The sequence below is a fragment of the Nonomuraea sp. NPDC050536 genome, from assembly GCF_044457685.1.
Classification (GTDB): Bacteria; Actinomycetota; Actinomycetes; order Streptosporangiales; family Streptosporangiaceae; genus Nonomuraea.
Genome location: NZ_JBITHD010000006.1, coordinates 223,527 through 279,358 on the forward strand (window position 1 = coordinate 223,527; position 55,832 = coordinate 279,358).

Below are 55,832 nucleotides of genomic sequence, written 5' to 3' on the forward strand. Positions count from 1 at the left end.
GGGCCGACAACCCGATCATCGGGGCGCGCTCGTTCGGCGCCGATCCCGCGCTGGTGGCCCGGCACGTGGTGGCCTTCGCCTCCGGTCTGGAGAGCCAGGGGGTGGCGGCCTGCGCCAAGCACTTCCCCGGGCACGGCGACACGTCCGCCGACTCGCATCTGGAGTTACCCGTCGCCTCGCTGACCCCGCAGGACCTGGTGCCGTTCAGGGCGGCCGCCGACACGGGCGTGCCGATGATGATGAGCGCCCACGTCAGCTATCCGGCGGTCGACGCCGCTCCGGCGACGCTCAGCCGTACCGTGCTCACCCGGCTCCTGCGCGAGGACGTCGGGTTCGGCGGGGTGCTGGTGACGGACGCGCTGGAGATGCGGGCGATCAGCGACCTGCACGGGTTCGCCGAAGCGGCCGTGCTGGCGCTGGCGGCCGGGGCGGACCTGGTCCTCATCGCCGTCGGCGACGCGGACGTCGCCGCAGTGAACGACGCGGTCGTGGCCGCCGTGGAGTCGCGACGGCTGCCGCTGTCCCGGCTGGAGGAGGCCGCCGCCCGCGTCACCGCCCTCGCCCACCGCTACCCCTGACCACCCTGCGTTGGGGCTTGCCGTACTTCACGAAAGGTGCTCTTCATGCGTTTTGGCGTGAACTACACGCCGTCTCGGGGATGGTTCCATCACTGGCTCGACCTGGATCCGGCGTCCGCGCGGAAGGACTTCGACCAGATCACCGCCCTGGGACTGGATCACGTCCGGATATTTCCGTTGTGGCCGCTGTTGCAGCCGCACAGAGGTCTGATACGGCGGGCAGCGGTCGACGACGTCCTGCGCGTCGTGGACGTGGCCGCGGAGGCGGGGCTGGACGTGCAGGTGGACCTGCTGCAGGGGCATCTGTCCAGCTTCGACTTCTATCCGGCCTGGGTGCGGACCTGGCACGAGCGGAACATCTTCACCGATCCCGACGTGGTCGCCGCCCAGGCGGAGCTGGTGCGCACGGTCGCGGCGGCGCTGGCCGACCGGCCCAACCTGCTCGGGCTCACGCTGGGCAACGAGCCGAACAACCTGGTCGCGCACAACCCGGTCACGGCCGATGAGGTGGACGCCTGGCTCGACACCCTGCTGGCCGCCTGCGCCGAGGGCGATCCCGGGCATCCCCACGTGCACTCCGCCTATGACGCGACCTGGTACACCGACGACCATCCGTTCACGCCACGCGCGAGTGTCACGAAGGGGGCGCTGACCACGGTGCATCCGTGGGTGTTCTCCGGCGACTGCGCGCGCCGCTACGGGCCGCTGTCGGTGGAGACGACGCACCTGGCGGCCTACGTCGTGGAGCTGGCCAAGGCGTACGCCGACGACCCCGGGCGCCAGGTGTGGGTGCAGGAGATCGGTGCCCCCGAGCCGCACATCCCCGCCGCGGACGCGGCTGCCTTCGCCACGCGAGCGCTGCGCGCCCTCCTGGCCAGGCCGGGGCTGTGGGGCGTGACGTGGTGGTGCTCCCACGACGTGGACCGGCAGCTCCTGGACTTCCCCGAGCTGGAGTACACGCTCGGCCTGCTGACCAACGACGGCCGCGCCAAGCCCGTGGCCCACGCCTACGCCGCTGCCGCGTCCGAGGAGCGTGCAGTGGGCCTGGGAGGGGACGCGTTGGTGTTCGGGGGGATCCGGTCGGATTCGGCGCCCGGCGGTAGGTTCTTCGAGGCCTGGATGGCGCGGGCGGCGGCCGCCGGGCACGGTCCTGCGATCGTGCTGGCCTCGCGGGTGGACGACGCGGCGCACCTGGCCGGGCGCGGCATCACGAACGTTCTGGAGCTCTCATGACCATGCAGCCCTGGTTCCCCGACGCCAAGCTCGGGATCTTCGTCCACTGGGGGATCTACGCCGTCAACGGCATCCCCGAGTCGTGGTCGTTCTACAACGGGCAGATCAGCCACGACGACTACATGAAGCAGATCCCGGGCTTCACCGCCTCGGCCTTCGACGCCTCCGCATGGGCCACCCTGTTCGCGGAGGCGGGGGCGCGCTATGCCGTACTGACGGCCAAGCATCACGACGGGTTCGCGCTGTGGCCGACGGCGCTGTCGTCGCTGCGCACCGAGCGGGACCTGGTGGGCGAGTACGTGGCGGCGATGCGGGCGCAGGGGCTGCGGGCCGGGCTCTACTTCTCGCATCTGGACTGGTCGCATCCGGACTACGCGAGCGTCGGGTCGGGAGACAACCGCTTCGCCTATCCGCCGCCCGGGCAGGAGGACCCGGAGCGCTGGGAGCGCTTCCTGGCCTTCCACCGGGGGCAGCTGGCCGAGCTGCAGGAACGCTACGCGCCCGACCTGCTGTGGTTCGACGGCGACTGGGAGCGTTCCGCGGACCTGTGGCGGATGGAGGCGCTGCGGCAGGAGCTGCTGGGCCGCCAGCCGTCCGTGATCATCAATGGCCGGATGCAGGGCTTCGGCGACTACGCCACCCCGGAGCAGGGCGTGCCCATCGATCCGCCGGACGGGCCGTGGGAGCTCTGCCTGACGATCAACGACTCGTGGGGGTGGCAGGAGGGCGACACCAACCACAAGTCGGTCAGGCAGCTCGTCCGCGTCTTCGCCGAGACGATCGGCGGCGGGGGCAACCTCCTGCTCGACGTCGGGCCGCGCGCCGACGGCACCATCACCCCCGAGCAGCAGGTACGGCTGCGCGGCCTGGGATCCTGGATCCGCGCCCACGATCAGGCGATCTACGGCACGGGACGCGGGCTGCCGCCAGGGCACTTCAACGGCGCCACCACCCTCTCGGCCGACCGGCGCCGCCTCTACCTGTTCGTCTTCGACCGGCCCAACGAGTACGTCGTCCTGCGCGGCGTGCGCAACGCCGTCACCGGCGTACGGACCCTGGCGGGCAGGCCTCTCCCCCACACCCGCTTCGGCGGTCTCGGCGAGGTCCCCGGCTGGGAGTACGTCTACGTGGCGGACTCCGACCTGGACCCGCTGTGCACGGTCCTCGAGGTGACTCTCGACGGCCCCCTCGAGACCTACCGAGCCCACACCCGCGACTGAGCGCCCGCGGCTATGAGCCGGTGACGCCGACAGGGAAGCAGTCGAAGTGGACGACCACGTGTTCCGTGGTGGCGTCCGAGGGAGTGGGGCGCCGGTCGGAGAGCGCACGGTAGTGCTCGAGGACCTCGAAGACCTCATCGCGCAGCCGGGTCGTCTCCTCGCTCGTGAGACGTAGCGAGCGGCGGCCCAGGCTGCTGGCCTGCACCCACTCCTCGGGCGTGACGGGGGACTCCTCGCGCCAGCGGCGCAGCTCGGCGGCGCGCTGGCGGAGCAGGTCGTCGAGCAGGAACTCGACCGCGGTCGAGGCCTCGGGATCGTCCTTCGGCGCCGTGCCGTAGGAGAAGCCGCCAGGGACCAGCCGCCAGTACTTCTCCTTGCCCTTGCCGAGCTCCGGCGCCACCTCGATCATGCCGTGCCTGGCCAGCTCGCGCAGGTGGTAGCTGGTGGCGCCGGTGTTCTGCCCGACCATGTCCGCGAGCTTGGTGGCGGTGGACGGCCCGTGCTCGTCGAGCAGCTCGTACAGCCGCAGCCGCAGCGGGTGGGCGAACGACTTCAGCGCGCCGGAGTCGAGGGTTCGCGCGGAGAAGGACTTGCCTGCCATAGTGTGCACACCTATCTTTGCAAAGAAACCTATGCACAGATTCCCTTACACACTATCGGAGTCCCCATGTCGTCGTCAGTGCGCGGAGGCCCCTCGAGGGCCTTCTCCTTCCTGCTGGGGTCCACGGCGGCGTCGAACCTGGCCGACGGGGTGCTCAAGGTGGGGGCGCCGCTGCTGGCGGTGAGCATGACCCGCTCCCCCGCCGAGGTCTCGCTGATCGGGACCGCCACCACGCTGCCGTGGCTGCTCCTCGCCCTCCCGGCCGGCGCCGTCGCCGACCGCATGGACAGGCGGCGCGTCATGGCGGTGGCCAACCTCCTGCGCGCCGGCGTCCTGCTGGGCATCGCCACGGTCCTGCTGCTCGGCGTGCGGAACCTGTGGGTGCTGTCCGTCGCGGTGCTGCTCGCGGGCGTGGCGGAGGTGTTCGCCGACACGTGCGCGCAGGCGGTGCTGCCGATGACCGTGCCGCGTGAGCGGATCGCCTGGGCGAACGGCCGCGTCGTCGGCACGCAGACCGTCGGCAACGACTTCCTCGGCGCGCCGCTCGCGGGCCTCCTGGTCGGCGCCCTGCCCGCCGCGATCCTCGGCGCCCCGGCCCTGCTGTACGGCGCGGCCGCCCTCCTCCTGTCCGGCATGCGCGGCGCCTACCGCCCCGCCCGCCCTCCCGCACCGGAGACCGCGCGGGAGGCAGGCGGCGGGAAGCCTGACTGGATGAGGGAGATCGGGGAGGCGATGCGGTTCCTGTGGGGCCATCGCTTCCTCAGGGTGCTGGCGGTCTCCGCGGGGATGCTGAACCTGGCCAACGCCGCCTACTTCGCCGTGTTCGTGCTGTGGGCCGTGGGCGACGGGTCCGCGATCGGCATCCCGTCCAGCCGGTACGGGCTGATGATGACCGCGCTGGCCGCCGGCGCCCTGGTGGGGTCGCTGGTCTCCGCGCGGGTGACCGTACTGCTCGGCGAGGGCAGGACGCTCGTGGTGGCGTGGCTGGCCGACGTCCTGCTGCTGCTCGTGCCGGTGATCGCGCCGGTGGAGTGGGCGCTGTACCCGACCGCGGTGCTGCTCGGCGTGTTCGGCGCGGCGGCCAACGTGCTGGTGATCTCCACCCGCCAGCGGCTGATCCCCGACGCGCTGCTCGGCCGGGTGAACTCGGTGTACCGCCTGATCGGGATGGGCGGCATGCCGCTGGGCGCGGCGCTCGGCGGTCTGGTGGGCGAGCTGGGGCTACAGATCGTCTTCTACGGGGCCGTGGGCGTGGGCCTGATCGCCGTCGGGCTGGTGTGGCGGGCGCTAACAGATCGAATTTCCGAGCCTCTGACCAGCGCACCCAAGATTTCAGACATATCCAGATCACGTTAAGTGCCCTATCCCCTGCGCTGAGATGACATGATTTATCCCGAGCAATGAGGGGATGGCATGCGGGAGATCGGCGGACGGTACCTCCTTAACGAGGAGGCCGGTCGTGGGGGTATGGGCGTCGTGTGGCGGGCGTTCGATCAACTCCTTCACCGTCAGGTGGCACTCAAGGAGCTGACTCTGTCCGGCGAGGCCGAGATGGTGCGCAGGCGGGTGCTCAGGGAGGCCAGGATGGCCGCCGGGCTGACCCATCCCAACATCGTCACGGTGCACGACCTCATCGAGGAGAGCGGCAAGCTCTGGATCATCATGGAGTACTTGGACGGGCTCTCCCTGCACCAATTACTCTCCCAGGTCGGCACCCTGCCGGCGCAGTCGGTCGCCGCGATCGGCCAGCACCTGCTCGCCGCGCTGCGCACCGCGCACCGGGCGGGCGTGCTGCACCGCGACGTCAAGCCGGCCAACGTGATGCTGACCGGTGACCGGGTGGTGCTCACCGACTTCGGCATCGCCACCGCCGAGGGCGACATCCGCATGACCGCCTCGCGCCGCCTGCGCGGCACCCCGGCCTTCATGGCCCCTGAGAGGCTGTACGGCGGGCCCGCCAGCAAGGAGGCCGACATGTGGTCCTTCGGGGCCACCCTGTACAGCGCGGTCGAGGGGCAGCCGCCGTACCCGGGTCAGGACGCGGCGACGGTGCTCGGCATGGCGCGCAGCGGCACGTTCCCGACGCCGCGCCGGGCGGGCGTGCTCCGCCCGCTCATCGAGGGCCTGCTCTATCACGACCCGGTGCGGCGCTTCACACCGGAGCAGACCGCCGGGCTCCTGGCCGGGATGCGGGCCAGCACCTACCCGGCCGCCATCTAGGGCTTCAGGTTCCTTCAGCTCCGCTTCAGGCGCGCCTGGCGAGCCTGTCGAGGGCACTGCCCCTGACTCTCGAGGAGCCTTCCGATGAAGAACCCCTTGCCGGTGTTCCTGGTCGCGGCGGCGACGCTGCTGGCCACGGCCACGCCGTCGTACGCCGAGCCCACGCCGTGGCCGTCCCCCACCACCACGCATGCCGACCCTGCGATCTTCGGGGTGTCGGTGAGCCCGAACCCGGTGGTGCTCCGACCGGGTGAGTCCAGGACCGTCACGGTCACCGTGAACGGCAGGGACCTGCGTGAGGTGCGGATCTCGATCGGCTCCGGCTCGTACGCGCCGCTGAGCGGCAGCTGGAGCGCGTCCACCACGGTCGGCTGGGACGACCCCGAGGGCACCTGGCCGGTGCACGTGTCGGCGACGGGCGCCGACGGCAGGCAGTACACGGCGGACTCCTCGTTCACCGTGCGGCACGAGGGCTACCACAACCCGCGCCCGGCCGGGCCGCGGGCGACGCGGATCGCCGATTTCGACGCGAGCCCCGAGCCCGTACGCACGGGCCGCAAGCTGACGCTCACCGGCGAGCTGCAGGTCGCGCAGTGCTACGGCGACTGGTACTACGTCTGGGACGGCTCGGGCAGGACCCGGGGCGGCGAGGACAACTGCCGCGACGACCGCGGCTACTGGAACGACTGGCACTGGCTGGGCGCCCAGGAGGTCGGCGTGTACTTCCTGCCGAAGGGCTCGCACCGCTGGCAGTACGTCGACACGATCGAGACCGACGACGACGGGTCCTTCACCACCCAGGTGCGCGCCTACCGGTCCGGCACATGGGGTGTCCGCTTCGCCGCCACCGGCCGCCTGGGCTCGTCCGAGGCGTACGACTACGTGCGCGTCAAGCGCTGACCCGGCGAGCCACCATGACGATCACGACCACGGACAGGGCCGTCAGCGTGAGACCGCCGAAGATGAGCCACGGCGAGAGCTGCTGCCCCAGCTCGTAGCCGATCGGCATGGTTCCGAAGGCCGCGGCCGCCAGGGCGGCGACCAGGAGCAGCGGGGATGAACCGCGCGCGGCCGTGGCCGCCAGCAGCGCCGCCAGGCCCAGCACGACCAGCCCGATGACGGGCTGGGACGGGCTGTAGGCCAGCACGTCGGCGACCCCGGGCAGGCTGCTCGGGGTCACCGTGGACATCAGTTCGTCGCGCACCATGCTGCCGATGCCCTCCGCGGTCTGCAGGAGGGCGGCCACCCCGGCGAGCACGGCCACGGAGGCGGCGGCCTGGGCACGCGCGACGGCACGCGCGGGCCCCAGGAGCGCGAGCAGCGAGGCGGTAACCGCCACGGCGGCCACCGGGACGATCATCACGAGCAGCGCCCCCGGCGGCGGATCGCGCAACATGGCCAGCTCCTCGAAGCCGGGGAGCGCGACGATCCCCGCCAGCACCACGGCCGCCACCTTGATCGCCAGGTAGGCCGTGGCGGCGGCCACGACAGGATGCCGGTACCAGGCGGCCACGACGACCGCCCCGCAGGCGAGCAACGCGATCCCCGGTGCCATGGACTCAGCGGGAATCGACAGCGCGCATGCCGCCAGGGCGGCGCCGGCCACCAGGGCGCCTCCGCTCCCGCGCGCCCAGCCCCGCATCGCTCCGCGCACCTGCCCCAGTGCCGGAAGCAGGCAGCACGTCGCCGCCAGGGCCGCGACCACGGCCGGCCACGGCAGACCGGCGAGGGGCACGGCGCACACGACCGCGGCGATCGAGGCCACCCCCGCGAAGGTCACCAGCCGCCCACCGGGGAAGGCGGCGAAGGCGGCGGGCACGTAGGCCAGGGTGGGCACGCGCCGCCACCACCGCAGCGCGACCAGGGCCAGCACGGCCATGCCGCCGAGGATCCAGGATGGCGCCAGGTCCCACGGGTCCGTCTGGTACCGGTGGACGAGGACGAGCCACACCGGCGCCCCCGCGAAGCAGGTGGCGGCGACCGCCGCGGCGATCCGATCCCTGCGCAGCAGGGCGACCACCACGAGCGCCACGGCCAGCGCCGTGCTCGCCCACACGGCGAACCCCTCCCACCCCGCGGGCACCAGCGCGGCCCCCGAGTCCATCGGATCCGGGGCCCGCGCCCCGGCCAGCGCCGCCAGGGGCAGAGCCGCGAGCGCCATGGGCCCGCCGTACAGGAAGGACAGGGAGGTGGCGGCCAGCAGTCGCGCGGTGCCCGACCACCACGCCGGCGCCAGCCCGATCACCAGGCACGCCACCAGCGGCCAGACGGGGGACACATCGCCCACGGCCAAAGTGCCGACCATCAGGACCGGCACGGCGAACCCGAGCGCGACCCGCGTGAACAGCGCCGGCACCAGCAGCGGGACGGCCAGCAGGAGGAACTCCCAGACTGACCGCGACCTCGGGTGCACGAGCATGGCCAACATCGCGCCCGAGCCCAGCCCGACCAGCAGCCTGCCGAGCACGATGAGCAGCACGATCACCAGCAGGCCCACCACCAGCTGACCCGTGTCCCTGCCGACGGCGCGCAGGACGGGGGAATCCGGCCAGGTCTCGATCGTGTTGCGCGCCCGCACGATCACCACGAGGGAGACCACGGCGAGCCAGATCGTGCCGATCACGACCCGGCCCGGGTTCATCAGCCCGCCGATGGCGACCGCCGCGACGGCCACCAGGAGCAGCACGCGCCCCAGCCGGGCCGAGGCGAAACGGAACGCACGGTCGACGGCCGTGCCGCGCGCGGCACGGCGCTCGGCGGCCAGCTTCCGTTCCTCGGCGTAGGCGGCGACGAGGTAGTCCATCACGTGCGCGTGGCGGAACTCGTAGACGGCGCCCGTCTGGCGCAGCACGCCCCGCCGGTAGGCGTCGTCCAGGAAGGCGGGCAGCGCCCACGGCAGCCGCCCCGCCAGCGGCAGCCAGAGCCTGGCCAGCACCAGCCACCTCCCCCACGGGCTGCAGACCAGCACGACGGAGACCACCAGCAGGACACCCAGGGGCACGTTGTCCCAGAACGGCTCGCCGTTCATCAGCGCATCGAGCGCCCCGAACTCGAGCCCGGCGATCATCGCGCCCATCGCCATCGCCGCCAGGGTGCCCTTGCGGTGGGCCGCGAGCACCGAAAGCGGCGTGGCCGTGGCTCCCCTGACCAGCACGCGGTCCAGGTCGACCGAGGCCAGCCCGAGCCCGAACAGCGCGGCGAACCCGAAGGCGAGCCACGACCGGCTCAGCAACCCGAACCCGGCGCCGAAGGCCAGCGCCAGCACGTTCCTGCGCGTGCGGTCCGGCACGCGGGCCGCCAGGTCCCACCAGGCCACCTCCCGGCCCTGGCCGGCCAGGTAGCCCAGCCACGAGCGCGCCCGCCGGTATCCCCACCGGGCTCCCCTGGTGCCGTAGACGGCCGGGAGGAACGCGCCGAACAGGTGCCTGCGGACGTCCTCGGCCGTGGTGAAGCCCTCCAGCTCGGCGGGGTCGCGGCCGCCGCTGTAGACGGTCCTGGCCAGCGCCACCAGCAGCGGGGTGTCGAGCGCTTCGGCCAGCGGCCCGTCGGGGCGGGCGCGCATCCGCTCGAGCACCGGCTCCCACGCCCCGCCCCTGCCGGTCCTGGGCAGGTATCCGGCCAGGTCCTCCACGTCGAGGGTGGCGAGCTCGATTCCGGCCGCCCAGCTGACCGGCCTGGCCTCGGCCACGGCCGCCAGGTACTCCTCCGGCCGGGTGGTCAGCACCAGCGGCGTCGTGGTCTCGTTCAGCGCCCGCAGCGCCGGGAGCCGCCGCTCCCGCGCCAGCTCGTCGAACCCGTCGAGCACCGGCAGCACCATCCCGCCCGCCACCAGCTCGGCCGCCCGCCCGGCCACAAGCGGGTAGTCGCGCGCCAACTGCCCGGCCATCCAGTCCTCCAGCGGCTGCTCGACCGGGTCCCACCGCGCGATGCCGAACAGCACCGGCACCCGCCCGCCCGGATCACGCCCGTCCAGCAGGTCGAGCACCAGCCGCAGCGCCAGGATCGTCTTGCCCGCGCCCGCCTTGCCGAACACGACCAGCCGCCCCGACGGGATCCCGCGGTAGACGGCCGCGACGTCCTCCAGCCGCCCCGCCAGCTCCAGCGTCGGCGCCCGGTGACCGGGCAGCGTCCGCGTCACGTTCAGCGGGTGGTCGACCAGGTCCGCGCCGGCGGGCCGCCAGGTGATCTGCAGCGGGAACGGGTCGTGCACCCGCCGCTGGATCTCCTCCCTGCGCCACTGCGTCCCCACCGCTCGGGCCAGCGCCTCGGCCGCGTCCTTCTGCTCCGCCGCCGGCCTCCTGCCGGCGATCTCGGCCACCAGCACGAGTACGGCCAGCACCCCCACGCCCGCCCACACCCAGCCCCGTAACCAGGGCTCGATCTGGACCGACCCGGTGGCCAGGTTGCCGGCGAGCCCGAGCAGGATCGCCGGCAACGCCAGCACGGTCGCCAACGCCGGCCGCCGTCGCACCGACCCCTCCCCCCGTCCCTCACCGGTTGGATCGCCCGGCCCCGCCACCGCTGTTACATCAGGGCGCGTACGGCAGTCATTGCCCGGCGAAGCGTGAGGGCGGCGAGCTGGGCCAGGGTCACGCCTGCTTGGCTCGGGCCTCGGCTTCTGCTTGGTCCATGGCGGCGGCCTCCTCGGGAGTGGGGGCCGTGCCGCCGAGGTGGGCGGGCTGCCACCAGACGCCCGGCGGGATCTCCGGGTAGGTGCGCTGGGCCCTGTCGACGAGGGCGGACATGCGGGCGTGCAGGTCGGTGACGTGCTGGTTGACGTCCTCGCCGCGCTGCGCGTGGATGGGCTCGCCGACCAGGATGGTGATGGGGACGTGGCGCAGGCCGAGCTGCCGGGGCCGGCCCTTGGTCCAGATGCGCTGGCTGCCCCACAGCGCGACGGGGATGATCGGCGTCTTGGTGGCCATGGCCATCCGGATGGCGCCGTTCTTGATGTCCTTGACGGTGAACGACCGGCTGATCGTGGCCTCGGCGAAGACGCCGACGACCTCGCCCGCCTTGAGCATGCGCAGCGCGGTGGCGTAGGAGCTCGCCCCGGCGCCCCGGTCGACGGGGATGTGGTGCATGCCGCGCATCAGCGGACCGGAGATGCGGTGGGTGAAGACGCCCTCCTTGGCCATGAAGCGGACCAGGCGCTTGGAGGGCACGGCGGCGAAGCCGGCGAAGATGAAGTCGAGGTAGCTGACGTGGTTGCTGACCAGGACCGCGCCCCCGCTGGTCGGGATGTTGGAGGCGCCCTCCAGGTGGAAGCGGTAATCCAGCACGCGGAACAGGGTCCGCGCGGCGGCGATCACCGGCGGGTACACGATCTCAGCCATGCCCGAACCGTAGCGCAGGTGACACCGTGGTCGGGAGCGCGAGCATGCCCCTGACGTTGCCGTGGGCGGTCCTCCTGATGCCCGTGGGGTCGATGGAGTAGTCGGGGTCGACCATGGACGTCAGCTCCTCCAGCGCGATCCGCGCCTCCAGCCGCGCCAGCGGCCCGCCCAGGCAGTAGTGGCGCCCCGCCCCGAAACTCAACGTCCGCGACGTATCCCGCGACAAGTCGTAAATGTCGGGTGAGTCGAACACCGCCGAGTCCCGGTTGGCGGACCCGATCAGGAGCCACATCTTCGCCCCGGCGGGGACCCGCTCGCCGTACAGGGTGACAGAGGAGGTCAGGCGCCGCGCGATGCCGTGCGCGGGGGTGTCGTAGCGCAGCGACTCCTCCACCCAGGGCAGGATCGCCCCGCCGAAGGCGGCGGCGCGCTGGGAGGGGTTTCGCCAGGCCCAGTACCAGGCCGCGCTGAGCAGGTGCGTGGTCGTCTCCGCGCCCGCGCCGATCAGCAGGAACATGAACGGCACGATCTCCTCGTCGCTCAGCCCGTCGTCGGCGACGAGCACCGACACGAGGTCGTCGCGAGGCGCCCTGCGGCGCTCGGCGACGATCGAGGCGTAGTACTCGCCCAGCGACACAATGGTCTTCAGCCCGTCCTCGGCCATGTGCCCGGAGGGGTCGTAGCTGAGCACGCTGTCGGAGCGGCGGCGGATCTCTGCCCTGTCGGACGGCGGCACGCCCATGAGCTCGGAGATCACGTCAAGCGGCAGCCTGGCCGAGAACTCGCGGGCGAAGTCGAACGTGCCCTTCTCCACGGCCGTGCTGATGTGTTCGCGCGCGATCTGCCTGATCATCGGCTCGAGCGCGGCGACCCGGCGCGGCGTGAAGCCGCGCGAGATGATCGCGCGCATGCGCGTGTGGTCAGGCGGGTCCATCGCGACGAACGACAGATACGTGCGCGCCCGCGGGCTCCAGGCGCCGGGGTCGAGCATGGGGCCGTGGTCGCTGGAGTACAGGGCCGAGTCCGGCAGCGCGGCGGCCACGTCGGCGTGCCGCGACAGCGCCCAGAAGTCCAGGTCGGGGTTGTGGTAAAGGGGCGCCTCGCGCCGCATCCTGGCATAGAAGGGAAAGGGATCCTCGTTGACGGCGGGATCGTAAGGACTGTAGGTAAGCTCCACACAACGAGAATGGATCCGATGAAGAAGCTCATCAACACCGCAGAGACCGTGGTCGAGGATGCGCTGAAGGGCCTGGCCGCGGCCCATCCCTCTCTCAGAGTGCGCGATCAGGTGGTCTACCGGGCCTCTGGCCCCGTTTCGGGGAAGGTCGGGCTGGTCTCGGGCGGCGGCTCAGGGCACGAGCCGCTGCACGCCGGTTTCGTCGGGTACGGCATGCTCGACGCGGCCTGCCCGGGCGAGATCTTCACCTCCCCGGTTCCCGACCAGATCATCGCGGCCACCGAGGCGGTCGACGCCGGCGCCGGGGTGCTGCACGTGGTCAAGAACTACACCGGCGACGTGCTCAACTTCGAGATGGCCGCCGAGCTGTGTGAGGGCGTCGAGGTGGTCGCCGTGCTGGTGGACGACGACGTCGCGGTCGAGGACTCCCTCTACACCGCGGGCCGCAGGGGCACGGGCGCGACGCTGTTCGTGGAGAAGATCGCCGGAGCGCTGGCCGAGCAGGGCGCGCCGCTGACCGAGGTGGCCGGCGTGGCCACCGAGGTGAACGCGCGCAGCCGCTCCTTCGGCATCGCGCTGACCTCGGGCACCACGCCCGCCGCCGGCAAGCCCACCTTCGACCTGCCCGACGACCAGGTGGAGCTGGGCATCGGCATCCACGGCGAGCCGGGACGCAGCCGCGTGCCCGCCGCGGCCGCCCGCGACCTGGCGGCGGTGGCGATGGACGCCATCCACCGTGACCAGCCGCTGGCCGGCGACCTGCTGGTGCTGGTCAACGGCATGGGCGGCACCCCGCTCATCGAGCTGTACGTGGTGTTCGCCGAGGTGGAGGCTTACATCAGGGGCAAGGGGGCGCGGATCGCCCGCTCGCTCGTCGGCAACTACGTGACGAGCCTGGACATGCAGGGTTTCTCGGTCACCGTGTGCCGGCTGGACGACACGCTCACCCGGTTGTGGGACGCGCCGGTCGAGACGGCCGGGCTGCGCTGGGGGCGCTGATGGAGACCGCGTTCGTCCTGGCCTGGATCGAGGAGACCGCCCAGCGGGTGGCCGCCGCCCGCGACCGCCTCACGGAGCTCGACGCCGCCATCGGCGACGCCGACCACGGCGCCAACCTCGACAGGGGCTTCTCCGAGGTACGGCGGGCCCTGGCGGAGTCCGTGCCCGCGACGCCCGGCGAGGCGCTGACCGCCACGGGCGCCACCCTGATCAGGAAGGTGGGCGGCGCCTCGGGCCCGCTGTACGGCTCGTTCTTCCGCTCGATGGGCAAGGCCCTGCAGGAAGGAGCGGGCTTCCCCGAGGCCTTCGCCGCGGGCGTGGTCGCGGTCGAACGGCTCGGCAAGGCCGCCGCCGGGGACAAGACGATGATCGACGCCCTGGCGCCCGCCTCGAAGGCGCTGGCGGCAGCCGTACACGAGGGACTGGAGCCCGCCGAGGCGTTCGAGCGGGCGGCACGCGCGGCGGCGGACGGCGCGAAGGCCACGATCCCCCTCAGAGCCCGCCGGGGACGCGCCAGCTACCTCGGCGAGCGCAGCATCGGCCACGAGGACCCGGGCGCCGCCTCCTCGGCCCTGATCGTGGCCGCGCTCGGGAAGGCCGCGCCGTCGTGGTAGGGCTGGTGCTGATCTCGCACAGTCCCGGTCTGGCGGCCGAGGCCGCGGCGCTGGCCCGCGGCATCGCGGGAAGCGAGGTGCCCGTGGCGGCGGCGGGCGGCACACAGGACGGCGAGCTGGGCACCAGCCTCGATCTCGTCGAGCAGGCCGTAGCCGCGGTCGACCAGGGCGACGGCGTGCTGCTCATCCCCGACCTGGGCAGCTCGGTGCTGACCGCGCGGCTGCTCGAGGAGCCGGGCAAGGTGGTGCTGGCCGACGTGCCGTTCGTGGAGGGCGCCATCGCGGCGGCCGTCACGGCGGGCGCGGGCGCCGGGCTGGCCGAGGTGCTGGCCGCCGCCGAGGAGTCCCGCGCCTACCGCAAGCTTCAGTGACCCTTGAAGGCCTCCTCCAGCCACCACGACCCGCGGTCCCTGGTGACCTTGGCGTGCACGAGCAGCGCCCGGTCGCGCGGGCCCGACACCCACGCGGACACGCCGGCCAGGTCGCCCGGCTCGGTCACCGTGACGGCGGCCAGGCCGTACCCGCGCGCGATGGAGGCGAAGTCGGTCGGCGGGAACGTCACCGTCTCCATGGGCTGTCCGGTGAAGTGGTGGACCTCGGCGCCGTAGGCCTCGTCGTCGTAGACCACGATCATCATCGGCAGGCCGAGCCTGGCCACGGTCTCCAGCTCCGCGATCCCCATCAGCGCGCCGCCGTCGCCGAGCGCCGCCACGGGCACCCGGTCGGGCCGCGCCAGCGCCGCGCCGATCGCGGTGGCCAGCCCGAGCCCGATCGACTGGAAGGCCTGGGTGAAGCAGAACCCCTGCTCATCCGGGACGTCCATGAACGCCGCCGGATATCCCATGAAATTTCCGGAGTCGATGCTGAGGATGCGCTCCACCGGGAGGGCGTCGTCCAGCCCGATGGTGAGGGTTCGCGGGTCGATGCGCCCGTCATGGCTGTCGTCCTGGTACGGCACGGCCCGCCACCGCCCCTCCGCGGCGATCCGCTTGGCCACCTCGGGTGAGCGGTAGCCCGGGCCCTGCTCGAGCAGCCCGGCGACACGCAGCTCGGCCAGGATCCCGGCCGCCTGGCGGGCGACGACGGCCGTGTCGCCGGTCACGCCCAGCCGTACCGGACGATGGGCGCCCAGGGCCTCCTGGTCCAGGTCGACCTGGACCAGCCGGGTCTCGGGGCCGATCAGCGTGCCGTGCCGGGTGGTCCACATGTTCAGCGCGCAGCCCCACCCGACGAGCACGTCGGCGGCGGTGATCAGCTCGGCCGCCAGCGGCGTGGCGAACCCGCCGCTCACGTCCAGGTCCCACGGGCTGCCGCGGAACAGGCCGCGCGCCACGGCCGAGGTGGCCAGCAGTGCCCCCGCCCGGTCGGCCAGCTCCTCCAGCTCCCGCCTGGCGTGCCTGGCCCCGCGCCCCGCGACGAACACCGGCCGCTCCGCCTCCGCCAGCATCCGCGCGAGCTCGGCGACCGCGTTGCCCGTGGGCGGCCCGGCATCGGCCGTGTGCGAAGCCGGCGCTCGCTCGATGCCGAAGAGCTCCCCGCTCCAGTCAGAGGTCTGTGCTTGTACGGCCAGCGGCAGGTTGAGCAGCACCGCGCGCCGCTCCTGCCACGCGGTCCTGAAGGCGTCGACGGTGTCCTCCACTGCCGACCCTGCCGTGCGCACCCGCATCGGCACCGCGCCCACCGCCCTGGCCAGCGCGTCCTGGTCGATGTGGAAGTTGGACAGCGGCTCGGTGACCTCGCCCGCCAGCACGATGAGCGGGGTCCGGCTCTTGGCGGCCTCGGTGAGGCCGGTCATCGCGTTCGTCAGCCCCGGCCCCTGGTGGACCGAGACGACGCCCACCCGGCCGCTCATCCGGGCGTAGGCGTCGGCCATGGTCGTCGCGCCGGCCTCGTGCCTGGCCGCCACGAACCGCGCGCCGTACTGTCGCAGCGCGTTGGTGACGTGGAAGTTGCCGCTGCCGACCACGCCGAAGACGGTGTCGACGCCGAGCGAGGCCAGCGCCCGCCCGACCGCCTCGGCGACGATCATCGCTCGTGCCCATGGTCGCGACCGCTTCGGGGCTCGTTGGCATTGCTCCGCTCGCTCTCTCCCCCCGAGCTCCTTCGCTCCACCAAGGCCAGCACCCGGACCGGCGAGCCCGAGCCGCCCAGGATCGGCAGCGGGGGCGCGATCACCACCGCGCCCGTGACCGGCAGGCGATCGAGGTTGCGCAGCTGGGTCAGGCCGTACTTGCCGGCGCCGAGCAGGAAGGAGTGGCAGGGGAAGGCCGGGTCGAAGGAGTGCGCGGCGCCCGCGTCCGTGCCCACGGTCTCCACGCCCACCCCCAGGATCGGCGTCTGCTCGGCCAGCCAGCGCGCGCACTCGACCGAGATGCCCGGGGTGTGCGGCCCGGTGGCGTCGGCGTTGATGAACGCGGCCTGGTCGGCGGCCCTGGTGTCCCAGCCGGTGCGGTACAGCAGCCAGCCGCCCTCGGGCAGCGGCCCGTTGGCCTGCTCCCACTCGCGCACGTGGGAGATCTGCAGGAGGAAGTCGGGGTCCTTGGACGCCTCGGCGGAGAAGTCGAGCACCACGGCGGACGCGAGCAGGCTGCCGGCCGGCACCTGGGAGACGTCCTGGCCGTCGCGCCCGGTCACCCAGTGGATCGGCGCGTCGAAGTGGGTGCCGGTGTGCTCTCCCGTGTGGATGTCGTTCCAGTACCAGGCGGGACCGCGGTCGTCGTAGCGGCTGATCTCCTCCAGGCGGAAGGGGATCGTGTTACCGAACGGCTCGGGCAACTGGAGGATCGGCGTGTCCTGGGACAGGGGCGCGGTGAGGTCGACCACCTCGACGGCGCCGCTGCGCACGCTCTCCATCAGGCTCCGCAAGACCGACATGGCGTCCTCCTCGATGTGGGCTGTCTGAATCCTCCTACATGGATGAAGGTTGCTCCAAATACAGAGTGAAACCGGTAGTTCACCCGCCGTCTCCCGTCAATTCATGGAATTTCGCAATTCGGGAACCCGGAATCGATTACCGCGAAGTTTGTTTGTCGAACACTCTTGTCAGAGATCAACCCCGTTGCGGATGATGGGTTGCCGCCGTTCTCAGCCGCGCACCCTGAAGATCTTTCATCTGGCCGGGCGGTGCTGAGCCACGCCGTGGGGGACGGGGGTCAGCTGCGAGAGCCGGTTTATCCGCCGGCGCCACGAGGGACTCGTAGTCAGGGGTGAAGGGGACGTGGCCAGCAAGCCATTGCTCCACCGCGAGGCAGAGCTCGGCCTGTTAGAGGAGAGCTTTGCCGATCTGTCGAAAGGCAAACCGGGGATCGTCGTCGTCCAGGGCTCCCGGGGGATGGGCAAGACCAAGTTCCTGCAGGCCGTGGCCGCCCGCGGCAAGGCGCCGACGCTGGTGCTGCGAGCCCGCTGCCATCCGGCCGAGCACGACTTCGCCTTCGGGGTGATCCGCCAGCTGTTCGACCCGCTGATCGGCTCCTCCCATCTGGACGGTGTGGTCGACCAGCTGATCGGCCCCAACCAGGGCACGGCGCCCGACCTGCTGTACGGGCTGTACCGGGCGGCCAGGTCGCTGACGGAGATGCAGTCGCTGCTCATCGTCGTCGACGACTTCACCGACGCCGACGCGATGTCGGCGCAGTGGCTGGCCTACATCGCCCGCCGCCTGGACGGGTTGCCCCGGCGGGGATGGTGCGGACGATGACGACCTCGGCGCCCACAGGCACCTCGAGGCCGCACTCGGCGATGGCCGCACGCGGGTCGGCGACGAGCCTGCTGGAGAACTCCTCGCTCGACCACGCCGTGATGAGCAGCCGCGTGTAGGCGTTGACGAATTCCGCGCGCCTCTGGGGATTCATCGCCATGGGACCAGCCCTTCTCCTGGGGATTTATCAAAGGGTGGCAATGGCTTTCAGTCCGACCAAGACCTATGTCCGCAAGTTAGGTGAATAGGCGGGCGGAAAGCGAGCGCGTGCGTGCGGCTCGCAAAAGGTGACGCATTCCGCCTACGTAATTCGGCGCTCGCTACGTACGGCTCAGCCCTTCAGCCCGCTGAAACTCATGGTGGCCACGAAGTGCCGCTGCGCCAGCACGAACGCCAGCACCAGCGGCAGCACGGCGACCACGTTGCCCGCCATCAGCGCCGACCATTCGGTGTGCCTGGCGCCCGCGAAGGTGGCCAGGCCCAGCTGGAGGGTGTAGCTGTCCTCGGAGGAGATCGCGATCAGCGGCCAGATGAGGTCGTTCCAGGCCCCCAGCAGGGTGAAGACGACCAGCGTGGCCAGGGCGGGCCTGGCCAGCGGCAGCACGACGCGGAAGAAGACGCCGAGCCGGGTGCAGCCGTCGATGGTGGCCGCCTCCTCCAGTTCCTTGGGCAGCGACAGGAAGAACTGCCGCATCAGGAACACCCCGAAGGCCGAGGCCAGCCACGGCACGAACGCCGCCCCCAGCGTGTCGATCAGCCCCATGTTCTTGAACAGCAGGAACGTCGGGATCATCAGCACCTGGGTGGGGATCATGATGGTGGCCATGACCGCGGCGAAGGCGATGCCGCGCCCGCGGAACCTCAGCCGGGCGAAGCCGTACCCGGCCAGCGAGCACAGCACCAGGTGCCCGAGCACGGCGGCGCCGGCCACGATGATCGTGTTGCCCAGCCAGCGCGGGTAGTCGTCCTCGGTGAAGATGCGGGCGAACCCGGCCAGCGTGAAGTGGTCGGGCCACAGCTTGGGCGGGTAGCTGTTGATGTCGGCGTCCGGCATGAAGGCGGTCAGCGCCATCCACACCAGCGGCGCGGCGAACAGCAGCGCGATCGGCATCAGGAACAGGTGGGCCAGCCAGCTCCGCTTCACTTCGATCCCCTCCACAGCGTCAGCCCGGACACGGCCAGCGTGACGGCGAACAGGGCGTAGGCCACGGCCGCGCCGTACCCGGAATGGAAGAGCTGGAAGGCCTGCCGGTACAGGTAGAACACGATGACCGTGGTGGAGTCGAGCGGCTGGCCCTTGGTGGTGGTGTAGACGAGGTCGAACAGCTGCAGCGCGGTGACGATCTGCCAGATGGTCAGGAAGACCGTGGCGGGCCGCAACTGGGGCAGTACGACGTGGCGCAGCACGTGCCTGCCGGTGCCGCCGTCGACCCTGGCGGCCTCGACCAGCTCGCGCGGGATGTCCTGGAGCGCGGCCAGGTAGACCACGGCGGGCATGCCGATCCCGCCCCACAGCGAGATGACCACCAGTGTGATCATCGCCTGGTCCGGGTCCTGCAGGAACCGCATGCCGGTCAGCCCGATCGCCTTGAGCCCGGCGTTGACGATGCCGAAGTCGGGGTCGAAGACGAAGTTGGCCAGGATGCCGGTGGCCGCGGCGGAGACCACGTAGGGCACGAAGATGCAGGTCCGGTAGAACCCGATGAGGCGGATCTTCAGGTTCAGCGCCAGGGCCAGCACCAGGCCGAGTATCACCGAGCCGGGCACGAACAGCACCGTGTACACCAGCGTGTGCAGGGCGGCCTTGCCCAGCTCGGCGTCGCCGAACATGTCCCGATAATTCTGGAGACCGACGTATTCGCCGCCGGTGATGAGGTCCCCGTCCCGCAGGGACAGCAGGAGCGCCCACACGGCCGGGAACAGCCCCAGACCCACGATCACCAGGGAAGCGGGCAGGACGAACCCCCACCCGGTCAGCTCCGGGACCCACCGCCGCCTGCGGATCCCCCGGACACCGGAACCGACCGTGACCCGCGCCAGGGCGGTCATCCCGCCCGCCCCAGGACGGTGTCGGCGTCGGCGGCGGCCTCGGTCAGCGCCTGCGCGGCGGGCGTGCTGCCCTGCAGCGCCTCGGCGATGGCATTGCCCACCTTTTCGGAGAATTCCGGGTAGGAGGGGATTCGCGGACGAGCTTGCTTGGCGTTGTCCAGGTTCTCCGTGAAGACGTCCACGGACGGGAACCGCTTGGTGAACGCCTGGTAGGCGGGCAGCGCGGTGGTGGCCTTGCGCAGCGGCAGGTTGCCCAGGCCCAGCGTCCACCTGGCGTCCTGCTCCGGCCTGGTCAGCCAGGTCAGGAAATCGGCCGCGGCCTTGGCCCGCCGTGAGCCGTTGTTGAACACGACCCAGTTGTCCGGCCCGGCGATCGTCTCGTGGTTGCCGTTGTAGCCGGGCAGGACCTGCACGCCGTAGTCGATCTTGTGGTCGATGACGTCGAGCAGCGCCCACGGTCCGGCGATGACCATGGCCACCTTCCCGCTCTGGAACAGGGGCAGGAACTTCTCGCCGTTCTGGTCGAGGTAGACGGACTTGTCCTGGTGGGCCATCTGGGCCCACAGGTCGAGCGCCTGGGCGGCCTGCGGGGTGTTGAACGCCGACTTCTTGCCGTCGGGCGTGACGATGGCGCCGCCCTGCTGCCACACCATGGGCCACAGGCGCCACACCGTGTCCTCGGAGCCGGTCACCGGGTAGGCCGTGCCGTACACGCCGTCGCGGGTAAGTGTGCGGGCGGCGGCGCGGAAGTCGTCCCAGGTCCAGTTCTTGTCCGGGTACTTCGCGCCGGCGGCGTCGAACAGCTTCTTGTTGTAGATGACAGCGAGATTGTCGACGACGGCGGGCACGCCGACGACCTTGCCGCCCACCTCCGAGACCGCCCGCTCGGACGGCCAGAAGTCGTCCCAGCCGAACGAGGGCGCCTTGACGGTGGCGGTGAGGTCGTAGACCTGCGGGTTCTTGGCCAGGTGCGGCATCCAGGTGCCGTACATGTAGGCGATGTCGGGCGCCTTGCCGCCGGCGAGCGCGGCCTGCACCTTCTGCAGCATGTCGTCCACGTTCGTGGTGCCGACCGCGGGCACGACCTTCACCCCCGGATGGGTCTTGTTGTAGTCGGCCGCGAGCTGCTCGACGACCTTGGCCTGCGATTCGACCTGGCCGTGCCACCAGGTCAGCTCCACCGGGCCGTCCGTCTTCTCGGACGAGCCGCACCCGGCCAGCAGGACGGAGATCAGTATCAGCGCGGGCAATCGTTTCATCGGACACCTCGCAACGGCTCGGGCAGCAGGTCGCCGTGCGCGGCCGTCAGTTCCTCGCACAGCTGCCAGATCTGCTCCACGGTGAGTGTGGCGGCGGCGTTCGGGTCGGCCATCACGGCGTGGCGCACGTGCTCGGGCCGTCCCTCGAGCGCCGCCCTGACGGTCAGCTCGTTGACGTTGACGTAGGCGCGGTTGAGCGCGGCGCACTGGGCGGGCAGGTCGCCGACGGCGACGGGCCGCACGCCGAGCGCGTCGGCCACGCACGGCACCTCCACCACGCAGCCCTCAGGCAGGTTGCCGATCAGCCCGCGGTTGACGACATTGCCGTAGACGACCCTGCGCGTGCCGGTGGCGATGCTGTGGATGATCTGCGGGGCGTACTCCATCGTGCCCTCCACCGGGATCGGCCTGCCGGCCCGCAGCGCGTCCCTGGTGGCCCGGTAGCGGCGCACGTTGTCCTCGCTGATCTCCAGATAGGCGCCGACCGGGATGCGCAGCCGTTCGATCTCGGCCGGATCGTGCAGGTACCACGGCACGTACTCAGCGGAGTGCTCGCTGGTCTCCGTCGGGTAGTAGCCCAGCCGCCGGTACATGTCGACCCGCACCCGCCGCAGCAGCCCGGGGTCGCGCGCGATGGCCTCGTCCAGGCGCGGGTAGAGGTCCTCGCCGCCGGCCTGGAAGCGCAGCATCCACGACTGGTGGTTGACGCCCGCCGCCAGGTAGGACACCTCGTCGTACGGCACGCCGGCCAGCTCGGCCAGGTCGTGCGCCGTCCAGTAGATGGAGTGGCACAGCCCGACCACGTTGCGGACCGGGGTGGCCGCGTTGAGGTACCAGACGTTCATGGCCATCGGGTTGGTGTAGTTGAGCAGCCACGCGTCGGGGCACACGGCCGCGATGTCACGCCCGATGGCGTCCAGGACCGGGAACGTGCGCAGCGCGCGGAAGATCCCGCCGACGCCGATGGTGTCGCCGATGGTCTGCCGCAGCCCGTGCCGGGCGGGGATCTCGAAGTCGGCGCGGGTGGCGTCGATCATGCCGACCTGGATCATGTTGATCACGAAGTCGGCGCCCTCGAGCGACCTGCGCCGGTCGAGGTGGGCCCCGATCTTCACGCCGTGCCCGCGGCTGATGAAGCGGGCGGCGGCCTCGGCGGTCTCCAGCCGCTCCTGGTGGATGTCGTGCAGCGAGACCTCGAGCTCGTCGCCGAACTGGACGAGGTCCTCCAGCAGCCCCTGGGTGAACTCGACGCTGCCCGCGCCCAGGAAGGTGACCTTCACAGCTCCTCCCAGGCAGGCTGGGCGGCCGTGCCGCCGGCCGCGCGGGTGGACAGGCCGCCGCAGCGCACGGCCACCCGCAGGCACTCCTCGAGCGGCAGCCCGCGTAGCCGCGCCGCGACGAACCCGGCGTTGAAGCTGTCGCCGGCGCCCACGGCGTCGACGGCCTCCACCGGGATCGCCTCGGCCCGCACGACGTCCCCGCCGTCCCAGGCCAGCGCCCCGCGCTCGCCATCCTTGACGACCACGACCGCCCCGCCCTTGCCCAGCACCGCCGCGTCCGCGGCTTCCGCGGGCGCGGGTGCGGCGGGAAGGTGGCCGGCGGAGGCCGGCGCCGCCGTCCGGCGAGCAAGGTGACGGGCTTCGGCCGCGTTGGGCAGAAAGACGTCGGTGACGCGGAGAACCTCGGAAAGGTCCGCCCACTCCCCCGACGGATCGTCGTTGGTGTCCAGCGAGGTGGTGGCCCCCGCTCGCCGTACCTCGGCAAAGAAGCGCGGCAGACCGGCCGCCAGCGCCGGTTGCAGGAAATATGACGACACGTGCACGTGTCGCGCCAGGCCGCGCGGCACGTCGTCGGCGCTCAGGTACGGCAGGCAGCCTGGAGCCGTGAGGATCGCCCGGTCGGGCCCGTCGGCCAGCACGACGGTCATCGCCGTGGGCTCTTGCCCGATCGTGCAGTGGGAGACGTCCACCCCGCGCGAGATCAGCGCCTCGAGGACGAACCGCCCGGCGGCGTCGTCGCCCACCAGCCCGGCGAAGGCCGTGCGCAGGCCGAGGCGGGCGGCGCCGCACGCGGTGATCGCCCCGGAGCCGCCGAGCACCAGGGCCCCGGAGGAGACGAGGTGTTCCCGCTGGCCGTACGCCAACCCCCTGGGCGCTCCCGAGAGCACCACATCGGGGTTGGCGTCGCCGACGACCAGCAGGTCGAACTCAGACCCCACGGCAGGGGACGCGGTAGGCGTCCAGCTCGAGCTTCTTCTTCAGCGAGTTGAAGTTCTGCGCGTTGGACTTGGCGCAGAACTTCGAGGTGGCCAGGCTGTACTCGACCTGGAAGACCGCCTTGCCCGCCGCGACGAACTGGTCGTAGCCGTAGTCGCCGTTCTGCGCGGTGGTGCACTCTTTGTACTGCCAGCACTGCTCGTTGAGCGCGAAGTCGAAGTAGGGCAGCAGCTGGGGGATCTGCTGGTTGTCGTTCTTCAGCGCGATCGACATGCCCCGCCGGTGCGCCTCGTTGGCGAACCAGCTGTTGTAGGCCAGCTGGTCGACGGCCTTGAGCGGGAAGCCGGTGTCGTTGGTGTAGCCGTCGACGTTGTCCGGCTCGACCGCGTCGAATCCGGCCGCCTTGCACATGTCCAGGCGGGCCTTCATGATGTCGCCGAGCTTGCCGGTGTACTGCCGGATGTCCAGCCACTTCTCGCCCGGCCAGCCGTCCAGGTCCTTGCCCAGCACGCTCTGGGGGAACTGGCCGGCGTCGGGCCGCCAGTCCTCGAACGAGCCCGCGCTGATGTAGCAGACGACCTTGCGGCCGGGCTTGTCGGCCTTGAGTGCCTTGACGATCGCGCCGTCCTTGGCGGCGAAACCGTCGATGTCGTACATCTGCACGTCGGGGAACGGCTTGCTGGGCTGCGACGACAGCTGCCACTGCCAGCTGGTGTTCAGCGCCGGCTTCCAGCAGCCGACACAGGCGACGGGGGCGGGCAGGGCGCGGGCCTGGGCAGGGGTGGAGACGAGAGCGGTGGCGACTAAAGCGGTCGCCGCTAGAGCTGGGAGACGCATGGTCACTCCTCGCGAACACGGTTCGGGATTTGTGGCGGCATGCGCGCTGTTCCGCACTCTCCAGTGACACGTCCTCGCCATGGACGCCGGAGTGGCGTGGCCCATATCCGCAGGACTCGCGCCAGCACGCGGGGAGCGTGCCTCCTCTCTCCTCGCGGCATAGGATTGCGCGTTCCTGTGCGGAATTCAAGAGTTTCGCGCACAGACCTCTCAGGATCTTGTCCAGTCGGCGCAACCCATGGTCTGGAACCCCTTGTCCGTCGGCAGAATCGTCACCGTGGCGGCGCTCTTGGGCATGTCGGCCGCGATGATGTCCGCCGGGTTCGGGGAGGTGCTCCTGAGCCTGGCCCAGAAGCACGCCGGCTGGCCGGGCGCGGGTCCCGTGGTGCGGTAGGTGCCGGGCTGGATGTCCCTGCCCACGACGAGCGTGCGGCCGGCCGACAGGGAGAACCCCGTCGCGGGAGGCGTCCCTGTCCCCGTCGGCACGGTCTGGGCAGGCGGGCTGGTCTGGGTGGGCGCCGTGATCAGGCCCGGCGGTGAGGTCTGGGCGAGCGGCGGGGTGGTGGCGGGGGCGGAGCCCTGGGGCGGCGCGCTGCTCTCGACGGTCACGGTGACCGTGGGAGCGCGGGCGGGCGTGCTGGGACCCTGGTCGAGTCCCATGCCGATGAAGAGCCCGAACAGCAGGCCGATGACCCCGGCCAGCCCGGACGCGAGCAGGATGAGCGTCGGACTGCTCGTCGCCCGGGGATACTCCGGCGGTGGTGACCCGTACATCACGGGCTCAAGCGTGCCACCCGTGTCAACGGTGCAGGTAGTCCACCAGGGACGCCTTCTCCGTCTCCAGTTCCTCGATCGCGCTCTTGACCACGTCGCCGATGCTCACGATGCCGACCAGGCGGCCGCTCTCCACCACGGGCATGTGACGGAAGCGGTGTGTGGTCATGGTCCGCCGCAGTTCCTCCACGTTGTCGCCCGGCCCCACGGTGTGGACCTCCACGGTCATGATCGAGGAGACCGGCTGGTCCAGGATGCCGGCGCCCCTGTCGTTCAGGCGGCGCACGACGTCACGCTCCGACACGATGCCGGTGATCGTCGCTCCATCGCCGGACACGACCACGGCTCCGATGTTGTGCTCGGCGAGCTTGGCCAGCAGTTCCCTGACGGTGGCATCTGGGGTCACGGTCGTGACGGCGTTACCCTTGTTGCGCAGGATTGTCCCGATGAGCATGTGCACCACCTCGGCTCTCAGTTAGCTAGGGACATTTCCCCGAGCGAGCCCCTGTTAAGCGCCCCTGTCTACCACTCTTCAGGCAAGCAATCCGGCGGGGACGCCGTCAAGGACTGCCGTAGGCTGCAAAACGGACGCCACGCCTTTAATATGTGAAATACCACTTACCCCCACTCTGTGCGCGCGCGAGGGATCCCGACATGAGCGAGCAGCTGAACACCGGCAGCCACGACCTGCCCATCACCGAGGAGCTGGCCGCGTTCATGCGGACCGGCTGGGCCGACACCCGGCGCACCGATCTGTCGCCGCTGCCGATCGCGCCGTGGACGGCCAAGCGCAGGGCGGCGCTGGCCTCGCGCTTCCCCGGCGAGCGGCTGGTGATCCCGGCGGGCGGGCTCAAGGTGCGCAGCAACGACAGCGACTACCGCTTCCGCCCGCACAGCGCGTACTCCTATCTGACCGGCGCGGGCGAGCCCGACGACGTGCTGGTGATCGAGCCGTCCGGCGAGGCGGTGCTGTACCTGCGGCCACGCTCGCCGCGCGAGGAGGGGCAGGAGTTCTACCGCGACCGCCGCTTCGGCGAGTTCTGGGTGGGGCGCAGGCCGGACCTGGCCGAGGCGGCGCGGCTGTACGGGCTGGAGTGCGCGCACATCGACGAGCTCGACCCGCGCGGCAGGTCGCTGGACGACCCCGAGGTGGAGTCGTTCCTGTCGGAGATGCGCCTGGTCAAGGACGAGTGGGAGCTCGGCGAGCTGCAGGGGGCGGTGGACGCCACGGTCCGCGGGTTCGAGGACGTGGCGCGCGCGATCCCGCAGGCGCTGGGGCACACGCGCGGCGAGCGGTACCTGGAGGGCGTGTTCGGGCTGCGCTCGCGGCTGGAGGGCAACGCGGTCGGCTACGACAGTATCGTGGCCTCCGGCGCGCACGCCTGCGTGCTGCACTGGATCCGCAACGACGGGCGGCTGAACAGGGACGAGCTGCTGCTGCTCGACGCCGGGGTGGAGGCCGACACGCTCTACACGGCCGACGTCACCAGGACGCTGCCGCTGTCGGGCCGCTTCTCGCCGGTGCAGCGGCAGGTGTATGAGCTGGTGTACGAGGCGCAGGAGGCGGCAATCGCGACGCTGCGGCCCGGCGTCCGCTTCCGCGAGTTCCACCAGGCGGCGATGCGGGTGATCACGACAGGGCTGGTCGAGTGGGGGCTGCTCAAGGGGTCGGTCGACTCGCTGATGGAGGCCGGCCTGTACCGGCGTTACACGCTCTGCTCCAGCGGCCACATGCTCGGCATGGACGTGCACGACTGCGCCAAGGCGCGCGCCTCGCAGTACCTGGACGGCGTGCTGGAGGAGGGCCAGGTGCTGACCGTCGAGCCCGGCCTGTACCTGCAGCAGGACGACCTGACGCTGCCCGCGGAGTTCCGCGGCATCGGCGTGCGCATCGAGGACGACCTGGTCATCACGGCCGACGGCGCCCGGCTGATGTCGGCGGGCCTGCCCCGCCACCCGGACGAGGTCGAGTCCTGGATGGCGGAGCTGCTGGCCGGCTAGCTTCGACCGTCTCCGGGCTCCGCCGGGGCGGCGTCGCCGACACGCACCAGCGGGACCGGGCAGACGACGCGGCGGCGGGTCTCAGTGAGGCCTTCGAGCCACGACTCGTCGTAGACGTAGCCGTAGCGGCTGCCCGCCCAGATGGGGCCGTAGCGGTAGATGAGCACGCGGCGCTCGCCCGGGTTGGTCCTGGTCGAGCCGCCGTGCATCAGCCCGTCCACGAACAGCAGCGCGTCGCCGGCCTCCAGGTGGACGGGGACGGCGCCGGGGAGGTCGTCCATGCGGTCTCCCCGCGCGTAGTCGCCCGCCAGCGGGTGCGGGAAGTTCGACTTGTGCGAGCCCGGTACCACCATGGTCGCCCCGTCGCCCTCGCCGATGCCGGTCAGCGCCAGGATCACGTTGACCTGCCCGCAGCGGAACGCCCCGTGCGAGACGCCGTACCGCCCGCGCAGCGCCGTGCGGTAGCCCCCGGAGTGCACCGGATGGTGCCCGCCCGACTCCCTGATCGAGGCGATGCTCTCGTCGATGAACACGCCGGGCAGGTAGCTGTCCTCCTCTCCGGCGAAGTGCCGGACCAGCGGGAACCAGCTCGGGTGGTCGATCAGCTCGGCGAACGGCTGCCCCGCGGCCACGGCCTGGTGCAGTTCGTAGCCGGTGTCGGAGGTGTAGTCCTTGCGCTGCGCTCCCCGGTACCACTGGCCGCGCGGCAGGTCGCGGGGGAAGGCGTCGAATTCGGCGCCGAGCCGCGCCAGCAGGTCCTGGCCGACGGCCTGCCGCAGGACGAGGTAGCCGTTCAAGTCGAACATGAAGTCGTCGAGTTCGCTCATGCCCTCGAGTCTCACGGCGCGCCCCGGGCCCTGGCATCCCGCGTGAGGGGCCGCTCTGTCGCGAATCCTCAAGGTCTCTATCGTCTTGGGCGTGTCCCATGTCGCCATGCACGGACTGCTCGCCGGCCGCGGCGGAGCCGACCCGATGCCGCGCCCGCACCTGCACCCCGAGCTGGAGCTCAATCTCGTCCTGTCCGGCACGGTCCGCTACGCGATGGCCTCGGGCACGATCACGCTGCCCCGGCGCCGGCTGGTCGTCTTCTGGGGCGGCTACCCGCACCGCCTGCTCGCCGACGGCGAGGCCGACTTCCTGTGGGCCACGATGCCGCTGAGCACGGTGATCGGCGAGCACGCCATGCGCGCCGCCCTCGACCGGCTGGTGCGCGGCGAGCTGCTGTACGGCAGGCCGGCCGAGGGCCCGCACGACCGGTTCCTGCTGTCGCGCTGGATCGAGGACCTGGCGGGCGGCCCCGATCCCACGGTGTCGGAGGTGTGCAGGTTCGAGATGTACGCCCGGCTGGCCCGTCTGGCACACGAGGCCGGTCCCGCCGCGGGCGCGGCACCGCTGCCGGCGCGGGCGGCCGAGCAACTGCTGGTCGTGGCCGCCACCCGCTACACCGAGGATCTGTCGGTGGCGGAGATCGCGCGGGCCGCCGGGGTCCACCCGGCCTACGCGGCGCACACCTTCAAGCAGGTCTTCGGGATGCCGCTGTGGGAGTACGTCACCCGGCTGCGCGTGGCGCACGCCCGGCGGCTGCTGTCCAGCACCGGCTGGGGAGTCGACCGCATCGCCCACGCCAGCGGCTTCCAGACCCGCTCGGCCTTCTACCGCGCCTTCGGCAAGGAACACGCGGAAACCCCCACCGCCTACCGCGAGCGAACCACATCCCGACGGCGCACAGGGGAGTCGTAGCGGCGGGCGACCGTCACCGACTCACCGGACGCGCCGGTCGCGGGTCCTCCGCCGGCGGGGCGGCCTGCCGTGTCTCTGCGAAAGGGCACCTCGCACCCGGGACATCTCATAGTGATTACGTTTCGTGTTTGTGTGACAACAGGTGAGCTGCGTCTCATACCTTTTCCTCAAATTCCACGCGAAGCATCGACTTACTGGACAACCCGTCAGTAAGGTGACTGATCCGTAGTCGGCCGGTTCCATGAGGTGGTCATGACGGCAACACGCACACGGGCGGGGTGCTGATGGCCCTGTCCGGATACGTCGGCCGCAAGGCCGGGTCCGTGCTGGGCCAGGTGGGTGACCTCTTCGTCATCGTCCTTGAGGGATTGCGCCGCAGCTGGGATGTCAGGAGCTGGTTCTGGGAGTTCGTCGACCAGTGCTGGTTCCTGGCCCGCGTCACCAGCGTGCCCGTCCTGCTGGTCTCGCTCCCGCTGGGCGCGACCGTGGCACTGCAGGTGGGCGAGCTGGCCTGGCAGCTGGGCGCGGCCTCGGCGACGGGCAGCGCGGTGTTCGTGGGGCTGATCCGCGAGGTGGCGCCGCTGGCCTCGGCGGTGCTGATCGCCGGCGCCGGCGGCAGCGCGATGACCTCCGACGTGGGCGCCAGGCACATCCGCGACGAGCTCGCCGCGATGGAGGTGATGTCGGTCAACCCGATCCACCGCCTGGTGACGCCGCGCATGTGGGCCGCCAGCACGATCGCCGTGTGCCTGTGCCCGCTGGTCATCCTGTCGGGCGCCGCGGGCGGCTACTTCTTCAACGTGGTGGTGCAGGGCGTCACGCCCGGCGCGTACTTCGACGGCGCGCTGTCCCTGGTGGTGGCCTCCGACCTGTACGTCACGCTGCTGAAGGCGTGGATCTTCGGCTTCATCGCCGCGGCCGTGGCCTGCTACAAGGGCATGACCTGCGAGACCAGCCCCGTCGGGGTGGGCCGCGCGGTCAACCAGGCGACGGTGATCACGTTCATGCTGGTCTTCGCGTTCAACTACGTGATCTCCGCGGTGTACTTCCTCGCCTACCCGCCCAGGTCGCTGTGATGGTCTCACGTACGGCAGGCCGCAGGTTCGCCGGCTCGGGCCGGGAGTGGGCCGAGAAGTTCGCCGGCCTGGCCAACTGGCCGCTGTTCGTGTGGAAGGTGCTCTTCTACGCCGTCCGCGACATCGTGCTCAGGCTGAAGTACACCAAGGTCGTGCTCCGGCAGGTCAGCGATGTGGTGATCGGCGTCGGCGCGACGATCATCGGCGGCGGCATGATCTTCGTGGTGTTCACGATGGCCTTCGTCGTGGGCGCGACCGTGGGCCTGCAGGGCTACCAAGGACTGCAGGCCATCGGCGCGGAGTCGTTCATGGGCCTGGTGGGCAGCTTCGCCAACGTCCGCGAGATCACCCCGATCATCGCGGCGACCGCGCTGGCGGCCCAGGTGGGCTCGGCCTTCACCGCGGAGCTGGGCGCGATGCGGATCTCGGAGGAGATCGACGCGCTCGAGGTGATGGGCATCAACGCCTTCACCTACCTGATCTGCACCCGGGTGGTGGCCGCGTTGCTGGCGCTGATGCCGATCTACCTGATCGCGCTGTTCGCCAGCTTCTTCGCCACCCGGCTGATGAGCACGGTGCTGTTCGGGCTGGCGCCGGGCGTCTACGACTACTACTTCTACCTCTACTTACCTGTGACAGACATCATCTACAGCGTCACCAAGGTGGGCGTGTTCGCCTTCGCCGTCGTCGTCATCCACTGCTTCCACGGCTTCTACGCCACCGGCGGCCCGGTGGGCGTCGGGGTGGCGGCGGGCCGCGCGATCCGGCAGTCGATCGTCACGATCGTCCTGCTCAACCTGCTCCTGTCGTACCTGTTCTGGGGTGGCGGCGGCAGCGTGAAGCTGACGGGGTGAGCCGATGGGTCGTTTCGAACTCCCCCTGATCACCCGGGTCGCCATCTCGCTGGTCGTGCTGCTGGTGTTCGCCGGCGCCACGTTCTTCATCGTCCGCAGCGCGCAGGAGTTGCGCGGCACCACCATCTCCGCGGTGTTCGGCCGGGCGGGGCAGGGCATGGACACCCACTCCCCCGTCAAGATCCGCGGCATCACCGTCGGCAACGTCTCCAAGGTGTCGCTCGACAGCAAGGGCAAGGCCGTCGTCACCATGCAGGTGCAGCCCGGCGTGAAGGTGCCGCAGTCGACCGTCGCCTCCATCGACCCGAGCTCGGTGTTCGGACCCAAGTTCATCGACCTGAAGCTCGGCTCGGGCGAGTCGACCGGCCCGTTCCTGGGCAGCGGCGCGATCATCACCAGCACTGAGGACCCCCTGGACCTGTCCGACACGCTCGGCGACGCCTACCGCGGGCTGAACGCGGTCGACCCGCGCGAGGTCACCGTCATCGTGCACACCCTGGCGCAGGGCCTGGACGGCAAGGGCGGCCAGCTGCGCGAGCTGATCGACGACGCCGGCACCGTGATCGGCGTCGCGCACCGGCAGCGCCAGCGCGCCAGGCAGTTCCTGCACGACGCCGCGGCGCTGTCGACCGCGCTGCAGGACAAGGGCGACGACATCGTCTCGATCTCCTCCGACGTCAACGTCATCACCCCCGACCTGCTCAAGCGGGCCGACAAGGTACGGGCGCTGCTGGCCTACCTCACCTCGATCGCCGACCAGGGCAGCGCCGGGCTGCGGCACCACAGGCAGGACCTGCGGGCTGGGGTGCACTCCGGCGAGCGGGTGGCCGCGCTCATCTACGCCCAGCTCGGCCTGGCCGGCGACGGCGTGCGCGGCTACAACAAACTGGTCGCCCTGCTCAACAAGCTGATCGAGGCCAAGGGCCCGGGCGACACCCGCCAGCTGCAGGTCGAGGCGTTCGTCGCCACGGACGTGTGCGAGCTGATCGTCGGCTCGTGCGGGCCGACCACGGGGAGGGACTGACCGTGGCCGTCGTCTCCAGGGTGCGCAGGGTCCGGCTGTGGACGTTCGCCCGCTTGCTGGTCTTCCTCATCGCCACGCTGGGCCTGGTGGCGCTGATCATCGTGCAGATCGCCCGGATCAACACCGGCGGCGGCTACACACTGATCGCCACTTTCGACGACGTGTCGGGCCTGCACGAGGGCGACCAGGTCAAGATCGCCGGAGCACCGGTCGGCCAGGTGGACACCATCAAGGTGGTCGACGGCCGCGCCGAGGTCACCATGCAGGTGCAGGACGCGGTCAAGGTGCCCTCCGACACCGAGGCCGCCATCCGCTGGCGCAACGCGGTGGGCCTGCGCGTGGTCTACCTCGTTCCCGGCACCGCGCAGGACAGTCTGGGGCCCGGCGCCCGCATCGCGCGCACCTCCTCGGTCGTCGACATCGGCCAGCTGGTCAGCGACCTCGGACCGCTGACCAGGAGCCTGGATCCCGACCAGATCAACCAGCTGCTGACGGCCGCCGCCAAGGCGCTGCACGGCAACGACAAGAACATCCCGAGGCTGCTCGACAACGTGAACGACATCACCGGCACGATCAACGAGCGCAAGCAGACGATCCAGCAGCTGCTGAAGGACTACGGCACCGTCACCGGCGTGGTCGCCGCCCGCGACAAGCAGATCGAGCAGCTCGTCGACAACCTGGTCACGCTGTCGGAGGCGTTCAACGCCAACCGCAAGCTCATCGACGACTCGATCGTCGAGCTCACCACCACCTTCCACACCTCCAACGAGGTGATCGGCAAGAACGCCGACGAGCTGGGCGCGCTGGTCGAGCGGCTGGCGGGGCTGACCGGCGGCATCCGCAGGCACGTGGACGAGATCCAGAAGGTGGTGGACACGTTCTCGCCGTCGCTGGCCCGCGGCTACACCACCGTCAACCGCGGCCACTACTTCGTCACCGCGGTCCCCTGCGTGGCGCTGGGCGAGGCGCCATGCCCGTATCCGATGAACGCGCCGCCGCCGCTGCGCGGCAACACCAGGGTCCAGAGCTCGAAGGACCTGCAGAAGCTCATGGTGGGTGAGTGATGGCGCTGAAGTCCTTCCGCGACCGCAACAAGATCGTCGTCGGCCTGGTGTCGATGGCGGTGCTCGGCACGATCCTGGTGGGCACGTTCCTGGTCGGCAACCTGGGCCTGCTGGAGGGCGGGTACTACATGTCGGGCACGTTCGTCGATTCGGGCGGCCTGCGCACCGGCAACGACGTCCGGGTGGCGGGGGTGAAGGTCGGCAAGGTCACCGAGGTCCGCTCCGACTTCGCCAACGGCGTCGTGGTCGTCACCTGGAAGGTCGACTCGGACGTACGGCTGGGCCGCCAGACGAGGGCGGACATCGCCCTGTCCAACCTGCTCGGCGGCCGCTACGTCAAGCTGACAGGCCCGGTGTCCGCCCCCTACGTCGACCAGCTGCCCGAGAGCCAGCGGCGCATCCCCGTCGAGCGCACCGGGGTGCCCACGCTCATCAACGACGCCATCAAGGACGCCACCCACCTGGTGCAGAAGCTGGACACCAAGCAGGTCGACAACCTGCTCACCGAGCTCGGCAAGATCGACACCACCAAGCACGGGCGCGTCACCCGGCTGCTGAAGAACATCGGCGACCTGTCCGACACGATCAGCAAGAGCGAGCCCGACCTGCAGCGCCTCCTCGACAACGGCTCCAAGATCATGAAGACGCTGGAGAAGAAGGACAAGCAGATCGGCCGGCTCATCGACGCGATCTCGGCGATGCTCAACGAGCTCAAGCTCCGCCGCAACGAGCTGCGCCAGCTGCTCGGCGACGGCAGCGACCTGGTGCAGAGCACCACCCGGCTGATCAACGAGCACGAGAAGTCGCTGGTGCAGGTGCTGGACGACAACCGGGCCATCACCACCCGGCTCAGCACCGGGACCAAGCAGCTGAACTCGCTGCTCGGGTGGGCGGGCCCGACATTCTACGGGCTGTCCACCATGGGCGGTGAGGGCCCGTGGCTCGAGGCCATAGCCACGGGCCTCGGCCCCATCAACCCGGAGGTGCTGGCCGCCATCGCCAAGGACAGGAAGAACGACCGATGACCGGGACCCGACGAGTCCTCGCGATGTCCTTGGCGGTCATGCTCCTGGTGGCCACCGGCGGCTGCTCGCTCGTGGGGCCGGAGCCGTACCATCTGGTGGCGATCTTCTCCAAGGCGCCGTCACTGTACGAGCAGGCGCGCGTCAAGGTCATGGGGATGGACGCCGGATACGTGGACCGGATCCGGATCGAGGGCGACAAGGTGCGGGTGGACCTGTCGGTCAACCCGGAGGTGCCGCTGCCGGCCGACGTGAAGGCCGTGGTGGCGCCGCAGAACACCCTCGGCGAGCGCAACGTGGTGCTCTACCCGCCGTGGAAACCCGGCAACCAGAAGATCACCGACGGCGCGACGATCCCGCTGGAGCGGACCGACCTGCCGGTGGAGATCGACGACGCGCTGGACGCGTTCACCAAGCTGACCGACGCGCTGGACGCCAAGAAGCTGGGCAAGGTCGCGAGCAACATCTCCGACAGCGTCAGAGGCCGCGGCAAGACGATCAACAACGCCATCGCCGACACCGCCAAGCTCACCGACACACTCTCCAAGCAGGACCAGCAGCTGATCGACCTGGCCAAGGGCCTGAACAGGATCGCCACCAGCCTGAACAACCGCCAGGGCCAGGTGACCCAGGCCATCGATTCCTTCTCCCAGGCCAGCGCCATCCTGGCCGAGGAGCGGCAGCGCATCCGCGGGTTCATCTCCGGCATGGCGACCTTCGTCCAGCGCGGCGACATCATCATCGAGGCGTACACCGAGCGGTTGCCGCAGGCCGCCAACACACTGGCCGAGCTGGTGCTGACGGTACGGGCCAACAGCGAGCAGACGGCCCAGGCGATCAAGGGCGCCGCCGACTTCGCCGACGTGATCGTCTCCTCCTGGGACAAGAAGCAGCACGTGCTGAAGATCAGGGTGGTGCTCAACGCCATGACCAGGGCGTGGCTGACCCCGCTGTTCCAGTCGCTGAACCTGGGCAAGGTGCCGTGCCTGCCCGCCGGCCTGAGCTCCTGCCCCTACCAGAACAAGCAGGGGGCGCGATGAAGGCCCGCCTCGTGACCGGGATCCTGGCGCTGAGCATCACCACGTCCTGCTCGATCCAGACGCTCGGCTCGACCACCGGCGACCTGACGCTCAACGCCACCTTCGACGACGTGCAGAGCCTGGTGGCCGGGCACAGTGTGCAGATCTCCGACGTGCGGGTCGGCACGGTCACCGACATCCGCCTGCAGGGCTACCAGGCCAAGGTGACGATGTCGATCCAGTCGGACCACCCGGTGCCGGTGGGCAGCACGGCCACCGTGGCCAAGACCTCGGTGCTGGGCGAGAACTACGTCGAGCTGACCCCGCCGGCGGGCAAGGACCTGTCGAGCGGGCCGTTCCTCAAGAGCGGCGCCACGATCACCGACACGTCCGTCGAGCCCGACATCGAGCAGGTCACTGAGAAGGCGGGCCCGCTCATCGAGGCGCTCGGCGCGCAGGACGTCAACGCGCTCCTGGACGCCAGCTCGAAGGCGATCGGCGGCAAGGGCGACGACCTCAACACGCTCATCAGGCAGACGGCCGAGGTCACCGACGCCTACGCCGCCGCCCGCAAGGACATGGCCACCACCATCGACGCCATCGCCAAGCTGGGCGACCGGCTGGCCAAGGGCGACAAGGAGCTGGACAAGCTGCCGGGCTCGCTGGCCGACGTGACCGCCCGCCTGGCGCACGGCCGCAGGCACATCAAGAAGGCGATCATCGCGCTTACGAACCTGGCCAAGGAGGCCAACCTCACCATCTACCCCCGGCACGCGGCCCGCCTGCGCAAGCTGATCCGGGAGATCGACGCGATCGCCGCGGCCATGCTGCGCGGCAAGGAGGACCTCAAGCGGATGGTGTCCGGCCTCCAGGAGTTCCTGGACTCGCCGCCCATCACGGTCAACGGGCAGGTGCTCATCTACCTGTGGCTGAAGGGCCTGCTCCTGCCCAAGCACAGCGGCCTGCTGCCGAACAGCCCCAAGCTCGACACCGGCCCGCTGCCCAACCAGCTCAAGGACTTCCGCCTGCTGTGGGAGCCGCCGAAATGAGACCCAGAATCTGGTTGAACCTCGGGTTCTTCGTCGCGCTCGGGATCGTGATGACGATCTGGGCGTTCAGCACGATCATCAAGCTCGACGCGATCACCAAGCCCTACCGGATCTCCGCCGAGTTCATCTCCTCCCCCGGCCTGATCCGCGGCTTCGACGTCGCCTACCTGGGCGTCCGCGTCGGCAAGATCGGAGATGTACGGCTGGCCCCCGGCAAGATCGTGGTCGGGCTGGACATCGACAAGGAGGTCCGCCTGCCCACGGGCACCACCGCCGAGGTCCGCAGGAAGTCCGCGATCGGCGAGCCGTACGTGGAGCTGTCGCCTCCCAGGTCCGGGGCGGCCGGGCCGTCGCTGGCCGCCGGTGCCGTGATCCCGCTGACCAAGACGAGCGTGCCGCTGGACTACAAGAAGCTCTTCCAGGGCGTGGGCCGGCTGCTCAACGCCGTCCCGCCCAAGGACGCCAAGACGATCACGCACGAGCTGTCGGTGGCGCTCGAGGGCCGGGCTCCGTCCATCAGGTCGATCATCGACGACGCGCACGACATCACGGGAACGCTGGCCGACAACTCCCAGCTGCTCGACGACCTGTCGGTGCAGCTCACCCAGCTCACCCACACCCTGGCGGGCAGGAAGGACGCGATCGCCTCGGGCATCTCCAACACCGCCACGCTCACCGCGGCGCTGCGCGAGTCGCGCGCCGACCTGAACACCTTCCTGGACCAGGGGCCGACCGTGTTCGGGCAGCTCGACCAGGCCATCAAGCGCTCCAGGCCGGGCTTCTCCTGCCTGCTGACCGCGCTGGGGACGCCGCACAAGCCGATCTTCTCCCCCGAGACGGAGAAGAACGTGCACCACCTGCTGGCCATCGTGCCCACCGCGCTGAGCCTGGCCGACGACATCAAGGACGTGCGGCCCGACGGCAGCGTCTACGGCCGCAGCTCCTTCATCTTCAGCGTCCCCGGCGCGCCCAAGCCGGCTCAGGAGTACGAGAACCCGCTCGGGCCGCCGCCCATGGAGAAGCTGCGCTCGTGCCCGCCGCACGCCCCGGTGGACAAGACCGATCCCGCCGCCGTGGACGACGTGGCGCACGACGCGGCCAGGCCGTACCAGGACGATTCGACCGACCAGAGCACCCAGCAGCAGGCCAGCGCCAGGCCGGAGCCGAGCAGGAAAGCCGAGGGTTCGCACCCGACCGCGACCATGGCGGCCAAGGAGGCCGCCTCCCACACGCCGCTGAACACCGTGCCGTTGATTGTCGCGATCATCCTCGCGATCGCGGCGTGCGGTGGCATCGTGGGCTGGATCGCGGTGGGCCGGGCCGCTCGCCGCCGTGAGGAGAACGGATGACCACGAAGCAGGATCTCACCGAGACCGTCGCCGAGGAGGTCGAGACCCCGGCCCCCAGGCGCGTCGCCCGCAAGAAGTGGACGGCCGCCAAACCCGCCCCCGCGGGCAACCCAGAGGAGCCCGCCGCGACCGGGAGCTCTTCCGCCGAGAAGACTCCGGCGGAGGAGAGCGAAGAGCCCGCGACGGCGGACACGACCGAGAAGCCCGAGGCGACCTCGGCGACCGAGACCGAAATGACCGGGACCGAGGCGACCGCGGCCGGGACGGGTGGGCCGCGGAAGTCGTGGGTGTGGATGGTGGGGGCGGCCACCGTGCTGGTGGTGCTCGCGCTGGCCGCCACGACCGCGATCCAGTGGGTGTCCGCCGACCGGGCGCGCGACTCGCTGGCGAAGCTGGAGGCCGACAGGACGCTGCGCCTGGAGGTGACCCATGCCGCCTACTCCTTCGGCCAGACGCTGCTCAGCTACGACTACCAGGACCTGCAGAAGACCAGGACAGCGCTGACCGCCATGGCGACGGGCGACTTCCTGGCCACCTACGACGAGGCGTTCGGCGGCGCGATGGCCCAGGTCATCGTCAAGCTGAAGGCCGTCTCCGAGGCCAACGTGCGCGAGGTCTACCTCGCCGACGCCGACGAGGGCAGCGCGCACGCCATCGTGGTGGTCGACCAGCAGGTCAAGACGTCGGAGGCGATCCGCTCGGTCAAGGACTCGCACCTGAAGATCACCCTGGTCAAGCAGCAGGGCGCCTGGAAGATCCAGGACGTCACGGTGCTCGGCGCGGCCAAGGAGGACCAGTACAACCTGGACGGCACCAAGCCGGGCGAGCCGAAGAAGAAGTAACGTCTCCGGCATGGGCGAAGCGGTGGCGATGGGCGGCAGACCCGAGGAGGTACGCGCCCCCGAGGCGTGGCTGACCGAGGTGGAGCGGGAGCGAGCCGACCGGTTCAGGTTCGAGGCCGACCGGTCGTCGTTCGTCGCCGCCCACCTGCTGGTACGGCTGTGCGCGGCCGACCTCCTGGGCGCCGACCCCGCCGGGCTCACCCTGCTGCAGCACTGCGACGTGCACGGGCCCGGGCACGGCCGGCCGTACCTGGCGGAAGAGCCGCACATCGGCGTGAGCCTGAGCCACACGCGCGGCTACGTGTGCGCGGCGGCCGGGCCAGGCAGGGTCGGGGTGGACGCCGAGCGCGTGCCAGAAGGGCCGCTGGACAGGGCGCTGGCCGAGCGGGCGCTGACGGCGGGCGAGCGGGCCAGGGTCACGGGGAACCGCGAGCTGATCCGGCTGTGGGCGCGCAAGGAGGCGCTGATCAAGCGCGGCGAGCTGACGATGGACTCGATGGGCGCGCGGGAGCCGGACTGGGACGAGCTTCACCTGGTGGAGTGGGAGGAGCCGCCGGACGTCGTGGTGACCGCAATCACGGACGTGCCGATAAGGAGGCGGCCCATCCCCCGGATAGGCTGAATGGCATGTTCTACCGCAAACCACTCGAAGAGCGCATTGCCGACCGAATGGCGACGCGTAAGCCCCTCGCGGAGGGCAAGACTTTCGAGCACGGGCCGGCGAAGTTCGTGTTCGTGTTCCTCATCGTCTTCATCGTGATCATGCACGTGGTCGGCCTCGCGATCGTGATGCACTTCAGCTAGCCCTGTGCCGGGTCGGCGTCGGATCCAGGAACACCTGGGTGATCCCGGGGACGCACTCGCGCAGCCGCAGGTCGATCTCATCGCAGGCGATCTCCACCCCGGCGGCGCTGGCCTCGTCGCAGAAGTCGACCCTGGCGGCGACCAGCAGGTTTCCCGGCCCCAGATACATCGTCAGCAGCTCGATCACGTCGTCCACCTCGGGCTGGGCCAGCAGCAGCGCGCGGATCTCCATCTCCTTCTGCGGCGGCGCGGCCTGCCCGATCAGCAGCGAGGCGTTGGCGGCGATGAGGCTGAGCGCGATCACCAGCAGGAGCAGGCCGATCGCGATCGAGGCTCCGCCGTCCCACATGGCCGATCCGGTCAGCTGCGAGCCGAGCAGCCCGATCGCGGCCAGGACCAGGCCGACCAGGGCGGCGCTGTCCTCCAGCAGGACCGCCTTGAGCGCGGTGTCGGAGGTGCGCCTGACCAGCTGGATCGGCCCGATTCCGTGCCTGCCCGCCTCGGCCCGCAGCTGCGAGAGCCCCTTGAGGAAGGAGATCCCCTCGAGCACGAACGAGACGGCCAGCACGACGTAGGAGAGCCTGAGGTCCTGCAGTTCCTCGCCGTGGGTGATCGTGTGCCAGCCGTGGGTGATGGAGAATCCGGCGCCGCCCACCAGCGTCGCCACGGCCGCGCTCATCGCCCACAGGAACCCCGCCGAGCCGTGTCCGAAGGGGTGGCGGCGGTCGGGGGGTTTGCCCGCCCGCCGTACCGAGACCAGCAGGAGCAGCTCCGTCACGGTGTCGGCGGCCGAGTGCGCCGCCTCCGATAGCATGGCGGCGGATCCGCTGATGAGGCCCGCCACGAGCTTGGCCAGGGCGATGGCCAGGTTCGCGGCCCCTGCCACCAGTACAGTACCGACACTGTCACCCATAACGGATCACTCTACGTGCGCTAGATTGGGGATCATGAGCGCGCCTCGCTGGCTTTCCCCCGCTGAGCAGCGTGCCTGGCGTACCCACCTCGCCCTGCACAAGCTCCTCATGCACCGGCTCGACCGCGAGCTGCAGGAGCACGCCCTGTCGCTCAACGATTACGAGATCCTGGTCAACCTGTCGGAGAACCCCGAGCGGCGGATGCGCATGAGCGATCTGGCCGACGCCACGATCCAGTCGCGCAGCCGCCTGTCGCATCAGATCTCCCGGATGGAGGCCAAGGGCCTGGTGACCAGGGAGGACTGCCACGACGACCGGCGCGGCACGTTCGCGGTGCTGACCGAGGAGGGCTGGGAGACGATCCGCAAGGTGGCGCCCGACCACGTGGTCAGCGTGCGCGAGCACTTCATCGACCTGCTGACCGACGACCAGCTCGAGGCGATCGAGGGGGCCTTCGGGCCGATCGTGGAGCACCTGAAGAAGCTGCGCTGACACCTAACCGATATCGGCTTCGGCTCACGGGGGTGTCCGGGCGCTCGCTACGATCCGGACATGCTGCGTAAAGCGCTGATCGTCTTGCTGTTCTCGCTCCTGACGGCCTGCTCGAGCGGGGGCTCGGCGCTCCCCGACGGGCCCGGTCTGATGCGGAAGGCCGCGGAGGCGATGAAGGCGGTCAAGTCGGCCGGCTTCTCCATCGCCACCGACGGCAAGCCCAAGGTGCCCGTGAAGAAGGCCGACGGCAGGCTCACCGCCAAGGGCGACGCCGACGGCACGATCACCATCGACGTGCTGGGCAACCTGCAGGAGATCACCTTCGCCGTGGTGGGCGACACCGTGCACTTCAAGGGCCCGACCGGCGGCTTCCAGACGATGACCAGGAAGGACCTGGCCCAGCTCTACGACCCCTCGCTGATCCTCGACCCGGCCAAGGGCATCGCCCACCTGCTGTCCACCGCCACCGACCCGCGGGTCGAGGCCGAGGAGAGCGGCGCCTACCGGGTGGCGACCACGTTCCCCGGCCAGGTGATCGGCACGCTGGTGCCGGGCGTCACCCAGGGCGTCAACGGCCAGGTCTGGGTGGACAAGGCCTCGAGCAGGCTGACCAAGCTGAACCTGCCGCTGCAGGACGGCACGGTGACGGTCACCTTCACCGACTACGACGCGCCTGTCACGATCACTCCCCCGGCCGGATGAGGCGCACGGCCCTGGGCGTCGGCGGCGCGGTGGTGCTGCTGGCCGCGCTCGACGCGTACGTGGTGGTAACGGTACTGATCGACATCGCGCAGGAGGTGGGCGTCCCGCTGAACCACCTGGAGCGGGCCACCCCGGTGGTGACCGGTTTCCTGCTGGGGTACATCGCCGCGATGCCGTTACTCGGCCAGCTGTCCGACAGGTACGGCCGGCGTCCCCTGATCCACGCCTGCCTGGCCGCCTTCGCCGCCGGGTCCGTGCTGACGGCGCTGGCCTTCGGCGAGACGACGGTGGTGGCCGGGCGGACCGTCCAGGGCATCGCCGGCGGGGCGCTGCTGCCGATCACCATGGCGCTGATCGGCGACCTGTGGGAGGTGCGGGACCGGCCGGTGGCGCTGGGCGCCGTCGGGGCGGCCCAGGAGCTCGGCAGCGCGCTCGGCCCGCTGTACGGCGGGGTGCTGGCGCTGATCCCGGCGTTCTCGCTGCTCGGGGTGGAGCTGGGCGGCTGGCACGCCATCTTCTGGCTGAACGTCCCGCTCGCCGCGCTGGCCGCGGTGGCCATTCACCGCACGGTCCCGGCCCGCTCGGGTTCGGCCCCGGCGGCGCGCGTCGACACGGTGGGCGGCGTGCTGCTGGCGCTGGCGCTCGGGCTGCTGGTCGTCGGCCTCTACAACCCTGACCCGGCCAAGGCGGCGCTGCCGCCGTGGGGGCTGCCGGTGATCGGCGGCGGGGTCGTGGCGGCCGCGGTGTTCGTGTGGTGGGAGGTCAGGGCGCCGGTGCGGCTGCTCGACCTCGCAGGCGTGCGCAAGGGCCCGCTGCTGGCGGCGCTGGGCGTCAGCTTCCTGTCGGGCGCCGCGCTGCTGATCACCATGGTGTTCGTCCAGTTCGCCGCGCAGACGCTGCTGGACCTGGACGCGCTGCCCGCAGCGCTGGTGCTGGCGCGTTTCCTGCTCGCCCTGCCGGTCGGCGCAGTGCTGGGCGGGGTGCTGGCGCGCCGGCTCGGCGACCGGATCGTGGCGGTGGCCGGGCTGCTGGTGGCCACCGCCGGGTACGCGCTGATGAGCCGGTGGCCGGTGGACCTGGCCGGCGCCGGGCTCGTGGTGGACGCCGACCTGATCGTGGCCGGGCTCGGGCTCGGCCTGGTCATCGCGCCGGTCTCGGCCGCGGTGCTGCGCCTGACGCCGCCCGCCCAGCACGGGGTGGCCTCGGCGGGCGTGGTGGTGGCCAGGATGATGGGCATGCTGATCGGCATCGCCGCGGTGTCGGCGTGGGGCTTCCACCGCTTCCAGACGCTGACGGCCCACCTGGACACGCCGCTCCCCTTCGGGGTCGACGCGGTCACCTACGCCGGACGCCTGGCCGAGTACACGGCCAGGGTGAACGCCGCACTCCACGCGGAGTACACCGAGATGTTCCTGGTGACGGCGTTCATCTGCCTGGCCGGGGCGGCGGTGGCGCTCCTGGTGCCAGGGCGCCACCTCCGCCCGTCGGAGTTGCCTTCCGGGCTCCCGTCAGGGTGACAGGCGGTGCAGGTCGCGCGGGAAGAGGGTGGCCTGGCGGATGTTGGGCGCGCCGGTCAGGCGGGCGGCCCAGCGTTCCAGGCCGAGGGCGAAGCCGCCGTGGGGCGGCATGCCGTACGCGAAGGCCTGCAGGTAGCCCTCGTAGGGGCCCGTCTCACCGCCCAGGGCCCGCACATAGTCCTCGTGGCGGTGCAGGCGCTGGCCGCCCGTGACCAGCTCCAGGCCGCGGAAGAGCAGGTCGAAGCTGTTGGAGTACTCGGGGCGGCCGGGTTCGGGATGGGTGTAGAAGGGCCGCTTGGCCATCGGGTATCCGGTCACGAACAGGAACTCGGTGCCGTGCTCGCGCAGCGCCCACTCCGACAGCTCCCGCTCCCGCGCGGGCGACAGGTCGGGCTCGTCGCTGACTTCGGAGAAGTGCACGGCGGGGATCTCCTCCGGCACCTCGGGCAGCAGATCCGCGGCGGCGGGCACGCGTTCCCTGGTCGACTCGACCATGCCCGCGACCGCCTCGCGCAGCACCGCCATGACGTCGCGGTGGTCGCGGACGAAGCCCAGCTCGGCGTCGAGGCTGGTGTACTGCGCCAGGTGGCGGGCGGTGTCGTGCGGCTCGGCGCGGAAGACAGGGCCGACCTCGTAGACACGCTCGAACACGCCCACCAGCTGCTGCTTGAAGAACTGCGGCGACTGGGCCAGGTAGGCGGGACGGCCGAAATAGTCGATGCCGAACACGTTCGCGCCCGACTCGGTGGCCGACTCGACGATCTTCGGCGTGTGGATCTCGGTGAAGCCCAGCCCGTCCAGCGTCCCGCGGAAGCCGGCGACGCTCGCCGCGGAGATCTCGTGCGCCAGGCGCAGGCCCGGGTGCCTGAGCGCCACGGGTGCGTGGTCGAGGATCGTGGGCAGCGTGGCGGGCACGCTGGGGCGGTAGAGGTCGAACGGCGGGGCCTTCACGGGCTCCGACAGCACCTCGAACTCGGGGCCGACCAGCTCGAACCCGCCGGGGGCCTGCGGGTTGGCGGTCACGGTGCCGGTGACCTGGACGACGGTCTCCTCCCCCGGCATTTCCGGATTTTTCGCGACTACCTGCGCGAGGCCGGACCTGTCCCTGATGACGACGAAATTTACGGATTTCAGCAGCCGGCGGCGATGGACCCAACCGGCGATCGTCACTCGCTGGCCGGCGTGCTCCGAGAGCTCCGCCGACAGTACACGAGAGATCATTACAGCTCCTCACGGAAGTGCATGACCCCTTGGGAGTGCGGGGGAGAAGGGAACTCCCGGTGCCACCGCACTTTCGCCGCCCGCGTCGTGGCGGCCTCTGCGACCCGATGACGGGGGTCAGACCGGCGGGGCATTTCCTCCCCACGGCTCGGGAGTGTCTTCGTCGCGGGGCGCTGGACCGCCTTCCCAGCTTCCGGCGGCTCTCTCCGACCAGCGTTCGCCCGCGCCTACTCGTCTCCGTCAGCGCCTGTCGCCGATCATATCCACCCAGCCACTCTCTCTCCCAACGGTTTGTCCACCAACCCGCCGGATACCTCCCCCACCCTGCTTTCTCACTTTTCGTCCATACGGCAAGCCGTCCCACCCGCCCCTCACCGTAGGCACATCCGTCTGTCGTTTCCACGCCACCCAGGCGACGCGGGCCAGCCGCCGCTACGGCCGCACGGTGAGCCGCGTGGGTGGTCTCTCACGCGTTGCCCGTGGGCGCTGTCGGGGGGGCGGGCTCCCGGATGCCCGGCTGGCCTTCGGGGCGGCCGCCGCCCCGGCCGCACGGTGAGCCGCCTGAGTGGTCTCTCACCTGTTGCCCATGGCTGCGGTCGGGGGGCGGGCTCCTGGATGCCCGGGATGGCCGTAGATGAGTAGGGGTTACTCATGCGCGGCGGGCGTGGCGGTCTCACGCTTGGCGCATGCGTAGAGTTCTCGTCGGGTTCACGATCCTGCAGCTCGCCCTGGTGATTCTGCAGTTCTATCTCGCCACGTTCGGCGCGTTCCAGACGCCGCCCCCCACCAGCCCCGAAGGCGCGGCCATCGGGTGGCACGCCATGAATGGGATCTTCGTCATCCCGGCCGCGTCGCTGCTGACCACGATCGTGGCGGCGTTCGCGAAGACGCCGGGCAAGCTGATCGGGCTGTGCGCGGGGCCGCTCGCGCTGGTGGCGGTCCAGATGCTCGTGGTGTTCCCGCTCGCTGAAGTGGCCGGGGCCACCGAGGAGCGCACGACCACGGCCAGCCTGTTCGTGTTCGGCTTCCACGCCATCGTGGGGCTCGGGCTGCTGTGGACGGCCATCGCCGCCTACCGGGGCGCCAGGCAGCACGCGGCCGAGACCGCCCGGGCCGTCGACGCGGTGTGAGCACCGCCGCGCTCATCCCGCTCGACCGCCTGCTGGCGATCCTCACGGCCGTCGTCTGGTGCGCCACCGCGGCCTCCCGCCTCACCACCCCACCGAAGAGGAGCGCCGCCACCCCGCGGCCCTCCACACCAGCAGAGGAGAGCACCACCGCCCTACTACCCTCCACACCACCGGGAAGGAGCACTGCTGCCTCGCGGCTTGCCGCGTCGCCGGAAGGGAGCTCAGGGGCGGCGACAGGGCGCCTGGTCATGGGTGGGGCCCCGATCACCCGTGGCCGGGCCTCAGCGGTCGTCTTCGTGGCGGCGCTGGTGGTGACGGCGTTGCGGGTGGCGGCGGCGGTCGTGCTGGCGGGGCGCGGGTGGTGGTTCGCCGGGGAGAAGGTGCTGATCGCGTTGCCCCTGCTGGTGCCGCCCGCGGTGGGCGCCGGTGTGGCCACGCTGCTGCGCCGCCCGGTCCTGGCGGCGGTCTGCTCGCTGACCGCCTGCTACGCGGCCGTGGCGGGGGTGGTGGTCGTGCTGGCCGTCGGATATCCCCCGGCGCCGTACCTGGCGGGGGTGCTCGTCGCCGGGGTGCTGCTCGGGGCGGCGGCGACGTGGTCGATGCTGACCAGGAAGGGCCCGCCGGGGCGGGCGTGGCGGATCGCTGGGGCCTTGGTCGCCGCGCTCGCCCTGGCCTGGACCGGCCTCAGCATGTGGAACGCCCGCCCCACCGAAGTACGCCTCGCGACCGGCCCGACGGACCTCACCACCCTGCGACCAGCCGATACCACCACACAACCGACCAACGCCGCCGCACAACCGACCGACACCACCCGACAACCGACCGACGCCACCCAACAACCGGCTGACGCCGGTCAGGGGACGGCGCGTGAGGCTGGTCAGGCCGGGAGGATGAGGCGGTTCACGCTGACCGCCGAGAAGGGCACGATCACCCTGGCCTCGGGGAGGCGGGTCGAGGCGCTGACGTTCAACGGCACGTCGCCGGGGCCCGCGATCCGGGTGCGTCAGGGCGACCTGGTCGAGGTGCGGCTGCGCAACCACCTCGCCGACCGGGGCGTCACCCTGCACTGGCACGGCTACCGCGTCCCGAACGCCGACGACGGCGTGCCAGGTCTCACCCAGGACGCCGTCAGGCCGGGCGGCGAGTTCGTCTACCGCTTCCGCGCGAGCGAACCGGGCAGCTACTGGTACCACACCCACGAGACCCCGAACGAGGGCCTGCGCCAAGGCCTGTTCGGCACGTTCACCGTGGACCCCGCCACGCCTGAGGGTCTCGACGAGCCCGTCGCGCTGCACACCTACGGCGGCACCCTGACGGTCACCGCGGACAAGGCCCCTGCCGACGGCCTGGCCAGGCAGGTCGTGGCCCCGGGCACCAAGGTCAGGCTGCGCGTGGTCAACACCGACAACGGCCCGCACACGGTGGGCGTCAGCGGCACGCCGTACACCATCGAAGCCGTCGACGGCGTGACCGTCACAGGCCCGCCGACCACCGAGCGGGCCCAGCTCGCCGCGGGCGGGCGCTACGACCTGGCCTTCACCATGCCGGACCGCCCCGCGCTGCTGTCGGTGGGCCTGCCGAACACGGGGCTCCTGCTGACGCCGGGCAGCGGCGCGACGCCGCCTGAGCCCGTCACACCGGTGCTCGACATCACCAGGTACGGCTCCCACGGGCCCGCCGTACCGGCGAGGTTCGACCGTGAGGCCGCCTGGGTGCTCGACCGGCTGATCGCGCTGCGCGGCGGGCTGCCGCTGCTGTCGCACACGGTCAACGCCGAGGTGTGGCCGCACATCCCCGCTCAGACGGTGAAGCAGGGCGAGTGGCTGCGGATCACCGTGGTGAACCGCAGCGGCGACCTGCACCCCATGCACCCGCACGGCCACCACGTGCTGGTGCTGTCCAGAAACGGTGTTCGGGCCGTCCCGCTGTGGATGGACAGCTTCGACGTGGCGCCGGGCGAGGTGTGGGTGGTGGCGTTGCACGCCGACAACCCGGGCGTGTGGCTGGCGCACTGCCACGAGCTGACCCACGCGGCCGAGGGCATGACGCTGCACCTGGCCTACGAGGGCGTCGGCAGCCGATATGCCCTCGGCGGGCACAACCACCCGGAGTGAGCTACTTCTTCTCCTTGCGCTTCTCGCGGATCTTCATGGTCACCTCGATGGGCGAGCCGGCGAACCCGAACTCCTCCCGGATGCGCCGCTCGATGAAGCGCCGGTAGGTGTCCTCCAGCCAGCCCGAGGTGAACAGCACGAACTTGGGCGGCTCGATCGAGGCCTGGGTGGCGAACAGGATCTTCGGCTGCTTGCCCCCACGCACGGGCGGCGGCGTGGCCTGCACCAGCTCGGTGAGGAAGGCGTTGAGGCGCGACGTCGGAACCCGGGTGGACCAGGCGTCCAGCGCCTTCTCCAGGGCGGGCACCAGCCGGTCGAGGTGGCGGCCCGTCTTGGCGGAGATGTTGACCCGCAGTGCCCACGGTGTGCGGACCAGCTGCCGGTCGATCTCCTTCTCCAGGTAGTAGCGGCGGTCCTCGTCGACCAGGTCCCACTTGTTGAAGGCCACCACCATGGCCCGGCCCGACTCGATCACCAGCGAGATGATGCGCAGGTCCTGCTCGGTGAGCACGTCGCTGGCGTCGATCAGCACGACCGCCACCTCGGTGCGCTCGAGCGCGGCCCTGGTGCGCATGGCCGCGTAGTAGTCGGCGCCCTGCAGCTCGCGGTCGCGGCGCCGGATACCGGCGGTGTCGACGAAGCGCCAGGTCTTGCCGCCGAGCTCGATCAGCTCGTCGACGGGGTCGCGGGTGGTGCCGGCCATCGGGTCGACCAGGACGCGTTCCTCGCCCGCCAGCTTGTTCAGCAGCGAGGACTTGCCCACGTTGGGCTTGCCCAGCAGGGCGATCCGGTGCGGGCCGCGCTCGGCCCCGAACGTCTGCTGCGGCGTCTCGGGCAGCGCGTCGAGCACCACGTCGAGCAGGTCGCCGCTGGCGCGCCCGTGCAGGGCGGAGACCGGGAAGGGCTCGCCGAGCCCCAGCGACCACAGCGAGGCGGCCTCCAGCTCCATCTGCTGGTTGTCCACCTTGTTGGCGGCCAGGATGATCTTCTTGCCCGACTGCCGCAGCACCGAGCCCACGATCTCGTCGGCGTCGGTCGCGCCCACCGTCGCGTCCACCACGAACAGCACCACGTCGGCCAGCTCGGCCGCGATCTGGGCCTGCTCGGCGATGCGCAGGTTCATCCCGGTCGCGTCGGGGTCCCAGCCGCCGGTGTCGACGACGGTGAAGCGCCGCCCGCGCCAGTTCGCGTCGTAGGTGACGCGGTCGCGGGTCACGCCCGGCACGTCCTCCACGACGGCCTCACGGCGGCCGATGATGCGGTTGACGAGCGTGGACTTGCCCACGTTCGGCCGCCCGACGATGGCCACCACCGGCAGCGGCACCGCGTGGTGCTCGATGTCGGAAATTTCGAGGTCGTCGAAGTCAGCCTCGACCCAGTCCCCCGTTGTCACTATTTTTCATCCTTTGCGAGTACCGCACCCTCAGGTGCGCTCCTTGATCACTCTCAGCACCTCGGCGATGACCTCGTCCAGAGTGAGGTCGGAGGTGTCGAGCTCGGTCGCGCCAGCCGCGATCGAGAGCGGATCCGTCTTCCTTGTCGAGTCCAGGGTGTCACGCCTGGCCATGTCAGCCTTCTGGGCCTCCACGGTGGTGCCCGCGAGCTCCGCCGTACGGCGGGCGGCACGGGCGTGGGCGCTGGCGGTGAGGTAGAGCTTGACGGGCGCCTCGGGCGCGACCACGGAGCCGATGTCGCGGCCCTCGACCACGATGTCGCCGGCGCCGATGATCTCCCGCTGCATCGCCACGAGCCGAGCGCGCACCTCGGGAACCGCAGCCACCGCGGACACGGCCCCGGTCACCTCGGCCTCCCTGATCGGCCCCGCCACGTCGACGCCGTCGACATGGATCGCCGGCCCGTCGGGGTCGGTGCCGGACTCGATCGCGGGCTCGCCGCATCGCGCGGCGATCGCGCCCGCATCGTCCAGGGCGACCTCCTGCCGGAGCATCCACCAGGTCATCGCCCGGTACATCGCCCCGGTGTCGAGGTAACGCAGGCCGAGCGCTCGCGCGACCCCGCGCGACACACTGGACTTCCCGGACCCCGAAGGTCCGTCCATGGCGACGACCAGCCCGCCCACGGCCTCTCCCTCTTTACGGTTTCCAACCCGAGAAAGGGTATCGCCATTCCGCGGGCGCCATGTCACAACGCCGGGGCGTCGATCCGTCCTTGGGGGCATGACTGAGATTCTGGTTCTTGGGGCCGGTTACACCGGCATGGCGGCGGCGATCAGGCTGGCCGCCAAGACCCGCGCGCACATCACGCTGATCAACGCCTCGCCCCGCTTCACCGAGCGGCTGAGGCTGCACCAGACCGCCGCCGGCGAGAAGCTGGCCGACCACGCCATCCAGGACGTGATCTCCGGGACCGGCATCGACTTCGTCCAGGCCCGGGTCAGGGGCATCGACGCCGAGCGGCACGAGGTCACCGTCGACGGCGGCCGGGTCTTCGGCTACGACAAGCTCGTCTACGCCCTGGGCGCCGTCACCGACCTGTCCATGCCCGGCGTGGCCGAGCACGCCTTCGTCTACAACTCCTACCGGGAGGCGGAACGGCTGGCCGTACGGCTCGGCGAGCTCGGCGGCGGCACGGTCGTGGTGGCCGGGGGCGGCCTGACCGGCGTCGAGTCGGCCACCGAGATCGCCGAGGCGCACCCGGAGCTGCACGTCGTGCTGCTGTCGCGGGGACGCCCCGCCGCGATGATGGGCCGTGGCGCCCGCGACTACCTGATGCGGGCCATGGACCGGCTCGGCATCGAGGTGCGCGAGGGCGGCGTCACCAAGGTGCTGCCCGACGGGGTCGAGCTGAGCGACGGCGAGATCATCCCCTCCGAGGCGACCCTGTGGACCGCGGGGACCAAGGGCCTGCCCCTGGCCGCCCAGGCCGGCCTGACCGTGGACGCGCACGGCAGGATCGTGGTGGACGAGACGCTCCGCTCGGTCTCGCACCCCGACGTCTACGCGGTCGGCGACTCGGCCGCCATCAGCCAGTCGTACGGCGTGATGCACGGGACCTGCCAGGGCGGCATCCCGACAGGGCTGGCCGCCGCCGGGTCGATCATCGCGGTGCTGCGCGGCAGGCGGCCCAAGCCGTTCCGGTTCGGGTACTTCCACCAGCCGCTGAGCATCGGCCGCAAAGACGGCGTCATCCAGTTCACCCGCCCCGACGACAGCCCCCGCAGGGCGTACCTGAAGGGCGCGTGGGCGGTCCGCTACAAGGAGACGGTCAGCGGCAGCCCGCTGCCCACCTACCGCCTGCTCGCCAAGGGTCTGGTCCCCGTGTGGATGTTTCTCCTGGTCGTCGGGTTCGGTTCATGACGCGTTCCCTCCCGGGCGCTTGACATGTCAGGGGCAGGGGCGTCGAATGTCGGTAACAGCGTTACCGAACAGAAACGGCGTTACCGCATGACCGTGTATCAGCTCGCCCAGCGCGAAGGCCAGGACGTGGTCCGAGCCGCCATCCTGGACGCGGCCACGCACCTGCTCGTTTCCGAGGGTGTGGCCGCGCTGACCGTGCGGCGCATCGCCGCCGAGGTCGGCTGCTCGACCAAGGTGATCTACACGCTCTTCGGCGGCAAGGACGGGCTGGTCGAGGCGCTCTGGGTGGAGGGCTTCGCCCGCTTCGAGCGGAGGCTCTCGGCCTGGCGCGACGAGGCCGACCCGCTCGAGCGGCTGATCCGCTACGGCAGCGTGTACCGCGACTACGCGCTCGAGGAGCCGGACTACTACCGGGTCATGTTCCTCGGTGCGGTGCCCGGGTTCACGCCGAGCCCGGAGGCGTTCGCGGCGGCCAAGCGCACCTTCCAGATCCTGACCGACTCGGTGGCGGACTGCCTGGCGGCGGGACTGCTGACTGGCGGGACGGCCGAGGAGATCTCCGACCTGCTGTGGATGGCCGCTCACGGTGCCGTGAGCCTGGAGATCTCCGGGCACTTCGCGCCGCCGGTGGCCGAGCGGCGCTACCAGCGGCTGCTCCTGTCCGTGATCACTCCGTTCCTTCCCGACGAGAGGAACCCGTCATGACCGCGACCACCCCCTTCAGAGGCGGCTTCGCCCCCGTGTCCGAGGAGATCACCGCCTTCGACCTGCCCGTCACCGGCGCCATCCCCGCCGACCTCGACGGCCGCTACCTGCGCAACGGGCCCAACCCGCTCAGCCTCGACGACCCCACCGCGAGCCACCTGTTCTTCGGCGAGGGCATGGTGCACGGCGTACGGCTGCGCGACGGCCGCGCCGAGTGGTACCGCAACCGCTGGGTGCGCAACGCCGCGACCGCCACGCGCCTCGGGGAGGAGCCCAGGCCCGGGCCCGTCCACGGCGGCATGGACTTCGCCGCCAACACCCACGTCATCGGCCACGCAGGCAGGACCTTCGCCACGGTGGAGGCGGGGCCCCTGCCGTACGAGCTGTCCTACGAGCTGGACACGATCGGCACGTGCGACTTCGACGGCGGGCTGCCTGGCGGGTACGCCGCGCACACCCACGTCGACCCTGCCACCGGCGAGCTGCACGCGATCGCCTACACCTGGTTCTGGCAGCACGTCCAGCACATCGTGCTCGACGCGGCGGGCAAGGTCGTCTCGACCAGGGACGTGCCCACCGGCGAGTCGCCCATGATGCACGACTTCGCCCTCACGCAGCGGTACGTGGTGATCTACGACCTGCCGGTCGTGTTCAGCATGGCCCACGCCGAGAAGGGCGCCCTGCTTCCGTACACCTGGGACGACGGGCGGCAGGCGCGGGTGGGGCTGCTGTCGCGTGCCACCGGCGAGGTGCGCTGGGTGGAGGTCGGCCCCTGCTTCGTCTTCCACACGCTCAACGCCTACGACGACGGCGCGGACGTGGTGGTCGACGTGGTCCGCTATCCCAAGCGCTTCGTCGACGCCAGGCTCGACCTGGGCGGCACGCCGACGCTCGACCGCTGGCGGATCTCCCCCTCGACGGGCAAGGTCGTCGAGACCCGGCTGGACGACCGGACGCAGGAGTTCCCGCGCATGGACGAGCGGCGCACCGGCCTGCCGTACCGCTTCGGCTACACCGCCGCCACCCGCGACCTCAACGACGTCGTCCACCCGCGGGACGTGGCGCTGGAGGACCTGCCGGACACGGCCTTCGACAACACGCTCATCAAGCACGACCTGGTCAACGGGACGCAGCAGAGCCGTCAGTTCGGCCGCGGCGCCTTCGTGGGCGAGCCGGTCTTCGTGCCCTCGGTGTCCAGCACGGCGGAGGACGACGGCTACATCCTGTCCTACGTCAACAACCCCGACCGCGGCGCGGCGGACCTCGTCATCCTGTCATCCCAGGACTTCACCGGCACTCCCCTGGCCACCGTCCACCTGCCCGCCCGCATCCCCCTCGGCTTCCATGGCAGCTGGCTCCCCGACTCGATCTAGAGGACTTTGTGATGATCTTGTACGGCGAGCCGCCGCCCGCCGTACAAGATCCCCACAAAGATCGGGTTAGGGGACCTGCCAGCCTCGTTCGTGGAGGGCCTCGGTCAGGGTGGTGACCGCGTGGGGCTGGACCGACAGTTCGGCCAGGCCCAGCGGGAGGCCGGGGGCGTGTTCGAGGCGGACGTCCTCCACGTTGACGCCGACCTCGTCGCACACCTGAAACAGGCGGGCCAGCTGGCCGGGACGGTCGCCGATGACCACCTGGACGACGGCGTAGGCCGCGGCGGGGCCGCCGTGCTTGCCGGGGATGCGGTCGTGGCCGGCGACGCCGCGCTTGAGCAGCTGGGTGAGGTCGGAGGTGGCGGTGCCGTCGCCCTCGGCCAGGGCGCGCAGCGCGGTGGCCGCCTCGGCCAGGTCCTGGGCCACGGCCTCGAGCACCGCCGCCACGGGAGCGGCGTTGCCGGACAGGATGCCCAGCCACAGACTCGGGTCGCTGCCGGCGATCCTGGTGACGTCCCGCACCCCCTGCCCGGCCAGGCCCAGCGCCACGTCGGGCGCCTCGGCCAGGCGGGCGGCCACCGCGGAGGCGGCCACGTGCGGGGCGTGCGAGACGACGGCGACAGCCTGGTCGTGCTCCTGAGCGGGAACCCGGACGGCGTTGGCGCCGCAGAGCTCGACCAGCGCGTCGATCGCCGCGACGGCCTCGGGGGCGGCCTCGTCCGTGGGGCAGAGCGCCCACGGGCGGCCGAGGAACAAATCGGACCTGGCCGCTCCCGGGCCCGACTTCTCGCGGCCGGCCAGCGGGTGGGAGGCGACGTACGTGCTCAGATCGCAGCCGAGCTGGGTGGCCCTGACGATGGGCTCGACCTTCACGCTGGCCACGTCGGTGTAGAACCTGGCCGCGCCGACTTCCTGGAGTGCCAGCAACTCGGTCGCCACGTGCGCCGGGGGGACGGCGATGACGGCGAGGTCGACCGGTGGTCCGGCGGGATCCCATTCCTCGCCGGCGCCGAGTTCCCTGGCCAGCCGTACCGCTCCCTGGTCGCGGTCGGCGAGCAGGACGCGCACGTCCTTCTGGCGCAGGGCCAGCGCGACGGAGGTGCCGATGAGACCGGTGCCGACCACCAGCACGCTACGGAGTTCCATGGCCTTTTCCTGAACTATTGAGCCCTGAAGTTATTGTGCTATGTCCTGGCGGAGCGCGACCGCGCCCCGCAGGTAGACGTGCTGGATGTCCGCGCGCGGGCGGTCGGTCTCCACGTGTGCCATCAGCCGCACGACCCGCGGCAGCGCGCCGGGCACGTCGATCTCGGTGCAGCAGATCAGCGGCACATCGTGGAAGCCGAGCTTTCGCGCGGCGAGCGCGGGGAACTCCGCCGTCAGGTCGGGCGTGGCGGTGAACAGCACGCTGATCACGTCGTCGGTCGTCAGCTGGTTGCGCTCCATGATCTCGCTGACCAGCTCGGTCGTACCTTCGATGATCGCGTCGCGGTCGTCCCCGTCCACCTGGATCGCGCCGCGGATCGCCCGCACCATATGCCTTGTTCCCCTCGATATGGGTGAGAGCCCGTGCTTTCGCACGGGCTCGCGTGGGTCTGCCCAGATTACAGCTTGACGGCGGCGTAGAGCTCGCCGACTTCCTTCAAGCTGAGCGCACGGACCGTGCCCGGCTTGGTACGGCCCAGCTTGACCGGCCCGAACTCGATCCTGGCCAGGTCGATGACGCGGTGGCCCGCTTCCTCCAGCATGCGCCTGACGACGTGCTTACGTCCCTCGTGCAGCACGACCTCCACCAGCGCCTGCTGGCCGTGCTCCTGCACGATCGAGAAGTCGTCGGCGCGGGCCAGGCCGTCCTCCAGCTCGATGCCCTGCTTGAGCCTGCGGCCCAGGTCGCGCGGGATCGGGCCCGGGACCTTGGCCCAGTACTTCTTCTGCACGCCGTAGCTGGGGTGCGTCAGCCGGTTGGCCAGCTCGCCGTCGTTGGTGAGCAGCAGCAGGCCCTCGGTCTCGGTGTCGAGCCTGCCCACGTGGAACAGCCTGGGCGCCAGCTCCTGGACGTAGTCGGCCAGGGACGGGCGGCCCTGCGGGTCGTCCATCGTGGACACGACGCCGATCGGCTTGTTCAGCGCGTAGTAGACCAGGTCGGGGGCGGTCGGGATGCGCTTGCCGTCGACGTGGATGATCTGCGTGGCGGGGTCGACCTTGGCGCCGAACCTGCGCACGACCTGGCCGTTCACGGTGACGCGGCCGTCGCCGATCATCTCCTCGCACGCCCTGCGGCTGGCGACGCCGGCCTGGGCCAGTACCTTCTGCAGCCGGACGCCGTCGGGCACCTCGGTGGTGTCGCGCTCGTCGGTGTAGCCCGGCTCGTAGAAGTTACGGTCGCGGATGGGCTGCCTGGCGGTCTTGAACCGGTTCTCCGGCTTCTGGGGGCTACGGTTCCCGCCGATCGTCTGCACGTCGTCGCGCCTGCCGGTACGGCTGGCCCGTACGGAACCCGCGTCCCGCCTGCCCGCCGGGCCGTCGGGGCGCCTGCCGTAGCGGGCCCTGGACGACTCCGCACCGCGCGCACCCTCGCGGGGCTCGTTGCCACGGTCGCGGTCGTCACGGTCGTATCCGCGCTCTCGGCCGAAGCCACGGTCGCTGCCGTAACCCCGGTCCCCGCGGTCTTGGTCACGGTCCCGGTTGTAACCCCGGTCCTGGTTGTAGCCACGGGCCTGGTTGCCGCCGCGGTCCTGGTTGTAGCCACGGGCCTGGTTGCCGCCGCGGTCCTGGCTGTAGCCACGGCTCTGGTTGCCGCCGCGGTCCTGGCTGTAGCCACGGCTCTGGTTGCCGCCGCGGTCCTGGCTGTAGCCACGGCTCTGGTTGCCGCCGCGGTCGTCGCGGTCGCGGCCGAAGCCACCGTCCCGGGCGTGACCCCGGTCGTCGCGGTCACGACCGTAGCCGCGGTCGTCGCGGTCCCGGTTGTAGGGGCGGTCTCCGCGATCGGGACCGCGGGAGCCGGAGCCCTCTCGGGAGGCGGGCCCGCCGTACCTGGCGCGCGAGGCTCCGCGGTCGCCGCGGGAATCGTCACGGCTGCGGAAGTCGCCGCGACCGCGGGAATCGTCGCGACCACGGGAGTCGTTGCGACCGCCGGAATCGTCACGCCCGCGGAAGTCGCCACGTCCACGGGAATCGTCACGCCCGCGGAAGTCGCCACGTCCACGGGAATCGTCGCGACCACGGGAGTCGTTGCGACCGCCGGAATCGTTGCGACCACGGGAATCGTCACGACCACGGGAGTCGTCGCGGGGGCCCGCGCGGAACGAGCCGCGGGAGTCGTCGTCGCGGCGCGGGGTGCGGCGGGGGTCGTCCGTGCGGCGGCCACCGCGGCTGTCGGCGCGGAAAGAGCCGCGCGTGTCGTCGGAGCGGAAGGCGGGACGGCCCCCTCGGCTACCAGAGCCGGTGGCACGTCCGCGACCGCGTCCATCACCGGACGGGGTGCTTCGCCTGTTGATCACTTGGTTGTCTCCTCGAAGTTCTCCACGTCGTCAGGGAGGAAGGGGGCGAGCTCGGGAAGCTCGCTCAAGTCCTTCAGTCCCAGACGCTCCAGGAAGTATGAGCTTGTCCGGTAGAGCACTGCCTGGCTCTCCGGGTCGGTGCCGGCCTCCTCGACCAGCCCCCTGGCGACGAGAGTCCGCATGACTCCGTCGC

General features: G+C 71.0%; 55 protein-coding genes (2 of these 55 cut by a window edge). 32 read left to right on the top strand and 23 right to left on the bottom strand.

Features of this window, described 5'->3' with window-relative positions; translation table 11 throughout:
- The 3 genes in view from ACIBHX_RS19650 to ACIBHX_RS19660 are tightly spaced (at most 45 nt apart) and all read left to right on the top strand, a layout consistent with a single transcriptional unit that may run on beyond the window.
- Positions 1-578, top strand: the 3' portion of a protein-coding gene (locus ACIBHX_RS19650; protein WP_397068547.1) for a glycoside hydrolase family 3 N-terminal domain-containing protein. The gene continues 388 nt to the left of window position 1, outside the view; only the last 578 of its 966 coding nucleotides appear in the window; its start codon lies off the left edge, out of view; it ends in the stop codon at positions 576-578.
- A gap of 45 nt (positions 579-623) precedes the next feature.
- A complete protein-coding gene (locus tag ACIBHX_RS19655; protein WP_397068548.1) occupies positions 624-1,811 on the top strand; it encodes a cellulase family glycosylhydrolase in 1,188 nt (395 codons plus the stop codon).
- Complete coding sequence (locus tag ACIBHX_RS19660; protein WP_397068549.1) at positions 1,808-3,031, top strand: alpha-L-fucosidase; 1,224 nt, start codon at positions 1,808-1,810, stop codon at positions 3,029-3,031. The genes ACIBHX_RS19655 and ACIBHX_RS19660 overlap by 4 nt, the downstream gene beginning before the upstream one ends.
- A gap of 10 nt (positions 3,032-3,041) precedes the next feature.
- Here the strand turns inward: ACIBHX_RS19660 and ACIBHX_RS19665 are convergent, their stop codons facing one another.
- Positions 3,042-3,632, bottom strand: a complete 591-nt coding sequence (locus tag ACIBHX_RS19665) for an ArsR/SmtB family transcription factor (RefSeq protein WP_397068550.1) — start codon at positions 3,630-3,632, stop codon at positions 3,042-3,044.
- A 66-nt stretch (positions 3,633-3,698) separates the two neighbouring features.
- Here ACIBHX_RS19665 and ACIBHX_RS19670 point away from each other — a divergent pair, with 66 nt between their 5' ends.
- From ACIBHX_RS19670 to ACIBHX_RS19680, 3 genes are all read left to right on the top strand, one after another.
- On the top strand, positions 3,699-4,988 hold the full coding sequence (locus tag ACIBHX_RS19670; RefSeq protein WP_397068551.1) for an MFS transporter: 1,290 nt from the start codon (positions 3,699-3,701) through the stop codon (positions 4,986-4,988).
- A gap of 57 nt (positions 4,989-5,045) precedes the next feature.
- Positions 5,046-5,852 carry a serine/threonine-protein kinase gene (locus tag ACIBHX_RS19675; RefSeq protein WP_397068552.1) on the top strand — a complete coding sequence of 269 codons (807 nt, stop codon included), beginning with the start codon at positions 5,046-5,048 and terminating at the stop codon, positions 5,850-5,852.
- 84 nt (positions 5,853-5,936) lie between these two features.
- Positions 5,937-6,752, top strand: coding sequence for a hypothetical protein (locus ACIBHX_RS19680; RefSeq protein WP_397068553.1), 816 nt, complete (start codon positions 5,937-5,939; stop codon positions 6,750-6,752).
- Here ACIBHX_RS19680 and ACIBHX_RS19685 read toward each other — a convergent pair.
- From ACIBHX_RS19685 to ACIBHX_RS19695, 3 genes are all read right to left on the bottom strand, one after another.
- On the bottom strand, positions 6,742-10,323 hold the full coding sequence (locus tag ACIBHX_RS19685) for an NACHT domain-containing protein (RefSeq protein ID WP_397068554.1): 3,582 nt from the start codon (positions 10,321-10,323) through the stop codon (positions 6,742-6,744). The genes ACIBHX_RS19680 and ACIBHX_RS19685 overlap by 11 nt on opposite strands.
- 118 nt (positions 10,324-10,441) lie before the next feature.
- Entirely contained in the window at positions 10,442-11,188 is a 747-nt protein-coding gene (locus tag ACIBHX_RS19690; protein WP_397068555.1) for a lysophospholipid acyltransferase family protein, read from the bottom strand.
- Positions 11,181-12,365, bottom strand: coding sequence for a cytochrome P450 (locus ACIBHX_RS19695; RefSeq protein ID WP_397068556.1), 1,185 nt, complete (start codon positions 12,363-12,365; stop codon positions 11,181-11,183). Before ACIBHX_RS19695 ends, ACIBHX_RS19690 begins: the two co-directional genes overlap by 8 nt.
- Positions 12,366-12,383: 18 nt before the next feature.
- Between ACIBHX_RS19695 and dhaK the strand changes: the two genes are divergently transcribed.
- Genes dhaK through dhaM form a run of 3 tightly spaced genes read left to right on the top strand, consistent with a single transcriptional unit; the run spans position 12,384 to position 14,349 of the window.
- Entirely contained in the window at positions 12,384-13,364 is a 981-nt protein-coding gene (gene dhaK, locus ACIBHX_RS19700) for a dihydroxyacetone kinase subunit DhaK (RefSeq protein WP_397068557.1), read from the top strand.
- Complete coding sequence (gene dhaL / locus ACIBHX_RS19705; RefSeq protein ID WP_397068558.1) at positions 13,364-13,978, top strand: dihydroxyacetone kinase subunit DhaL; 615 nt, start codon at positions 13,364-13,366, stop codon at positions 13,976-13,978. Before dhaK ends, dhaL begins: the two co-directional genes overlap by 1 nt.
- A complete protein-coding gene (dhaM, locus tag ACIBHX_RS19710) occupies positions 13,972-14,349 on the top strand; it encodes a dihydroxyacetone kinase phosphoryl donor subunit DhaM (RefSeq protein WP_397068559.1) in 378 nt (125 codons plus the stop codon). The genes dhaL and dhaM overlap by 7 nt, the downstream gene beginning before the upstream one ends.
- Here the strand turns inward: dhaM and ACIBHX_RS19715 are convergent.
- Together ACIBHX_RS19715 and ACIBHX_RS19720 are read right to left on the bottom strand one after the other, a co-directional pair.
- Positions 14,343-16,007, bottom strand: a complete 1,665-nt coding sequence (locus ACIBHX_RS19715; RefSeq protein WP_397068560.1) for a thiamine pyrophosphate-binding protein — start codon at positions 16,005-16,007, stop codon at positions 14,343-14,345. The genes dhaM and ACIBHX_RS19715 overlap by 7 nt on opposite strands.
- Positions 16,004-16,852: a cyclase family protein gene (locus ACIBHX_RS19720; RefSeq protein ID WP_397068561.1), complete on the bottom strand. Its 849-nt coding sequence runs from the start codon at positions 16,850-16,852 to the stop codon at positions 16,004-16,006. The genes ACIBHX_RS19715 and ACIBHX_RS19720 overlap by 4 nt, the downstream gene beginning before the upstream one ends.
- Before the next feature lie 343 nt (positions 16,853-17,195).
- Here ACIBHX_RS19720 and ACIBHX_RS19725 point away from each other — a divergent pair, with 343 nt between their 5' ends.
- The gene (locus ACIBHX_RS19725; protein WP_397068562.1) at positions 17,196-17,675 is read left to right on the top strand and encodes an AAA family ATPase; all 480 of its coding nucleotides are present in this window, start codon (positions 17,196-17,198) and stop codon (positions 17,673-17,675) included.
- Positions 17,672-17,794 (top strand): hypothetical protein, encoded by a 123-nt coding sequence (locus tag ACIBHX_RS19730; protein WP_397068563.1) that lies wholly within the window; start codon positions 17,672-17,674, stop codon positions 17,792-17,794. The genes ACIBHX_RS19725 and ACIBHX_RS19730 overlap by 4 nt, the downstream gene beginning before the upstream one ends.
- A gap of 212 nt (positions 17,795-18,006) precedes the next feature.
- Here the strand turns inward: ACIBHX_RS19730 and ACIBHX_RS19735 are convergent, their stop codons facing one another.
- The 8 genes from ACIBHX_RS19735 to ACIBHX_RS19770 all read right to left on the bottom strand — a co-directional run bounded on the left by ACIBHX_RS19735 (position 18,007) and on the right by ACIBHX_RS19770 (position 25,264).
- Positions 18,007-18,819: a carbohydrate ABC transporter permease gene (locus tag ACIBHX_RS19735; RefSeq protein WP_397068564.1), complete on the bottom strand. Its 813-nt coding sequence runs from the start codon at positions 18,817-18,819 to the stop codon at positions 18,007-18,009.
- The gene (locus ACIBHX_RS19740; RefSeq protein WP_397068565.1) at positions 18,816-19,724 is read right to left on the bottom strand and encodes a carbohydrate ABC transporter permease; all 909 of its coding nucleotides are present in this window, start codon (positions 19,722-19,724) and stop codon (positions 18,816-18,818) included. The genes ACIBHX_RS19735 and ACIBHX_RS19740 overlap by 4 nt, the downstream gene beginning before the upstream one ends.
- Positions 19,721-20,983 (bottom strand): ABC transporter substrate-binding protein, encoded by a 1,263-nt coding sequence (locus tag ACIBHX_RS19745; RefSeq protein ID WP_397068566.1) that lies wholly within the window; start codon positions 20,981-20,983, stop codon positions 19,721-19,723. Before ACIBHX_RS19745 ends, ACIBHX_RS19740 begins: the two co-directional genes overlap by 4 nt.
- Entirely contained in the window at positions 20,980-22,263 is a 1,284-nt protein-coding gene (locus tag ACIBHX_RS19750; protein WP_397068567.1) for an alpha-glucosidase/alpha-galactosidase, read from the bottom strand. The genes ACIBHX_RS19745 and ACIBHX_RS19750 overlap by 4 nt, the downstream gene beginning before the upstream one ends.
- Complete coding sequence (locus tag ACIBHX_RS19755; protein WP_397068568.1) at positions 22,260-23,201, bottom strand: carbohydrate kinase family protein; 942 nt, start codon at positions 23,199-23,201, stop codon at positions 22,260-22,262. The genes ACIBHX_RS19750 and ACIBHX_RS19755 overlap by 4 nt, the downstream gene beginning before the upstream one ends.
- Complete coding sequence (locus ACIBHX_RS19760) at positions 23,191-24,036, bottom strand: endo alpha-1,4 polygalactosaminidase (protein WP_397068569.1); 846 nt, start codon at positions 24,034-24,036, stop codon at positions 23,191-23,193. The genes ACIBHX_RS19755 and ACIBHX_RS19760 overlap by 11 nt, the downstream gene beginning before the upstream one ends.
- Before the next feature lie 210 nt (positions 24,037-24,246).
- Positions 24,247-24,813, bottom strand: a complete 567-nt coding sequence (locus ACIBHX_RS19765) for a hypothetical protein (RefSeq protein WP_397068570.1) — start codon at positions 24,811-24,813, stop codon at positions 24,247-24,249.
- A 22-nt stretch (positions 24,814-24,835) separates the two neighbouring features.
- A complete protein-coding gene (locus ACIBHX_RS19770) occupies positions 24,836-25,264 on the bottom strand; it encodes a CBS domain-containing protein (protein ID WP_397068571.1) in 429 nt (142 codons plus the stop codon).
- A 200-nt stretch (positions 25,265-25,464) separates the two neighbouring features.
- Here ACIBHX_RS19770 and ACIBHX_RS19775 point away from each other — a divergent pair, with 200 nt between their 5' ends.
- Complete coding sequence (locus ACIBHX_RS19775; RefSeq protein ID WP_397068572.1) at positions 25,465-26,811, top strand: aminopeptidase P family protein; 1,347 nt, start codon at positions 25,465-25,467, stop codon at positions 26,809-26,811.
- Here ACIBHX_RS19775 and ACIBHX_RS19780 read toward each other — a convergent pair.
- Complete coding sequence (locus ACIBHX_RS19780; protein WP_397068573.1) at positions 26,808-27,638, bottom strand: phytanoyl-CoA dioxygenase family protein; 831 nt, start codon at positions 27,636-27,638, stop codon at positions 26,808-26,810. The two genes, ACIBHX_RS19775 and ACIBHX_RS19780, sit on opposite strands and share 4 nt — an antisense overlap.
- Before the next feature lie 91 nt (positions 27,639-27,729).
- Here ACIBHX_RS19780 and ACIBHX_RS19785 point away from each other — a divergent pair, with 91 nt between their 5' ends.
- From ACIBHX_RS19785 to ACIBHX_RS19840, 12 genes are all read left to right on the top strand, one after another.
- Entirely contained in the window at positions 27,730-28,551 is an 822-nt protein-coding gene (locus tag ACIBHX_RS19785; protein WP_397068574.1) for a helix-turn-helix domain-containing protein, read from the top strand.
- Between the two features lie 284 nt (positions 28,552-28,835).
- Positions 28,836-29,627 (top strand): ABC transporter permease, encoded by a 792-nt coding sequence (locus tag ACIBHX_RS19790; protein ID WP_214317443.1) that lies wholly within the window; start codon positions 28,836-28,838, stop codon positions 29,625-29,627.
- Entirely contained in the window at positions 29,627-30,481 is an 855-nt protein-coding gene (locus ACIBHX_RS19795; RefSeq protein WP_397068575.1) for an ABC transporter permease, read from the top strand. Before ACIBHX_RS19790 ends, ACIBHX_RS19795 begins: the two co-directional genes overlap by 1 nt.
- A 4-nt stretch (positions 30,482-30,485) precedes the next feature.
- Complete coding sequence (locus ACIBHX_RS19800; RefSeq protein WP_397068576.1) at positions 30,486-31,505, top strand: MCE family protein; 1,020 nt, start codon at positions 30,486-30,488, stop codon at positions 31,503-31,505.
- Positions 31,478-32,569: an MCE family protein gene (locus tag ACIBHX_RS19805; RefSeq protein ID WP_397068578.1), complete on the top strand. Its 1,092-nt coding sequence runs from the start codon at positions 31,478-31,480 to the stop codon at positions 32,567-32,569. Before ACIBHX_RS19800 ends, ACIBHX_RS19805 begins: the two co-directional genes overlap by 28 nt.
- A complete protein-coding gene (locus tag ACIBHX_RS19810; protein ID WP_397068579.1) occupies positions 32,569-33,594 on the top strand; it encodes an MlaD family protein in 1,026 nt (341 codons plus the stop codon). The genes ACIBHX_RS19805 and ACIBHX_RS19810 overlap by 1 nt, the downstream gene beginning before the upstream one ends.
- Entirely contained in the window at positions 33,591-34,631 is a 1,041-nt protein-coding gene (locus ACIBHX_RS19815; RefSeq protein WP_397068580.1) for an MCE family protein, read from the top strand. Before ACIBHX_RS19810 ends, ACIBHX_RS19815 begins: the two co-directional genes overlap by 4 nt.
- Positions 34,628-35,659 carry an MCE family protein gene (locus ACIBHX_RS19820; protein WP_397068581.1) on the top strand — a complete coding sequence of 344 codons (1,032 nt, stop codon included), beginning with the start codon at positions 34,628-34,630 and terminating at the stop codon, positions 35,657-35,659. The genes ACIBHX_RS19815 and ACIBHX_RS19820 overlap by 4 nt, the downstream gene beginning before the upstream one ends.
- Positions 35,656-37,008 (top strand): MlaD family protein, encoded by a 1,353-nt coding sequence (locus tag ACIBHX_RS19825; RefSeq protein ID WP_397068582.1) that lies wholly within the window; start codon positions 35,656-35,658, stop codon positions 37,006-37,008. The genes ACIBHX_RS19820 and ACIBHX_RS19825 overlap by 4 nt, the downstream gene beginning before the upstream one ends.
- Entirely contained in the window at positions 37,005-37,850 is an 846-nt protein-coding gene (locus ACIBHX_RS19830) for a hypothetical protein (RefSeq protein WP_397068583.1), read from the top strand. The genes ACIBHX_RS19825 and ACIBHX_RS19830 overlap by 4 nt, the downstream gene beginning before the upstream one ends.
- 10 nt (positions 37,851-37,860) lie before the next feature.
- The gene (locus ACIBHX_RS19835; protein ID WP_397068584.1) at positions 37,861-38,472 is read left to right on the top strand and encodes a 4'-phosphopantetheinyl transferase family protein; all 612 of its coding nucleotides are present in this window, start codon (positions 37,861-37,863) and stop codon (positions 38,470-38,472) included.
- A 5-nt stretch (positions 38,473-38,477) separates the two neighbouring features.
- Complete coding sequence (locus ACIBHX_RS19840) at positions 38,478-38,654, top strand: hypothetical protein (RefSeq protein WP_397068585.1); 177 nt, start codon at positions 38,478-38,480, stop codon at positions 38,652-38,654.
- Here ACIBHX_RS19840 and ACIBHX_RS19845 read toward each other — a convergent pair.
- Complete coding sequence (locus tag ACIBHX_RS19845) at positions 38,647-39,567, bottom strand: cation diffusion facilitator family transporter (protein WP_397068586.1); 921 nt, start codon at positions 39,565-39,567, stop codon at positions 38,647-38,649. The genes ACIBHX_RS19840 and ACIBHX_RS19845 overlap by 8 nt on opposite strands.
- 34 nt (positions 39,568-39,601) lie before the next feature.
- Between ACIBHX_RS19845 and ACIBHX_RS19850 the strand changes: the two genes are divergently transcribed.
- The 3 genes from ACIBHX_RS19850 to ACIBHX_RS19860 are packed head-to-tail and all read left to right on the top strand — an operon-like array spanning position 39,602 to position 42,279.
- Positions 39,602-40,060 (top strand): MarR family winged helix-turn-helix transcriptional regulator, encoded by a 459-nt coding sequence (locus tag ACIBHX_RS19850; RefSeq protein ID WP_397068587.1) that lies wholly within the window; start codon positions 39,602-39,604, stop codon positions 40,058-40,060.
- Between the two features lie 60 nt (positions 40,061-40,120).
- Positions 40,121-40,762, top strand: coding sequence for an LppX_LprAFG lipoprotein (locus ACIBHX_RS19855; protein ID WP_397068588.1), 642 nt, complete (start codon positions 40,121-40,123; stop codon positions 40,760-40,762).
- Entirely contained in the window at positions 40,759-42,279 is a 1,521-nt protein-coding gene (locus tag ACIBHX_RS19860; protein ID WP_397068589.1) for an MFS transporter, read from the top strand. Before ACIBHX_RS19855 ends, ACIBHX_RS19860 begins: the two co-directional genes overlap by 4 nt.
- Here the strand turns inward: ACIBHX_RS19860 and aspS are convergent.
- Entirely contained in the window at positions 42,271-43,500 is a 1,230-nt protein-coding gene (gene aspS / locus ACIBHX_RS19865; RefSeq protein ID WP_397068590.1) for an aspartate--tRNA(Asn) ligase, read from the bottom strand. The two genes, ACIBHX_RS19860 and aspS, sit on opposite strands and share 9 nt — an antisense overlap.
- A gap of 686 nt (positions 43,501-44,186) precedes the next feature.
- Between aspS and ACIBHX_RS19870 the strand changes: the two genes are divergently transcribed.
- Positions 44,187-44,630 (top strand): DUF6220 domain-containing protein, encoded by a 444-nt coding sequence (locus ACIBHX_RS19870; RefSeq protein ID WP_397068591.1) that lies wholly within the window; start codon positions 44,187-44,189, stop codon positions 44,628-44,630.
- Complete coding sequence (locus ACIBHX_RS19875) at positions 44,627-46,744, top strand: multicopper oxidase family protein (RefSeq protein WP_397068592.1); 2,118 nt, start codon at positions 44,627-44,629, stop codon at positions 46,742-46,744. The genes ACIBHX_RS19870 and ACIBHX_RS19875 overlap by 4 nt, the downstream gene beginning before the upstream one ends.
- A 1-nt stretch (position 46,745) precedes the next feature.
- Here the strand turns inward: ACIBHX_RS19875 and der are convergent, their stop codons facing one another.
- A complete protein-coding gene (gene der / locus ACIBHX_RS19880; RefSeq protein WP_397068593.1) occupies positions 46,746-48,137 on the bottom strand; it encodes a ribosome biogenesis GTPase Der in 1,392 nt (463 codons plus the stop codon).
- A 30-nt stretch (positions 48,138-48,167) separates the two neighbouring features.
- The gene (cmk, locus tag ACIBHX_RS19885; protein WP_397068594.1) at positions 48,168-48,824 is read right to left on the bottom strand and encodes a (d)CMP kinase; all 657 of its coding nucleotides are present in this window, start codon (positions 48,822-48,824) and stop codon (positions 48,168-48,170) included.
- A gap of 97 nt (positions 48,825-48,921) precedes the next feature.
- Between cmk and ACIBHX_RS19890 the strand changes: the two genes are divergently transcribed.
- From ACIBHX_RS19890 to ACIBHX_RS19900, 3 genes are all read left to right on the top strand, one after another.
- Positions 48,922-50,061: an NAD(P)/FAD-dependent oxidoreductase gene (locus ACIBHX_RS19890; RefSeq protein WP_397068595.1), complete on the top strand. Its 1,140-nt coding sequence runs from the start codon at positions 48,922-48,924 to the stop codon at positions 50,059-50,061.
- A gap of 87 nt (positions 50,062-50,148) precedes the next feature.
- Positions 50,149-50,766, top strand: coding sequence for a TetR/AcrR family transcriptional regulator (locus tag ACIBHX_RS19895; protein WP_397068596.1), 618 nt, complete (start codon positions 50,149-50,151; stop codon positions 50,764-50,766).
- Complete coding sequence (locus tag ACIBHX_RS19900; RefSeq protein WP_397068597.1) at positions 50,763-52,139, top strand: carotenoid oxygenase family protein; 1,377 nt, start codon at positions 50,763-50,765, stop codon at positions 52,137-52,139. Before ACIBHX_RS19895 ends, ACIBHX_RS19900 begins: the two co-directional genes overlap by 4 nt.
- 66 nt (positions 52,140-52,205) lie before the next feature.
- Here ACIBHX_RS19900 and ACIBHX_RS19905 read toward each other — a convergent pair whose 3' ends face one another.
- The 4 genes from ACIBHX_RS19905 to scpB form a co-directional block, all read right to left on the bottom strand.
- Positions 52,206-53,285, bottom strand: a complete 1,080-nt coding sequence (locus ACIBHX_RS19905) for a prephenate dehydrogenase (protein ID WP_397068598.1) — start codon at positions 53,283-53,285, stop codon at positions 52,206-52,208.
- 30 nt (positions 53,286-53,315) lie between these two features.
- On the bottom strand, positions 53,316-53,675 hold the full coding sequence (gene aroH / locus ACIBHX_RS19910) for a chorismate mutase (protein ID WP_397068599.1): 360 nt from the start codon (positions 53,673-53,675) through the stop codon (positions 53,316-53,318).
- Between the two features lie 68 nt (positions 53,676-53,743).
- Positions 53,744-55,639 (bottom strand): pseudouridine synthase, encoded by a 1,896-nt coding sequence (locus tag ACIBHX_RS19915; protein ID WP_397068600.1) that lies wholly within the window; start codon positions 55,637-55,639, stop codon positions 53,744-53,746.
- Positions 55,636-55,832 carry the 3' portion of an SMC-Scp complex subunit ScpB gene (gene scpB, locus ACIBHX_RS19920; RefSeq protein WP_397068775.1) on the bottom strand. It continues 400 nt past the right edge of the window, so the window shows 197 of its 597 coding nt (coding positions 401-597); its start codon lies off the right edge, out of view; it ends in the stop codon at positions 55,636-55,638. Before scpB ends, ACIBHX_RS19915 begins: the two co-directional genes overlap by 4 nt.

Bases quoted from the DNA above. Each gene is read 5' to 3' on its own strand.
- ACIBHX_RS19655 (WP_397068548.1), top strand. From the start codon at position 624: ATGCGTTTTGGCGTGAACTACACGCCGTCTCGGGGATGGTTCCATCAC.
- ACIBHX_RS19660 (WP_397068549.1), top strand. From the start codon at position 1,808: ATGACCATGCAGCCCTGGTTCCCCGACGCCAAGCTCGGGATCTTCGTC.
- ACIBHX_RS19665 (WP_397068550.1), bottom strand. From the start codon at position 3,632: ATGGCAGGCAAGTCCTTCTCCGCGCGAACCCTCGACTCCGGCGCGCTG.
- ACIBHX_RS19670 (WP_397068551.1), top strand. From the start codon at position 3,699: ATGTCGTCGTCAGTGCGCGGAGGCCCCTCGAGGGCCTTCTCCTTCCTG.
- ACIBHX_RS19675 (WP_397068552.1), top strand. From the start codon at position 5,046: ATGCGGGAGATCGGCGGACGGTACCTCCTTAACGAGGAGGCCGGTCGT.
- ACIBHX_RS19680 (WP_397068553.1), top strand. From the start codon at position 5,937: ATGAAGAACCCCTTGCCGGTGTTCCTGGTCGCGGCGGCGACGCTGCTG.
- ACIBHX_RS19690 (WP_397068555.1), bottom strand. From the start codon at position 11,188: ATGGCTGAGATCGTGTACCCGCCGGTGATCGCCGCCGCGCGGACCCTG.
- dhaK (WP_397068557.1), top strand. From the start codon at position 12,384: ATGAAGAAGCTCATCAACACCGCAGAGACCGTGGTCGAGGATGCGCTG.
- dhaL (WP_397068558.1), top strand. From the start codon at position 13,364: ATGGAGACCGCGTTCGTCCTGGCCTGGATCGAGGAGACCGCCCAGCGG.
- ACIBHX_RS19715 (WP_397068560.1), bottom strand. From the start codon at position 16,007: ATGATCGTCGCCGAGGCGGTCGGGCGGGCGCTGGCCTCGCTCGGCGTC.
- ACIBHX_RS19720 (WP_397068561.1), bottom strand. From the start codon at position 16,852: ATGTCGGTCTTGCGGAGCCTGATGGAGAGCGTGCGCAGCGGCGCCGTC.
- ACIBHX_RS19730 (WP_397068563.1), top strand. From the start codon at position 17,672: ATGACGACCTCGGCGCCCACAGGCACCTCGAGGCCGCACTCGGCGATG.
- ACIBHX_RS19740 (WP_397068565.1), bottom strand. From the start codon at position 19,724: ATGACCGCCCTGGCGCGGGTCACGGTCGGTTCCGGTGTCCGGGGGATC.
- ACIBHX_RS19745 (WP_397068566.1), bottom strand. From the start codon at position 20,983: ATGAAACGATTGCCCGCGCTGATACTGATCTCCGTCCTGCTGGCCGGG.
- ACIBHX_RS19760 (WP_397068569.1), bottom strand. From the start codon at position 24,036: ATGCGTCTCCCAGCTCTAGCGGCGACCGCTTTAGTCGCCACCGCTCTC.
- ACIBHX_RS19770 (WP_397068571.1), bottom strand. From the start codon at position 25,264: ATGCTCATCGGGACAATCCTGCGCAACAAGGGTAACGCCGTCACGACC.
- ACIBHX_RS19775 (WP_397068572.1), top strand. From the start codon at position 25,465: ATGAGCGAGCAGCTGAACACCGGCAGCCACGACCTGCCCATCACCGAG.
- ACIBHX_RS19780 (WP_397068573.1), bottom strand. From the start codon at position 27,638: ATGAGCGAACTCGACGACTTCATGTTCGACTTGAACGGCTACCTCGTC.
- ACIBHX_RS19790 (WP_214317443.1), top strand. From the start codon at position 28,836: ATGGCCCTGTCCGGATACGTCGGCCGCAAGGCCGGGTCCGTGCTGGGC.
- ACIBHX_RS19795 (WP_397068575.1), top strand. From the start codon at position 29,627: ATGGTCTCACGTACGGCAGGCCGCAGGTTCGCCGGCTCGGGCCGGGAG.
- ACIBHX_RS19800 (WP_397068576.1), top strand. From the start codon at position 30,486: ATGGGTCGTTTCGAACTCCCCCTGATCACCCGGGTCGCCATCTCGCTG.
- ACIBHX_RS19810 (WP_397068579.1), top strand. From the start codon at position 32,569: ATGGCGCTGAAGTCCTTCCGCGACCGCAACAAGATCGTCGTCGGCCTG.
- ACIBHX_RS19815 (WP_397068580.1), top strand. From the start codon at position 33,591: ATGACCGGGACCCGACGAGTCCTCGCGATGTCCTTGGCGGTCATGCTC.
- ACIBHX_RS19820 (WP_397068581.1), top strand. From the start codon at position 34,628: ATGAAGGCCCGCCTCGTGACCGGGATCCTGGCGCTGAGCATCACCACG.
- ACIBHX_RS19825 (WP_397068582.1), top strand. From the start codon at position 35,656: ATGAGACCCAGAATCTGGTTGAACCTCGGGTTCTTCGTCGCGCTCGGG.
- ACIBHX_RS19830 (WP_397068583.1), top strand. From the start codon at position 37,005: ATGACCACGAAGCAGGATCTCACCGAGACCGTCGCCGAGGAGGTCGAG.
- ACIBHX_RS19835 (WP_397068584.1), top strand. From the start codon at position 37,861: ATGGGCGAAGCGGTGGCGATGGGCGGCAGACCCGAGGAGGTACGCGCC.
- ACIBHX_RS19840 (WP_397068585.1), top strand. From the start codon at position 38,478: ATGTTCTACCGCAAACCACTCGAAGAGCGCATTGCCGACCGAATGGCG.
- ACIBHX_RS19845 (WP_397068586.1), bottom strand. From the start codon at position 39,567: ATGGGTGACAGTGTCGGTACTGTACTGGTGGCAGGGGCCGCGAACCTG.
- ACIBHX_RS19850 (WP_397068587.1), top strand. From the start codon at position 39,602: ATGAGCGCGCCTCGCTGGCTTTCCCCCGCTGAGCAGCGTGCCTGGCGT.
- ACIBHX_RS19855 (WP_397068588.1), top strand. From the start codon at position 40,121: ATGCTGCGTAAAGCGCTGATCGTCTTGCTGTTCTCGCTCCTGACGGCC.
- ACIBHX_RS19860 (WP_397068589.1), top strand. From the start codon at position 40,759: ATGAGGCGCACGGCCCTGGGCGTCGGCGGCGCGGTGGTGCTGCTGGCC.
- aspS (WP_397068590.1), bottom strand. From the start codon at position 43,500: ATGATCTCTCGTGTACTGTCGGCGGAGCTCTCGGAGCACGCCGGCCAG.
- ACIBHX_RS19870 (WP_397068591.1), top strand. From the start codon at position 44,187: ATGCGTAGAGTTCTCGTCGGGTTCACGATCCTGCAGCTCGCCCTGGTG.
- ACIBHX_RS19890 (WP_397068595.1), top strand. From the start codon at position 48,922: ATGACTGAGATTCTGGTTCTTGGGGCCGGTTACACCGGCATGGCGGCG.
- ACIBHX_RS19895 (WP_397068596.1), top strand. From the start codon at position 50,149: ATGACCGTGTATCAGCTCGCCCAGCGCGAAGGCCAGGACGTGGTCCGA.
- ACIBHX_RS19900 (WP_397068597.1), top strand. From the start codon at position 50,763: ATGACCGCGACCACCCCCTTCAGAGGCGGCTTCGCCCCCGTGTCCGAG.
- ACIBHX_RS19905 (WP_397068598.1), bottom strand. From the start codon at position 53,285: ATGGAACTCCGTAGCGTGCTGGTGGTCGGCACCGGTCTCATCGGCACC.
- aroH (WP_397068599.1), bottom strand. From the start codon at position 53,675: ATGGTGCGGGCGATCCGCGGCGCGATCCAGGTGGACGGGGACGACCGC.